This window comes from Streptomyces sp. NPDC088746, assembly GCF_044751065.1.
Lineage (GTDB): Bacteria > Actinomycetota > Actinomycetes > Streptomycetales > Streptomycetaceae > Streptomyces.
In genome coordinates, this window is sequence record NZ_JBIVLA010000002.1 from 56,225 (window position 1) to 109,498 (window position 53,274).

The 53,274-nt window shown below is 70.2% G+C and carries 63 protein-coding genes and 3 pseudogenes (2 of these 66 only partly in view); 34 read left to right on the top strand and 32 right to left on the bottom strand.

Annotated elements, in window-relative coordinates:
* The 6 genes from ACIP63_RS07530 to ACIP63_RS07555 all read right to left on the bottom strand — a co-directional run.
* On the bottom strand, window positions 1-281 hold the 5' portion of the coding sequence (locus ACIP63_RS07530) for a sensor histidine kinase (protein WP_401512385.1). The gene continues 1,141 nt to the left of window position 1, outside the view; the window shows 281 of its 1,422 coding nt (coding positions 1-281); the start codon lies at window positions 279-281; its stop codon lies off the left edge, out of view.
* Window positions 278-1,009, bottom strand: coding sequence for a response regulator transcription factor (locus tag ACIP63_RS07535; RefSeq protein ID WP_401512387.1), 732 nt, complete (start codon window positions 1,007-1,009; stop codon window positions 278-280). The genes ACIP63_RS07530 and ACIP63_RS07535 overlap by 4 nt, the downstream gene beginning before the upstream one ends.
* A 47-nt stretch (window positions 1,010-1,056) precedes the next feature.
* Window positions 1,057-1,239 (bottom strand): hypothetical protein, encoded by a 183-nt coding sequence (locus ACIP63_RS07540; protein WP_401512388.1) that lies wholly within the window; start codon window positions 1,237-1,239, stop codon window positions 1,057-1,059.
* Window positions 1,240-1,252: 13 nt separating this feature from the next.
* Window positions 1,253-2,422, bottom strand: coding sequence for a S1C family serine protease (locus tag ACIP63_RS07545; protein ID WP_401512389.1), 1,170 nt, complete (start codon window positions 2,420-2,422; stop codon window positions 1,253-1,255).
* Window positions 2,423-2,516: 94 nt separating this feature from the next.
* Window positions 2,517-3,560 (bottom strand): LacI family DNA-binding transcriptional regulator, encoded by a 1,044-nt coding sequence (locus ACIP63_RS07550; protein WP_401512391.1) that lies wholly within the window; start codon window positions 3,558-3,560, stop codon window positions 2,517-2,519.
* A 24-nt stretch (window positions 3,561-3,584) separates the two neighbouring features.
* A complete protein-coding gene (locus ACIP63_RS07555) occupies window positions 3,585-4,409 on the bottom strand; it encodes a response regulator transcription factor (RefSeq protein ID WP_401512393.1) in 825 nt (274 codons plus the stop codon).
* 297 nt (window positions 4,410-4,706) lie between these two features.
* Here ACIP63_RS07555 and ACIP63_RS07560 point away from each other — a divergent pair, with 297 nt between their 5' ends.
* The 8 genes from ACIP63_RS07560 to ACIP63_RS07595 all read left to right on the top strand — a co-directional run bounded on the left by ACIP63_RS07560 (window position 4,707) and on the right by ACIP63_RS07595 (window position 10,195).
* Complete coding sequence (locus tag ACIP63_RS07560) at window positions 4,707-5,645, top strand: alpha/beta hydrolase (RefSeq protein WP_401512395.1); 939 nt, start codon at window positions 4,707-4,709, stop codon at window positions 5,643-5,645.
* A 41-nt stretch (window positions 5,646-5,686) separates the two neighbouring features.
* Window positions 5,687-5,941 carry a MoaD/ThiS family protein gene (locus ACIP63_RS07565; RefSeq protein ID WP_099174183.1) on the top strand — a complete coding sequence of 85 codons (255 nt, stop codon included), beginning with the start codon at window positions 5,687-5,689 and terminating at the stop codon, window positions 5,939-5,941.
* A gap of 10 nt (window positions 5,942-5,951) precedes the next feature.
* A complete protein-coding gene (locus tag ACIP63_RS07570; protein ID WP_401512397.1) occupies window positions 5,952-7,238 on the top strand; it encodes a hypothetical protein in 1,287 nt (428 codons plus the stop codon).
* Between the two features lie 154 nt (window positions 7,239-7,392).
* Window positions 7,393-8,088 (top strand): DUF2993 domain-containing protein, encoded by a 696-nt coding sequence (locus ACIP63_RS07575; RefSeq protein ID WP_401512399.1) that lies wholly within the window; start codon window positions 7,393-7,395, stop codon window positions 8,086-8,088.
* 248 nt (window positions 8,089-8,336) lie between these two features.
* Window positions 8,337-8,417: a putative leader peptide gene (locus tag ACIP63_RS07580; protein ID WP_350310325.1), complete on the top strand. Its 81-nt coding sequence runs from the start codon at window positions 8,337-8,339 to the stop codon at window positions 8,415-8,417.
* A gap of 152 nt (window positions 8,418-8,569) precedes the next feature.
* Window positions 8,570-9,409: a sulfurtransferase gene (locus ACIP63_RS07585; RefSeq protein WP_099174180.1), complete on the top strand. Its 840-nt coding sequence runs from the start codon at window positions 8,570-8,572 to the stop codon at window positions 9,407-9,409.
* 48 nt (window positions 9,410-9,457) lie between these two features.
* Window positions 9,458-9,745, top strand: a complete 288-nt coding sequence (locus ACIP63_RS07590; RefSeq protein WP_014154938.1) for a DUF1416 domain-containing protein — start codon at window positions 9,458-9,460, stop codon at window positions 9,743-9,745.
* A gap of 120 nt (window positions 9,746-9,865) precedes the next feature.
* Complete coding sequence (locus ACIP63_RS07595; protein WP_401512401.1) at window positions 9,866-10,195, top strand: DUF3099 domain-containing protein; 330 nt, start codon at window positions 9,866-9,868, stop codon at window positions 10,193-10,195.
* Window positions 10,196-10,198: 3 nt separating this feature from the next.
* On the opposite strand, the gene ACIP63_RS07600 is transcribed toward ACIP63_RS07595, so the two are convergent.
* Entirely contained in the window at window positions 10,199-10,561 is a 363-nt protein-coding gene (locus ACIP63_RS07600) for a DsrE family protein (protein ID WP_356708026.1), read from the bottom strand.
* 107 nt (window positions 10,562-10,668) lie between these two features.
* Here ACIP63_RS07600 and ACIP63_RS07605 point away from each other — a divergent pair, with 107 nt between their 5' ends.
* The 6 genes from ACIP63_RS07605 to ACIP63_RS07630 all read left to right on the top strand — a co-directional run bounded on the left by ACIP63_RS07605 (window position 10,669) and on the right by ACIP63_RS07630 (window position 15,520).
* Window positions 10,669-11,448: a hypothetical protein gene (locus tag ACIP63_RS07605; protein WP_401512402.1), complete on the top strand. Its 780-nt coding sequence runs from the start codon at window positions 10,669-10,671 to the stop codon at window positions 11,446-11,448.
* Window positions 11,445-12,287 (top strand): hypothetical protein, encoded by an 843-nt coding sequence (locus ACIP63_RS07610; RefSeq protein WP_401512403.1) that lies wholly within the window; start codon window positions 11,445-11,447, stop codon window positions 12,285-12,287. Before ACIP63_RS07605 ends, ACIP63_RS07610 begins: the two co-directional genes overlap by 4 nt.
* Window positions 12,284-13,177 carry a hypothetical protein gene (locus tag ACIP63_RS07615; protein ID WP_401512404.1) on the top strand — a complete coding sequence of 298 codons (894 nt, stop codon included), beginning with the start codon at window positions 12,284-12,286 and terminating at the stop codon, window positions 13,175-13,177. The genes ACIP63_RS07610 and ACIP63_RS07615 overlap by 4 nt, the downstream gene beginning before the upstream one ends.
* Before the next feature lie 256 nt (window positions 13,178-13,433).
* Window positions 13,434-14,006 (top strand): FABP family protein, encoded by a 573-nt coding sequence (locus ACIP63_RS07620; protein WP_401512406.1) that lies wholly within the window; start codon window positions 13,434-13,436, stop codon window positions 14,004-14,006.
* Between the two features lie 65 nt (window positions 14,007-14,071).
* Window positions 14,072-14,524: a Fur family transcriptional regulator gene (locus ACIP63_RS07625; protein ID WP_401512407.1), complete on the top strand. Its 453-nt coding sequence runs from the start codon at window positions 14,072-14,074 to the stop codon at window positions 14,522-14,524.
* 30 nt (window positions 14,525-14,554) lie between these two features.
* Complete coding sequence (locus ACIP63_RS07630) at window positions 14,555-15,520, top strand: YgfZ/GcvT domain-containing protein (protein ID WP_401512409.1); 966 nt, start codon at window positions 14,555-14,557, stop codon at window positions 15,518-15,520.
* A gap of 18 nt (window positions 15,521-15,538) precedes the next feature.
* Here the strand turns inward: ACIP63_RS07630 and dtd are convergent, their stop codons facing one another.
* Window positions 15,539-15,988: a D-aminoacyl-tRNA deacylase gene (gene dtd / locus ACIP63_RS07635; protein ID WP_401512410.1), complete on the bottom strand. Its 450-nt coding sequence runs from the start codon at window positions 15,986-15,988 to the stop codon at window positions 15,539-15,541.
* Between the two features lie 115 nt (window positions 15,989-16,103).
* Here dtd and ACIP63_RS07640 point away from each other — a divergent pair, with 115 nt between their 5' ends.
* From ACIP63_RS07640 to ACIP63_RS07650, 3 genes are all read left to right on the top strand, one after another.
* Complete coding sequence (locus tag ACIP63_RS07640; protein ID WP_401512412.1) at window positions 16,104-16,784, top strand: ABC transporter substrate-binding protein; 681 nt, start codon at window positions 16,104-16,106, stop codon at window positions 16,782-16,784.
* 53 nt (window positions 16,785-16,837) lie between these two features.
* The gene (locus ACIP63_RS07645; RefSeq protein WP_401512414.1) at window positions 16,838-17,815 is read left to right on the top strand and encodes an asparaginase; all 978 of its coding nucleotides are present in this window, start codon (window positions 16,838-16,840) and stop codon (window positions 17,813-17,815) included.
* Between the two features lie 78 nt (window positions 17,816-17,893).
* On the top strand, window positions 17,894-19,147 hold the full coding sequence (locus ACIP63_RS07650; RefSeq protein WP_401512416.1) for a GNAT family N-acetyltransferase: 1,254 nt from the start codon (window positions 17,894-17,896) through the stop codon (window positions 19,145-19,147).
* Window positions 19,148-19,171: 24 nt separating this feature from the next.
* On the opposite strand, the gene ACIP63_RS07655 is transcribed toward ACIP63_RS07650, so the two are convergent.
* Both ACIP63_RS07655 and ACIP63_RS07660 read right to left on the bottom strand, forming a co-directional pair.
* On the bottom strand, window positions 19,172-19,999 hold the full coding sequence (locus ACIP63_RS07655) for an alpha/beta fold hydrolase (protein ID WP_401512418.1): 828 nt from the start codon (window positions 19,997-19,999) through the stop codon (window positions 19,172-19,174).
* 129 nt (window positions 20,000-20,128) lie between these two features.
* Window positions 20,129-20,293 (bottom strand): hypothetical protein, encoded by a 165-nt coding sequence (locus tag ACIP63_RS07660; protein ID WP_362932645.1) that lies wholly within the window; start codon window positions 20,291-20,293, stop codon window positions 20,129-20,131.
* Window positions 20,294-20,554: 261 nt separating this feature from the next.
* Between ACIP63_RS07660 and ACIP63_RS07665 the strand changes: the two genes are divergently transcribed.
* The 3 genes from ACIP63_RS07665 to ACIP63_RS07675 all read left to right on the top strand — a co-directional run bounded on the left by ACIP63_RS07665 (window position 20,555) and on the right by ACIP63_RS07675 (window position 23,454).
* Window positions 20,555-21,484 carry a GntR family transcriptional regulator gene (locus tag ACIP63_RS07665; RefSeq protein WP_401512420.1) on the top strand — a complete coding sequence of 310 codons (930 nt, stop codon included), beginning with the start codon at window positions 20,555-20,557 and terminating at the stop codon, window positions 21,482-21,484.
* An 11-nt stretch (window positions 21,485-21,495) separates the two neighbouring features.
* Entirely contained in the window at window positions 21,496-22,299 is an 804-nt protein-coding gene (locus ACIP63_RS07670) for an HAD family hydrolase (RefSeq protein WP_401512422.1), read from the top strand.
* 69 nt (window positions 22,300-22,368) lie between these two features.
* On the top strand, window positions 22,369-23,454 hold the full coding sequence (locus ACIP63_RS07675; RefSeq protein WP_401512424.1) for a phosphotransferase family protein: 1,086 nt from the start codon (window positions 22,369-22,371) through the stop codon (window positions 23,452-23,454).
* Here ACIP63_RS07675 and ACIP63_RS07680 read toward each other — a convergent pair.
* Window positions 23,435-24,208, bottom strand: coding sequence for an ABC transporter permease (locus ACIP63_RS07680; RefSeq protein ID WP_401512426.1), 774 nt, complete (start codon window positions 24,206-24,208; stop codon window positions 23,435-23,437). The genes ACIP63_RS07675 and ACIP63_RS07680 overlap by 20 nt on opposite strands.
* A complete protein-coding gene (locus ACIP63_RS07685) occupies window positions 24,201-25,172 on the bottom strand; it encodes an ATP-binding cassette domain-containing protein (RefSeq protein ID WP_401512428.1) in 972 nt (323 codons plus the stop codon). Before ACIP63_RS07685 ends, ACIP63_RS07680 begins: the two co-directional genes overlap by 8 nt.
* A gap of 97 nt (window positions 25,173-25,269) precedes the next feature.
* Here ACIP63_RS07685 and ACIP63_RS07690 point away from each other — a divergent pair, with 97 nt between their 5' ends.
* Together ACIP63_RS07690 and ACIP63_RS07695 are read left to right on the top strand one after the other, a co-directional pair.
* On the top strand, window positions 25,270-26,043 hold the full coding sequence (locus ACIP63_RS07690; protein WP_401512429.1) for a TetR/AcrR family transcriptional regulator: 774 nt from the start codon (window positions 25,270-25,272) through the stop codon (window positions 26,041-26,043).
* On the top strand, window positions 26,040-26,684 hold the full coding sequence (locus tag ACIP63_RS07695; RefSeq protein ID WP_401512431.1) for a TetR/AcrR family transcriptional regulator: 645 nt from the start codon (window positions 26,040-26,042) through the stop codon (window positions 26,682-26,684). Before ACIP63_RS07690 ends, ACIP63_RS07695 begins: the two co-directional genes overlap by 4 nt.
* Here ACIP63_RS07695 and ACIP63_RS07700 read toward each other — a convergent pair.
* From ACIP63_RS07700 to ACIP63_RS07730, 7 genes and pseudogenes are all read right to left on the bottom strand, one after another.
* Window positions 26,653-27,459 (bottom strand): phosphotransferase enzyme family protein, encoded by an 807-nt coding sequence (locus tag ACIP63_RS07700; RefSeq protein WP_401512432.1) that lies wholly within the window; start codon window positions 27,457-27,459, stop codon window positions 26,653-26,655. The genes ACIP63_RS07695 and ACIP63_RS07700 overlap by 32 nt on opposite strands.
* A pseudogene (locus ACIP63_RS07705) lies at window positions 27,456-27,968 on the bottom strand (HAD family hydrolase). The gene ACIP63_RS07700 and the pseudogene ACIP63_RS07705 overlap by 4 nt, the downstream one beginning before the upstream one ends.
* On the bottom strand, window positions 27,965-28,453 hold the full coding sequence (locus ACIP63_RS07710) for a TIGR03618 family F420-dependent PPOX class oxidoreductase (RefSeq protein ID WP_401512434.1): 489 nt from the start codon (window positions 28,451-28,453) through the stop codon (window positions 27,965-27,967). Before ACIP63_RS07710 ends, ACIP63_RS07705 begins: the two are co-directional and overlap by 4 nt.
* Before the next feature lie 41 nt (window positions 28,454-28,494).
* Window positions 28,495-29,856, bottom strand: a complete 1,362-nt coding sequence (locus ACIP63_RS07715) for an MFS transporter (RefSeq protein WP_401514998.1) — start codon at window positions 29,854-29,856, stop codon at window positions 28,495-28,497.
* Window positions 29,857-30,084: 228 nt separating this feature from the next.
* On the bottom strand, window positions 30,085-30,576 hold the full coding sequence (locus ACIP63_RS07720) for a MarR family winged helix-turn-helix transcriptional regulator (protein WP_401512436.1): 492 nt from the start codon (window positions 30,574-30,576) through the stop codon (window positions 30,085-30,087).
* A gap of 593 nt (window positions 30,577-31,169) precedes the next feature.
* Window positions 31,170-31,763 carry a DinB family protein gene (locus ACIP63_RS07725; protein ID WP_401512438.1) on the bottom strand — a complete coding sequence of 198 codons (594 nt, stop codon included), beginning with the start codon at window positions 31,761-31,763 and terminating at the stop codon, window positions 31,170-31,172.
* A gap of 114 nt (window positions 31,764-31,877) precedes the next feature.
* Window positions 31,878-32,402, bottom strand: a complete 525-nt coding sequence (locus ACIP63_RS07730; RefSeq protein ID WP_401512440.1) for an ATP-binding protein — start codon at window positions 32,400-32,402, stop codon at window positions 31,878-31,880.
* 133 nt (window positions 32,403-32,535) lie between these two features.
* On the opposite strand from ACIP63_RS07730, the gene ACIP63_RS07735 reads away from it, so the two are divergent.
* The 3 genes from ACIP63_RS07735 to ACIP63_RS07745 all read left to right on the top strand — a co-directional run bounded on the left by ACIP63_RS07735 (window position 32,536) and on the right by ACIP63_RS07745 (window position 34,205).
* Window positions 32,536-33,042, top strand: a complete 507-nt coding sequence (locus ACIP63_RS07735; RefSeq protein WP_362932679.1) for a helix-turn-helix domain-containing protein — start codon at window positions 32,536-32,538, stop codon at window positions 33,040-33,042.
* Window positions 33,043-33,070: 28 nt separating this feature from the next.
* Entirely contained in the window at window positions 33,071-33,751 is a 681-nt protein-coding gene (locus tag ACIP63_RS07740) for a hypothetical protein (protein ID WP_401512442.1), read from the top strand.
* A gap of 118 nt (window positions 33,752-33,869) precedes the next feature.
* Window positions 33,870-34,205, top strand: coding sequence for a DUF2516 family protein (locus ACIP63_RS07745; protein ID WP_401512443.1), 336 nt, complete (start codon window positions 33,870-33,872; stop codon window positions 34,203-34,205).
* Here ACIP63_RS07745 and ACIP63_RS07750 read toward each other — a convergent pair.
* The 3 genes from ACIP63_RS07750 to ACIP63_RS07760 form a co-directional block, all read right to left on the bottom strand.
* Window positions 34,187-35,524, bottom strand: a complete 1,338-nt coding sequence (locus ACIP63_RS07750; protein ID WP_401512445.1) for a PP2C family protein-serine/threonine phosphatase — start codon at window positions 35,522-35,524, stop codon at window positions 34,187-34,189. The genes ACIP63_RS07745 and ACIP63_RS07750 overlap by 19 nt on opposite strands.
* Window positions 35,525-35,780: 256 nt before the next feature.
* On the bottom strand, window positions 35,781-36,848 hold the full coding sequence (locus ACIP63_RS07755) for an NlpC/P60 family protein (protein WP_401512447.1): 1,068 nt from the start codon (window positions 36,846-36,848) through the stop codon (window positions 35,781-35,783).
* Window positions 36,849-37,065: 217 nt separating this feature from the next.
* Complete coding sequence (locus ACIP63_RS07760; protein ID WP_401512448.1) at window positions 37,066-37,851, bottom strand: class I SAM-dependent methyltransferase; 786 nt, start codon at window positions 37,849-37,851, stop codon at window positions 37,066-37,068.
* 178 nt (window positions 37,852-38,029) lie between these two features.
* Between ACIP63_RS07760 and mshA the strand changes: the two genes are divergently transcribed.
* Both mshA and ACIP63_RS07770 read left to right on the top strand, forming a co-directional pair.
* Complete coding sequence (mshA, locus tag ACIP63_RS07765) at window positions 38,030-39,379, top strand: D-inositol-3-phosphate glycosyltransferase (RefSeq protein WP_401512449.1); 1,350 nt, start codon at window positions 38,030-38,032, stop codon at window positions 39,377-39,379.
* A gap of 49 nt (window positions 39,380-39,428) precedes the next feature.
* Entirely contained in the window at window positions 39,429-39,935 is a 507-nt protein-coding gene (locus tag ACIP63_RS07770) for a YbjN domain-containing protein (protein ID WP_401512451.1), read from the top strand.
* Between the two features lie 16 nt (window positions 39,936-39,951).
* Here ACIP63_RS07770 and ACIP63_RS07775 read toward each other — a convergent pair whose 3' ends face one another.
* The gene (locus ACIP63_RS07775; RefSeq protein WP_401512453.1) at window positions 39,952-40,926 is read right to left on the bottom strand and encodes a phosphotransferase family protein; all 975 of its coding nucleotides are present in this window, start codon (window positions 40,924-40,926) and stop codon (window positions 39,952-39,954) included.
* Between the two features lie 223 nt (window positions 40,927-41,149).
* Here ACIP63_RS07775 and ACIP63_RS07780 point away from each other — a divergent pair, with 223 nt between their 5' ends.
* The gene (locus ACIP63_RS07780; RefSeq protein WP_401512455.1) at window positions 41,150-41,926 is read left to right on the top strand and encodes a hypothetical protein; all 777 of its coding nucleotides are present in this window, start codon (window positions 41,150-41,152) and stop codon (window positions 41,924-41,926) included.
* Window positions 41,927-41,947: 21 nt separating this feature from the next.
* On the opposite strand, the gene ACIP63_RS07785 is transcribed toward ACIP63_RS07780, so the two are convergent.
* The 6 genes and pseudogenes from ACIP63_RS07785 to ACIP63_RS07810 form a co-directional block, all read right to left on the bottom strand.
* Window positions 41,948-42,190 (bottom strand): hypothetical protein, encoded by a 243-nt coding sequence (locus ACIP63_RS07785; RefSeq protein WP_104787806.1) that lies wholly within the window; start codon window positions 42,188-42,190, stop codon window positions 41,948-41,950.
* A complete protein-coding gene (locus tag ACIP63_RS07790; RefSeq protein ID WP_031093484.1) occupies window positions 42,187-42,435 on the bottom strand; it encodes a hypothetical protein in 249 nt (82 codons plus the stop codon). Before ACIP63_RS07790 ends, ACIP63_RS07785 begins: the two co-directional genes overlap by 4 nt.
* A 93-nt stretch (window positions 42,436-42,528) precedes the next feature.
* The gene (locus ACIP63_RS07795) at window positions 42,529-43,038 is read right to left on the bottom strand and encodes an NUDIX hydrolase (RefSeq protein ID WP_401512456.1); all 510 of its coding nucleotides are present in this window, start codon (window positions 43,036-43,038) and stop codon (window positions 42,529-42,531) included.
* A 166-nt stretch (window positions 43,039-43,204) separates the two neighbouring features.
* A complete protein-coding gene (locus ACIP63_RS07800) occupies window positions 43,205-43,633 on the bottom strand; it encodes a VOC family protein (RefSeq protein ID WP_401512458.1) in 429 nt (142 codons plus the stop codon).
* Window positions 43,634-44,356: 723 nt separating this feature from the next.
* Entirely contained in the window at window positions 44,357-45,190 is an 834-nt protein-coding gene (locus ACIP63_RS07805) for a hypothetical protein (protein WP_401512460.1), read from the bottom strand.
* A gap of 827 nt (window positions 45,191-46,017) precedes the next feature.
* A pseudogene (locus ACIP63_RS07810) lies at window positions 46,018-46,721 on the bottom strand (GntR family transcriptional regulator).
* Between the two features lie 75 nt (window positions 46,722-46,796).
* Between ACIP63_RS07810 and ACIP63_RS07815 the strand changes: the two are divergent.
* The 4 genes and pseudogenes from ACIP63_RS07815 to ACIP63_RS07830 form a co-directional block, all read left to right on the top strand.
* A pseudogene (locus ACIP63_RS07815) lies at window positions 46,797-47,006 on the top strand (hypothetical protein); the annotation flags it as partial.
* Window positions 47,007-47,312: 306 nt separating this feature from the next.
* The gene (locus ACIP63_RS07820; RefSeq protein ID WP_401515001.1) at window positions 47,313-48,662 is read left to right on the top strand and encodes an RNA-directed DNA polymerase; all 1,350 of its coding nucleotides are present in this window, start codon (window positions 47,313-47,315) and stop codon (window positions 48,660-48,662) included.
* Window positions 48,663-48,674: 12 nt separating this feature from the next.
* Window positions 48,675-49,160: a hypothetical protein gene (locus tag ACIP63_RS07825; RefSeq protein WP_401512461.1), complete on the top strand. Its 486-nt coding sequence runs from the start codon at window positions 48,675-48,677 to the stop codon at window positions 49,158-49,160.
* 192 nt (window positions 49,161-49,352) lie between these two features.
* Window positions 49,353-49,544, top strand: a complete 192-nt coding sequence (locus tag ACIP63_RS07830) for a hypothetical protein (protein ID WP_401512463.1) — start codon at window positions 49,353-49,355, stop codon at window positions 49,542-49,544.
* A 99-nt stretch (window positions 49,545-49,643) separates the two neighbouring features.
* On the opposite strand, the gene ACIP63_RS07835 is transcribed toward ACIP63_RS07830, so the two are convergent.
* Window positions 49,644-50,405 carry a phosphoglyceromutase gene (locus ACIP63_RS07835; RefSeq protein ID WP_104787811.1) on the bottom strand — a complete coding sequence of 254 codons (762 nt, stop codon included), beginning with the start codon at window positions 50,403-50,405 and terminating at the stop codon, window positions 49,644-49,646.
* Window positions 50,406-50,610: 205 nt separating this feature from the next.
* Between ACIP63_RS07835 and ACIP63_RS07840 the strand changes: the two genes are divergently transcribed.
* Complete coding sequence (locus ACIP63_RS07840; RefSeq protein WP_401512465.1) at window positions 50,611-51,882, top strand: MDR family MFS transporter; 1,272 nt, start codon at window positions 50,611-50,613, stop codon at window positions 51,880-51,882.
* 123 nt (window positions 51,883-52,005) lie between these two features.
* On the opposite strand, the gene ACIP63_RS07845 is transcribed toward ACIP63_RS07840, so the two are convergent.
* Window positions 52,006-52,149 (bottom strand): hypothetical protein, encoded by a 144-nt coding sequence (locus tag ACIP63_RS07845; RefSeq protein ID WP_401512466.1) that lies wholly within the window; start codon window positions 52,147-52,149, stop codon window positions 52,006-52,008.
* Between the two features lie 197 nt (window positions 52,150-52,346).
* Complete coding sequence (phoU, locus tag ACIP63_RS07850) at window positions 52,347-53,024, bottom strand: phosphate signaling complex protein PhoU (protein WP_099174137.1); 678 nt, start codon at window positions 53,022-53,024, stop codon at window positions 52,347-52,349.
* A 195-nt stretch (window positions 53,025-53,219) separates the two neighbouring features.
* Here phoU and ACIP63_RS07855 point away from each other — a divergent pair, with 195 nt between their 5' ends.
* Window positions 53,220-53,274 carry the 5' portion of a sensor histidine kinase gene (locus tag ACIP63_RS07855; RefSeq protein WP_401512468.1) on the top strand. 1,214 nt of this gene lie beyond the right edge of the window, so only the first 55 of its 1,269 coding nucleotides appear in the window; it begins with the start codon at window positions 53,220-53,222; its stop codon lies beyond the right edge, outside the window.

Genomic DNA, 53,274 nt, shown 5'->3' on the forward strand with positions numbered 1-53,274 from the left:
ACCGTGCCCTGGGAGTCGATGAGCTGCACCGTCACGCCGGTGAAGCGCGGGGGCTCCTGGGAGCTGCCGCCCTGGCAGTACGTGTACAGGTCCGCCAGGTAGGGCTGGTCGACCTTGGAACCGCGCAGTGTCTTGTCCAGCTGGTGCTCCAGCTGCTGCTGCGTCACGAACCAGCACGCCGCCGCCACCGCCGCGACGGCCACCGCGACGGCCATGGCGACCAGCAGGGCGAGCCGTGAGCGCAGCGGCAGTGCGCGGAGCCGGCGGGGGAGGCCGGTCACCCGTCACCGCCGCCGGAGCGCAGGGCGTATCCGACGCCCCGGACCGTGTGCACGAGGCGCGGTTCGCCGCCCGCTTCGGTCTTGCGGCGGAGGTACATCACGTACACGTCCAGGGAGTTGGAGCTGGGCTCGAAGTCGAAGCCCCAGACCGCCTTGAGGATCTGCTCGCGGGTCAGCACCTGCCGGGGGTGGGCCAGGAACATCTCCAGCAGGGTGAACTCGGTCCGGGTGAGCTCCACCCGGCGCGTCCCCCGGGTGACCTCGCGGGTGTTCAGGTCCATGCGGAGGTCCGCGAAGGACAGCACGTCGTCGTCGGGGAGGGGCCCGCCCGCCGCGACCGCGTAGGAGCTGCGCCGCAGCAGGGCGCGGATGCGGGCGAAGAGCTCGTCCAGTTCGAAGGGCTTGACGAGATAGTCGTCGGCGCCCGCGTCGAGTCCGGTGACACGGTCGCCGACGGTGTCGCGGGCGGTGAGCATCAGGATGGGCGTGGTCGATCCGGTGGACCGGATGCGCCGGGCGGCGGTGAGGCCGTCCATGCGGGGCATCTGGATGTCCAGGACGATCAGGTCGGGGGCGTACGACTCGGCCTTGGTGAGGGCGTCGTAGCCGTCCACGGCCACCTCGGTGCCGTAACCCTCGAAGGCGAGGCTGCGTTGCAGGGCCTCGCGCACGGCGGGTTCGTCGTCGACGATCAGGACGCGCTGGGGATCGTCTTCGGCGGGGCTCATCGCTTCTTCGTCCTCTTCCTTCGTGCCGGGTGCTGTGTGCGGGGCTCTCAGCCTCGCACGGCCGCCGCGCGTCGTCGTGCGGCACGGGGCCCACGGCCGGAGCCGCTGCGGATCTCGGCCGGGCGGGGTGCGGGCGCGGCGTGCGCCGAGGCGGCCATTTCGGCCGCCAGGGCGAGCGGCAGGGCCAGACCGGACGGGCCGGTGGCCGCGGGGGTGCTGCCGGGGTTCATGGAGACCTCCTCGTCAGGAGCCGTCGCCGGCGCGCAGGGCGTCGAGGTCGGCCTTGACCGTGTTGACCGGGATGGCGAAGCCGAGGCCCACGCTGCCCGCTGCCGAGCTGCCCGAGGCGCTGGTCGAACTGGGCGCGTACATCGCGGAGTTGATGCCGATGATCTCGCCGTTCATGTTGATCAGGGCGCCGCCGGAGTTGCCGGGGTTGAGCGAGGCGTCGGTCTGGATGGCCTTGTACGTCGTCTGGGACGAGCCGGTGTCGCCGTTGAACTGCTGGCCGCCGAACTCGAACGGCCAGTTCTGGCCGCCCTGCTGTTGCTGCTGCTGGTCCTGCCCGTCCTCCTTGGCGACCGTGACGTCGCGGTCGAGGGCCGAGACGATGCCGCTGGTGACCGTGCCGGTGAGGCCCTCCGGCGAGCCGATCGCCACGACCTCGTCGCCGACCTTCACCGAGGAGGAGTCGCCGAGCGAGGCCGTCTTCAGTCCGCTCGCGCCCTGGAGCTTGATGAGGGCCAGGTCCTTGTCGGGGTCCGTGCCGACGACGTCGGCGGTGTACGACTTGCCGGTGCTGAGGGTCACCTTGATCTCGGAGGCACCCGAGATGACGTGGTTGTTGGTGACGATCTCGCCGTCCGCCGTGATGACGACGCCGGAACCGGTGGCCTCGCCCGACGAGGACGTCGCGCCGATCTCGACGATGGCGGGGGACACGGCGGCCGCCACGCCGGAGACCGTGCCGGCGCTGCTCTGCGAGACGGTGGTGCCGCTGACGACGCCGCCGGAGCCCGAGCTGCCGGAGCCGCCGCCCGCGAGTTCGCCGATGAGGGTGGCGGTGCCGCCGCCCATCGCCGCGGCGGCGATCGCCACGGCCGCGAGCAGGGCGAGCGGCCGCTTGACCCGGCGCTCGGACTTCGGGACCTCCGCGGCCGGGACGGGCGCGGGCGCCGGGGCGGGCCAGGCGTAGGCGGCGGCGGGCACCTCGGCGGTCTGCCGCTCGGGCTCGTAGGCCGGCGGCGGCGGGTAGGCCGCCTCACCACCGCCGTGCGAGGCGGTGTCGTACGAGCCGGTGCCGTGCGAGGCGCTGTCGTACGAGCCGCTGCCGTACGTGCCGCTGCCGTACGAACCGTTGTCGTGCGAGGGGGACATCGGGTACTCGCCGCTCGGGCGGTGGCTGTCGGTCATGTCTACGAGAGTGGCCAGCGAACATGAGAGCAGCCTGAGTACGCCCTGAGAAGCCCGGCAGAACCTCGTATGCCCGATATAAGGAAGCGCCCGGCTACGGCGCGGTGACCGTCGGTTCGCCGCAGCCGCACGACCGGCGCACCACCAGCGCCGACGGGAACTGCTTCAGCCGCTCGCGCCGCGACCCCGAGACCCGCAGGGAGTCGTCGAGGACCAGGTCCACGGCCGCCCTGGCCATGGCCGGACGGTCCGAGAAGACCGTCGTGAGCGGGGGATCGGTCAGTCCCGCTTCCTTCACGTCGTCGAAGCCCGCGACCGCCAGCTCACCCGGCACGTCGATCCGCAGCTCGCGCGCGGCCCGCAGCACCCCGATGGCCTGGTCGTCCGTGGAGCAGAAGATCGCCGGGGGCCGGTCGGGTCCGGAGAGCAGCTTCAGCGCCACCTGGTAGGCGTCGTAGCGGTTGTACGGGGCGTGGAAGAGCCGGCCCTCGGTCGACCGTCCGGCCTCGTGCATCGCCCGGCGCCAGCCCTCGATGTGGTCGGCGACCGGGTCACCGACCACCGGGGTCGATTCCATGCCGCCGAGGCACGCCACGTAGGCGTTGCCGTGCTCCAGGAGGTGGCGGGTGGCGAGCTGGGCGCCGCCGACGTCGTCGGTGACGACCGCGACGTCGTCGATCGCCTCGGGGCGTTCGTGCAGCAGGACCACGCGGGCGTCCCAGGCCTCTATCTCGGCCGCCGCACGCTCACTGGGGCCCTGGCTGACCAGGATCAGCCCGGAGACCCGCATGCCGAGGAAGGCCCGCAGATAGTGGACCTCGCGCTCGTCGCGGTAGTCCGAATTGCCGACGAGCACCATCTTCCCGCGCTCCGCCGCCGCCTGTTCGACGGCGTGCGCCATCTCGGCGAAGAAGGGCTGCCGGGCGTCCGGCACGATCATCCCTATGAGGTCGGTGCGCCGCGAGGCCATGGCCTGGGCGACCCGGTCGGGCCGGTACCCCAGCTCCTTGATCGCGGCGAGCACCCGCTCGCGCGTGGCCGGGGCCACCGGCCTGGGTCCGTTGTTGATGACGTAGCTGACGACCGCTGTCGAGGTCCCCGCCAGTCTCGCCACATCGTCCCGCGTCACCTTGGCCACGCGCGGCAGTCTACGCGGAGAGACCTACCGCTTGGCAGGCCGGACCGGGGCTTCTTCCGTGATCTCGGGCTCCGCGGACTGCTCCGAACGGGTGACCACGTCGTCCACGGGCTCCGGCGCCGCCTTGGCCCTCGCCTCCTCGGCTGCCCGCTCGCTCTTCTCGGCTCCCCGGTCACCCTTCTCGGGGGTGACGAAGCGGTAGCCGACGTTGCGGACGGTGCCGATCAGCGACTCGTGCTCGGGGCCGAGTTTGGCCCGCAGCCGCCGCACATGGACGTCTACCGTGCGGGTGCCGCCGAAGTAGTCGTAGCCCCAGACCTCCTGGAGCAGCTGGGCGCGGGTGAAGACCCGGCCCGGGTGCTGCGCGAGGTACTTGAGCAGTTCGAATTCCTTGAAGGTCAGGTCGAGGACCCGGCCCTTGAGCTTGGCGCTGTACGTCGCCTCGTCGACCGACAGATCGCCGTTGCGGATCTCCATGGGGGAGTCGTCGGCGGTGATCTGCTGGCGGCCGGTGGCCAGCCGCAGCCGGGCCTCGACCTCGGCGGGACCCGCGGTGTCCAGCAGGACGTCGTCGATGCCCCAGTCGGCGGTGACGGCCGCGAGGCCGCCCTCCGTCACGACGAGGATCAGCGGACAGCCGGGCCCGGTGGACCGCAGCAGCTGACAGAGCGAGCGGACCTGCGGGAGGTCGCGCCGGCCGTCGATGAGGATGACGTCGGCACCAGGGGTGTCGACGAGAGCTGGTCCCTCGGCGGGGGCGACCCGCACGCTGTGCAGCAGAAGGCCGAGGGCGGGGAGCACCTCCGTCGACGGTTGAAGGGCATTCGTCAGAAGCAGCAGTGAACTCATCGCCGCCCACCTGCCTGGGTCGTCGGTCGATCGTGCACGTTCAGCTCGCCCATTACGTCGGTCCTCCTCGTTCCCTGCGAGAGGGGCACTCCCGGGTCGGACCCGGGGGAGTATGCGGCACTGCTTCGTACTCCCGTACGACCAATTCTCTCGACGGCCGTCATACGGTTTTTACTGTGCGGTCCCGCGCCCGGGGAACGCTGAGCTTGTGGAAACGCTGCTGTAACAACGCTCGGAAAGCACAAAAGGACCCGGGGGCTGCTTTGCCCGGATCCTCTTCGCAGCAGAATAGCCCACATGAGTTCTGTGTCCGAGGGTCGTTTCCCGAGTTCTTCTGTTCCCTCGATCACGCGGGTCCCCCGGCGCACCACGTTGCCGACCGGTGACGGGGTCCGTATCGAGGCGGTGTACACCCCGTGTACGGCGGGTTCCGGGGCCGTCGGCGGCGACGGGCCGGCAGGGACCGCCATCGTCCTCGCGCACGGTTTCACCGGCTCCGTCGACCGGCCTGCCGTCCTGCGCGCGGCGGAGGTGTTCGCCCAGCGTGCGGCCGTGATCACGTTCTCCTTCCGGGGCCACGGGAAGTCCGGCGGGCGGTCCACGGTGGGTGACCGCGAGGTGCTGGATCTGGCCGCCGCGGTCGGCTGGGCGCGGTCGCTGGGACACCGCCGCATCGTTACGGTCGGCTTCTCGATGGGCGGTTCCGTGGTGCTCCGCCACGCCGCTCTGTATACGGCGCCGGAAGCCGGTGAATCCGTGGACGAGGAATCGGGAACCGCGGGGGCCGAACGGGTGGACCGGCGCACTGGGGCGCACAAGGCGCACGGGGAGCGCGCAGAGGCGCATACGGGCGCGCACACGGATGTGGTCGTCTCGGTGAGCGCGCCCGCTCGCTGGTACTACCGGGGTACGGCCCCGATGCGCCGCCTGCACTGGGTCGTCACCCGCCCTGCGGGCCGGCTCGTCGGCCGCTACGGCTTCCGCACCCGGATCCACCGCGAGGACTGGAACCCCGTGCCGCTCTCGCCGGTGGAGGCCGTCCCGCTGATCACCGCGCCCCTGCTGATCGTGCACGGCGACCGGGACCCGTACTTCCCGGTCGACCACCCGAGGATGCTGGCAGGAGCCGCAGGCGACGGGGCGGAACTCTGGCTGGAGCACGGCATGGGCCACGCGGAGAACGCCGCGGACGAGAAACTGCTGAACCGTATCGCCGACTGGACCGACTCGGCGTGATCCATGATGGACAGCCGACGTACGACGAAAGGGGTGCCGCCATGGCAGCGGGAACGATCCGCTACTGGGCCGCGGCCAAGGCGGCCGCGGGGACCGCGGAGGAGCCGTACACGGCGGAGACGCTCGCCGAGGCGCTCGACGGTGTGCGCGAGCGGCACCCCGGTGAGCTGACGCGCGTGCTGCTCCGATGCTCGTTCCTGATCGACGGGAATCCTGTGGGGACCCGCGGTCATGAGACCGTACGGCTTGCCGAGGGCGGCACGGTCGAGGTGCTCCCGCCGTTCGCAGGAGGGTGAACCGCAGACCATGAGCAACAGCGATCAGCAGTATCCGTACGACCCGGGACACGGGCAGCAGCACCAGGGACAGCAGCCCTACGACCCGGGGTACGCGCAGCAGCCGTACGACCCGGCGTACGGGCAGCAGGACCAGCAGCAGGCGTACGGGCAGCAGCCTGTGTACGGCCAGGAGCCGGCGCAGCCCGCCTACGGGCAGGAGCCCGCGCCGCAGGCGTACGGCTCGCAGCAGCCGTACGCGCGGCAGCAGCCCTCCGCCTACCCGGAGCAGGGCGCGCCCCAGGTCCCCGCCGACCAGGGCGTGACCCAGACGTGGCAGGGGCAGACCTGGGACACCCAGTACCAGCCCACGATCCAGCCGCAGCACCAGCCGGCACCCGCCCCCGCGGCCGGCCCCGCATCGATGCAGGGCGCCCAGGGCGGCTACCCGCTGCCCCCCGAGGCCCCGGCGGCCCCGCCCGTCCCGTCGGCTCCGGAGGCTCCGGCAGCCGTGCCCGCCGACGCCGGCTACGGCGCGCCCACCACCCTGGGCAACAGCCCGGTCACCGCCGCCCAGCGGGCCCGGGCCGAGGGGCGTTCGCCGATCATCGCGCCGGGGATCCAGCCCGCCGCGATCACCGCGGGCCTCGGTCTGCTCCTCGCTCTCGGCGCCGCGATCGGTCCGTACGCCCTGCTCGTGCCCCTGGTCCTGCTCCAGGCCGTGACCGCGGCGGGGTGGTTCCGGCTCAACGGCATGTGGCCGGCCAGGCAGGGCATCGCGCTCGCGTTCGCCGGCGGTGTGGCGGCCGACGCCGTGCTGCTCGCCGCAGGCCGGAGCAACGCCCCGGCGGCCATCCTCGGCACGCTCGGTGTCTGGGTGCTGCTCACCCTCGTCCTCCAGCTGCGCAGCCGGGCCGGGGCGGACGAGCGGATGTACGGCCTGACGGCCACCGTCGCGTCGGCCGCTCTCGCCGTGCTGGCCGCCGGACACCTGGCGGCCGTCCCGGACGCGGTGACGGTGGGCGCCGTCGCGGTCGCGGTGGCGGTGCTCATCAGGGCCCTGCCGCTGCCCGGACCCGTCTCGGTCGTCGTGGCGCTGCTCGCCGCGGCGGGCGCCGGCCTGGTCGCCGGGACGTTCACGGACTTCGGCGCACAGGCCGCGTTCCTCGGGTTCGCGGCGGGCGGCTGCGCGCTGATCGGCCTGCGGGTCGCGAGCTACGACTACCCGTCCCGCTTCGTGCACATGACGGCCGGGGTGGCGCTGCCGCTCACGGCCGCGGCTCCCGCCGTCTATCTGATCGGCCGTGCGATCGCCTGACGCCCGGACGTCCCTGACGTTCCCTCACTCACACTGTCCGCGCCCGGGGAACCGGCGGGGCCGCCCGCTCGTCGATCACTCCGGGCGCGCCGCACGGCGGCAGTAGGCTCACGCCCACAGGGGTCAGGCCGGTCCGAGTGGGGGAACAACAGGCATGCGCGCACTGCGAATACTGCTGATCATCGCCGTTGTGCTCGGTGGCGTCTTCGTCGCCGTGGACCGCGCCGCCGTGTATTTCGCGGAGTCGGAGGCCGAGGGACGGGTCTCCTTCGCCGGTGCCGAGGCCGGTTCGACCGAGGTCTCGATCAAGGGCTTCCCCTTCCTGACCCAGGTGGCCGGGTCCGAGCTCGACCGCGTCGATGTCACGGTCAAGGACGTCCGTGCGGGCGCGGCGGGCCGGGAGATACGGATCGGCGAGATCCGGGCCCAGCTGAGTCAGGTGACGCTGGGCGCCGGTTACACCAGCGCCACGGCTTCCCGGGCCACCGGGACGGCCGTCATCTCGTACGCGGCTCTCACCGAGGCGGCCGACGACGGCGTCACGGTCGCCTACGGGGGCGACGGCAAGGTCAAGGTCACCGGCTCGGTGCGGATCCCCCTGCTGGGCCAGACGCTCACGCGCAGCGTGCTCTCCACGGTCACCCTGGTCGACGGGGACACCGTCAAGGTGCACGCCGACGAGGTCCCGGGTGAGGGCATCCCCGGCCTGGAGGGCCTGGTCAGGAAGAAGACCGACTTCGAGCGCAGGATCGCGGGGCTGCCCGACGGCCTGAAGATGGAGAAGATCGAGGTGGCGCCGGGCGGTCTGGAGATCTCGATGACCGGCGCCGACATCCGGCTCGCCGGATGACGGCACGGCACGGGCGCCACGGGTAACACCCGGCCGGCCGGGGTAGGGGTCCGCGAAGGCGGCCCGGACGGCCGATCCAGATAATGAGACGAGCTCGTCCGTTCCGCAGATGTCCGCCGCCCGGAGGCCGCCCGTCCCCGGGCCGTCGAGGGTGTCGACCGCTCTGGCGTCTCGCATCGCGGACGATCGTGTCTCATCATCCGACACGACGGTGACATCTCCGGCCGTACCTCCCTACGATCGGACGCATGAAGCGACAGGCGGACCTCACGAAGCGGCGGGCAGTAGACCTGTGCCGCGTCGCCGCCATGCTCTGTCGCACCTTCTGAGCGGGACCCTCTCCCGTTTCCCCCCGGCCCTTCGACCACGTCAGGGCCGAACCCGTGCCTTCCGTACGCGTTCCGCTCCAAGCACCTGCGCGTACACCTCGCACTCCGCACACCGCACCACCCCGCCGCAGACTGCCCCGGAGGAGAAACACATGAGCCGCGCAGACGTTCTGGTCGACGCCGACTGGGTCGAGGCCCACATCGACGACCCGCAGGTCGCCATCGTCGAGGTCGACGAGGACACCTCGGCGTACGAGAAGAACCACATCAAGAACGCGATCCGGATCGACTGGACCAAGGACCTCCAGGACCCGGTCCGCCGTGACTTCGTCGACCAGGCCGGCTTCGAGAAGCTCCTGTCCGAGAAGGGCATCGGCAACGACACGCTGGTCGTGCTCTACGGCGGCAACAACAACTGGTTCGCCTCGTACGCGTACTGGTACTTCAAGCTCTACGGCCACGAGAACGTCAAGCTGCTCGACGGCGGCCGCAAGAAGTGGGAGCTCGACTCCCGCGACCTGACCGACGCCGTCCCGACGCGCCCGGCCACCCAGTACAAGGCCAAGGCCCAGGACGAGTCGATCCGCGCCTACCGCGACGACGTCGTGAAGGCCATCGGCAGCCAGAACCTCGTCGACGTGCGTTCGCCCGACGAGTTCAGCGGCAAGCTGCTCGCCCCGGCGCACCTCCCGCAGGAGCAGTCGCAGCGTCCCGGCCACGTGCCGAGCGCCCGCAACATCCCGTGGTCGAAGAACGCCAACGACGACGGCACGTTCAAGTCGGACGACGAGCTCAAGGCCCTCTACGAGGACGAGCAGGTCGACCTGGCCAAGGACACCATCGCGTACTGCCGCATCGGTGAGCGCTCCGCGCTCACCTGGTTCGTCCTGCACGAGCTGCTCGGCCAGGAGAACGTCAAGAACTACGACGGTTCGTGGACCGAGTACGGCTCCCTCGTGGGCGTGCCGATCGAGCTCGGCGCCAACAAGTAATTCCGCAGGACCCGATCAGCAGGACCCCGACCAGAAGGACAGAACACCATGTGTGGAGCACAGGCCGGCGGCCCCGACGCTTCGACGATCAAGCCGGGCGAGACGACCATCCAGGGCAGCGTGACCCGCGACGGCGAGCCCGTCACCGGCTACGTCCGTCTGCTGGACTCGACCGGTGAGTTCACCGCCGAGGTCCCGACCTCGGCGACCGGACAGTTCCGCTTCTACGCGGCCGAGGGCACCTGGACGCTCCGCGCCCTGGTTCCGGGCGGCACCGCCGACCGCACGGTCGTGGCGCAGACCGGTGGCCTCGCCGAGGTCGCCATCGCCGTGTAGTTCACGCGCACATACGGCCGGAGGGCCGCACCCCAGGGGGTTGGACGCCACCTGATCAGGGGTGCGGCCCTTCGTGCCGTCCGCGTTCGCGTCCGCGCCGAGGAGCTCTACCCTGGAGACATGTACGCCCGGCGCAGGCGCGTCTATTTTCTGATGATGGGCGGATGCCTCTTCCTCTTCGTCTCCGCCTGGGCCTTCGTGCGTCTGTGGTCCGTCCCGGCCGCCGTGGCGATGTGCGTGATCGCCATGGTCATACCGCCCGTCGCCGCGATCGTCGCCAACCGCCGGGGGCCCGAGGACCGTTGGTGGGACGACCCCTCCCGCGCCTCCCGGCCCCCTGATCCCCCTACCCGTGGCGAGCGGCCCCGTTCGCCACGGGAGCGGGGCACGGGTGACCGGATCTCGGACGAGTGGTGGGACGAGCTCGACGGCAGGGACCACCGCCGCTAGCGGTCAGTAGACGAGGGCCTGGGTGCCGTCCGCCATGGCCTCCTGCACGAAGACCTGGGCGCCGGCGATCCGTACGCCCTCCAGGACGTCCTTCTCCGTGATGTCGCGCCGCGCCGCGCACTGCGTGCAGAGCGTGATCCCGCCGCCCGCCAGGATCGAGTCGATCAGATCGGGCAACGGCGCGGAGTGCGGCAGTTCGAACTCGGCGGCGCGCCCCGGCAGGGCGAACCAGGCGGACTCGCCGGTCAGCCACAGCGAAACCTCGACCCCGCTGGCGACGGCCACGGCCGCCACGGTGAAGGCCTGCGAGCAGCGCTCGGCGGCATCGGCCCCGGCGGTCACCTTGATCACGAGCTTCTTCGGCATGTACCGAACTGTAATCCTCGGCGGGGCAACCTCTCCTGTGACCTGCGGGTCAGTTGTGTGCGCAGGTAATGGAACCTGCGCCTCAGGTCTCTTGGGGGGGGACCCTTTTGGAACCGAACGACACCATTCCCGAGCCGCCCGCCGCCCCGGGACGGCAGCGTCCACGGGGCCGTACGACCCTGCTGATCGCCGCCGCCGCCCTGATCGGCATCTCCGCCGGCACGGCGGTCGGCTACGGCATCCAGGCCGAGCGGCCTCCGACACCGCTGCCCGCGCTGTCGCAGGCGGAGCTGGCCTACCCGGCGAAGGCGCTTCCCGCGGACAAGGTCCCGGCCCCGCTGCCCGCCTCGCAGGACCGGCAGGTCAGGACGGACGGCGATCTGCGCAAGCTGCTGCTCGACCGTCCTGCGGGGTGGAGCGAGAACAAGGACGCGGACTGGTTGCACGACGGCTGGATGACCGTGGGCGAACTCGCGCGCGACTTCAGGGAGGAGGACTACATGTTCGAGTACTTCCTCGAGTCCGACATACGCCGCATCGCCGGTGCCGCCTGGGTGAAGGGCGCGGACCGTGAGGCCGAGATCCGGCTCGTCCAGTTCTCCTCCGGGGTGCGCACGTCCGCCGCGGACTTCGCCGGCGGCCAGCGCTCGTACATGGGGGACCCGGAGAAGGGTGCGGGCAACGAGGGCCACCCGGTCAAGGGGAGCGGTGAGGGCCGCTACTACCTCTACGAGGTGGACCGGGAGCCCGGCTACGAGCCCTTGTACCAGGCCAGGGCGCTCATGAACCGCGGCGACATCATGATCGAGATCAATCTGTTCGACAGTCGGCCGATCAGCAAGAAGGACATCCGGACGCTGGCCGAGCAGCAGTTGGAGCGCCTGTGAACGACATGAACCGGCCCGGCCCGTCCGAGACCGTCCCGCTCCCCGATCCGGCCGGCGGCCCGGAGACGCCCGGCGCCCAGGCCCCTGCCGCAGGTCCCGGACGGGCCCGGCGGATCCTGCTCACCGCGCTGCCGTTCGTGCTGGTGCTCGGAACGGTGGGCGGCGCGGCGGCGTACACGATGATCACGGTCGACGGCGCCGACCGCAGCGTGGAGACCACCGCCTGGAAGGTGTCCGAGCGCAAGCCCGGCAAGGATCCCGCGCGGGACACGAGCCGGGGGAGGGCGGACACCGCGCTCAGCAAGCTGCTGCTGCCCGTGCCCGACGGTTACCGGCTCGGCCCGGACGACGGGGAGCACGGAAACGACGACGAGGTGGACGGCGAGCGGGCCGTCGCCGTGGCGAAGGAGTCCAACCGCGGGCTCGCGGGCAAGGAGCGCCGGGAGTACGACAAGCGGATCGACAAGCTCCGCATCCAGGGCCTTGCCGTCCGCTCGTACGTGTCCCAGGAGAACGACCTGGAGGTGCACGCCGAGATCATGCGGATGAAGGACAAGAAGGCCGTGCGGGACTTCTACACCTTCCAGACGGGGCTGTTCGACGCCCTCGGGATCTTCCGCGACGGCCCGAAGGTGAAGGGGCACACCCGGAAGGCGGCCTGCTACCTGCAGCCCAAGGACAGCGACAGCGAGATCGAGGACATGGTGTGCGCGGCGTACGACGGTGAGCTGAGCATCAGCTACTCGGCATCGGGCATCAAGCCCGTCGACAAGGCGGCCGTCGCCGAGCTTCTGAAGGACCAGCTGGACCACATCACGTCCCCTGGGGAGTACATATGACCGAGCAGACGGCCGAACCCACCGACGCGGCCGCTCCCGCACCGGCCCCCCTTCCCGCGGCCGCCCCGCCTCCGGCCCCGCAGGACCCGCCGCTGACCCCCGCGGAGGACTCCGCGCCCGCGGCGCCCCGCCCGCCGCGCCGCGTCCTGCGGGCGGCCCTTCGGTGGACGGCCGCCGTGCTGGTGCTCGGCGGGCTCGGCACGGGCACGGCCGCCGGCATCACAGCGATGGAACGCACCGACGTGCCGGGCCTCGCCACCCGGGACGACGGGCGCTGGGACTACCCGGCGCTGAGCCTTCCGGCGCTGCCCGCCGGTGCGCCCCGGCCCTTCGCCGACTTCAACGCCGCGGAGGTCCACCACGCGGACCTGCGGCGACTGCTGCTGCCCGCCCCGGCCGGGGCCACCGTGGACAAGAAGCTCGACGGCGGCTGGGTGGACATCGCTCGTTACGTCGCCGAGTACGCCAAGGATGACCGGGCCGCTCTGACCGAGCAGCTCGAGAACTCAGCTCTGCGTCACATAGCGGCCCGTGGCTGGACCATGCCGGACGGCACCTCGTCCCGGGTCTATCTGCTCCAGTTCAACTCGGTGGCCTACTCCACCGAGTTCCAGGACAACCTCTTCGACAACGGCTCCCTGCCGCTTCCCCTCGCCGGAACGGCCGAACCCGCAGTCGACGAGGGGTGGAACGCCACCGCCGGAGCGGAATTCACCATGGCGCACGTGTACTCCGAGCCCGAGCCCCACGGGGCCGAGCAGGTCCGCCACGCGTACGTGCTGGCCGGGGACACCCTCGCCCTCGTCGTCCATGCGCGCAAGGGCGGGGCCGGCACGGAGGCCGTTCCGTTCCACCAGACCGTCGTCCTCCAGAACCAGCTGCTGGGCTGAGCGGCCGCGCCCGCGAAGCCCCGGGCCGCCGCGCCGGGCCCCCACCCATTAGGCTGGGGGCCCGGCCGCCCGCTGCCGTCATGTCGTTCGTCCCGAGGAGCTCCCGTGCTTGAGGCTTTCTTCTCCGCCCTGCTGGTCCTGGTCTGCGTCGGTGTGCTCGCCTTCGCCGCCGTGACCGTGAAGAAGCTGTACCAGGGCCAGCGCTGACCCTCGCCGAACACTTTCCGTACACCCTCACAGATCGTCTGAGCCGCTCATGATCGAGATTCCGTCCGACCTCCACCCGGACCTCGTGCCGCTGGCCTTCCTCCTCGGCAACTGGGCGGGTGCGGGCGTCTCCGACTTCCCCGGTGCCGAGAAGTGCAACTTCGGCCAGGAGGTCACCTTCAGCCACGACGGCCGTGACTTCCTCGAGTACGTCTCGCACTCCTGGGTGCTGGACGCCGAGGGCAACCAGGTCAAGCCGCTCGAGTCCGAGTCCGGCTACTGGCGCATCGACAAGGACCGCAAGGTCGAGATCGTCATGGTCCGCGACCAGGGCATCGTCGAGGTCTGGTACGGCGAGCTGGCGAAGCAGAAGCCGCAGATCGACATCGTCACCGACGCGGTGGCCCGCACCGCGGCCTCCGGCCCGTACAGCGGCGGCAAGCGTCTCTACGGCTATGTGAACAGCGACCTGATGTGGGTCGGCGAGAAGTCCACCCCCGACGTGGAGCTGCGGCCGTACATGTCGGCTCACCTGAAGAAGGTCGTCACCCCGGAGGAGGTCGCCGCCATGGCGAAGAGCCTCGGGGACATGCCGGACGACGGCATCGCGTTCTTCAAGTAGGCCCTGCCGGGGCCGTGGAGCGCCGGTCCGGCGGGCCGGCGCTCGCTCCGCCCTACACTGGGCACGTGGTGAGCACCGACTGGAAGACCGATCTTCGGCAGCGTGGCTACCGGCTGACGCCGCAGCGTCAGCTCGTCCTGGAGGCCGTGGACAAGCTGGAGCACGCGACGCCCGACGACATCCTCTGCGAGGTGCGCAGGACGGCGTCGGGCGTGAACATCTCCACCGTCTACCGGACCCTGGAGCTCCTGGAGGAGCTCGGGCTGGTCAGCCATGCCCACCTCGGGCACGGCTCCCCGACGTACCACCTCGCGGACCGCCACCACCACATCCACCTGGTCTGCCGTGACTGCGCGAACGTCATCGAGGCCGATGTCGACGTGGTCGCCGACTTCACGGCGAAGCTGCGGGACACGTTCGGCTTCGAGACCGACATGAAGCACTTCGCGATCTTCGGACGCTGCGCCGACTGCGCGGCGAAGGCCGGTGAACCGGAGGAACCCGGCAGCGCCCGGTAGTCAGGACCCCGCGGGTCGTACGCTGGTCGCATGAAGAGCCCCTTGCTGTCCCTGCCCGGCGCCGTCCCCGCCGAGGGGCGCGACGAAGGCGTCGCCGCGCACTACGGCGACCTGTTCCGTGAGCAACGCGCACTCGCCGACGGCAACGGCCTCGTCGACCTCTCGCACCACGGGGTCGTCACGGTCACCGGCGACGACCGGCTGGCCTGGCTGCACCTGCTGCTCACCCAGCACGTCAGTGACCTCGCGCCCAACCAGGCGACCGAGGCGCTGATCCTCTCCGCCAACGGGCACATCGAGCACGCCCTCTATCTGGTCGACGACGGCACGACGGTGTGGATGCACGCCGAGCCGGAGACCCAGGGCGAGCTGATCGCGTACCTGGAGTCGATGAAGTTCTTCTACCGGGTCGAGGTCGCCGACCGCACCGAGGACATCGCCGTCGTGCACCTGCCGGCCGGCTCCATCGCCGAGGTCCCGGACGGTGCCGCGGTACGGGAGACGGCGCACGGCCGTGACCTCTTCCTGCCCCGCGCCGACCTGGAGGCGTACGCGGCCGAGCACGGCCCGGTGGCCGGGATCCTGGCGTACGAGGCGCTGCGCGTCGAGGCGCACCGCCCGCGCCTGAACTTCGAGACCGACCACCGCACCATCCCGCACGAGCTGGGCTGGATCGGCAGTGCCGTGCATCTGCAGAAGGGCTGCTACCGGGGCCAGGAGACGGTCGCCCGTGTCCACAACCTGGGGAAGCCGCCGCGCCGCCTCGTCTTCCTGCACCTCGACGGCAGCGAGGTGCATCTGCCGGGCCACGGGACGCCGGTCAGGCTCGCCGCCGACGGCCAGGAGGGCCGGCAGCTCGGCTTCATCACCACGTCGGCCCGCCACCACGAGCTGGGGCCGATCGCCCTGGCGCTGGTGAAGCGGAACGTCGCGGTGGACGCGGAGCTGATCGCGGGTGACACCGCGGCGGCCCAGGAGACGGTCGTCGAGCCGTAGGACGAGCCGGAGGACCCGCTACACCTCGACGAGCACGGTGAACGGGCCGTGGTTCGTGAGCGAGACGCGCATGTCCGCCCCGAACCGGCCCGTCTCCACCTGCGCCCCGAGGGCGCGCAGCTGTGCCACGACCTCGTCGACCAGCGGCTCGGCCACCTCGCCCGGCGCGGCGGCGTTCCACGTGGGCCGGCGGCCCTTCCTGGCGTCCCCGTAGAGAGTGAACTGCGAAATGACCAAAAGCGGTGCATTCGCGTCCGAGCAGGACTTCTCGCCCTCCAGGATCCGCAGGGTCCACAGCTTGCGGGCGAGCTGTGCCGCCTTCTCCGCGGTGTCGCCGTGAGTGACCCCCACCAGCACACACAGGCCCTCGCCGACGATCTCGCCGACCGTTCCGGTCCCCGAGGGATCGTCCGCGGCGCCCGCCACGGTGACGCTCGCGCCGTCCACTCTCTGTATCACTGCACGCATACAGACCAACCTATCTTGGGCTGAACGGGTACAGAGCACCTGCGTGAACACCGTGCGTAGTGGCACCATGCACGGTGTCGGTGTGCCGACGCACCGGTCGAGGGGACGGAACATCATGACGACACAGGGAACCGGGCCATCACCCGGTGCCGTACCAGGGACACGTACAGCTGCCGGTCTGCGGCCGCCGGTGCAGCGGACCGGTACCGCGCCGCCCGGCCAGCTGCCCGCCCCACCGCTCGCACAGCTGCCGGGAGCGGTGTCCGTGCCCGGGCAGGCCGGGGGCGGTGCGGTCGAAGGACTGGCCTCCGTACGCCCCCAGCCCGAATTCGGGGGGCTGCGGCTGCCGGACCTGCGCTCCCTGCGCCGTGACGCCCAGCGTGACGAGGCGGACCTCAGCTACGTACGCCGTCTGGTCCAGGGTCGGATCGACATCCTGCGCGCCGAGCTCGCCCGCCGGGTGGACCCCGAGTCGCCCGTCGTGGACCGGCTCTCGGAGATCCTCACCGACACCCCGTCCGTCCACCGCTCCTCCGCCCGGCACGTCACCCTCACCACGCCGCGCAGCGACGAGTACCGCCAACTGGCGGCGGACACGCTCGCGGAGGTCGAGCTCTCCGACCTCGACGCCCGGACGGACGAGGAGCTGTTCACCGCCATGGGACGGCTCGTCCGCTACGAGCGGCAGGTGTCCCGGCGCCGCCACCGGCTCCAGCGGACCGTCGACGATTGCAGCGCGGAGATCGCCCGCAGGTACCGTGACGGGGAAGCACAAGTAGAGGACCTGCTCGCCTGAGGTGACCCTTCGGGGGGCGGGTCACGCCCGTCCCCGGAAGGCCATCACCCCCCATGAGCTCCTCCATAGCCTCGTACGCGTCCTCGTCGCCCGTGCCCCCGGTCCTGGCCGAGGTCGTGCGGTCCGGCTTCACCGAGGGACACCACAGGGGGTCGCTGGTCGTCCTGGCCGCGGACGGGAGCGTGGAGCTCGCGCTCGGCGACCCGGCGGCCCCCGTCTTCCCGCGCTCGTCCAACAAGCCGATGCAGGCCGCCGCGATCCTCCGGGCCGGTCTCGACCTCTCCGGGGAGCGGCTGGCGCTGGCGGCCGCGAGCCACTCGGGCGAGGCCTTCCACCTCGACCTGGTGCGCACGATGCTCGCCGAGCACGGGCTGAAGCCGGACGACCTCCGGACGCCGCCCGATCTGCCCCTGGACCCGGTCGAGGCGGAGGCGTACCTCGCCGCCGGGGGTGTGCGGGAGCCGCTCACCATGAACTGCTCCGGCAAGCACGCGGCGATGCTCGCCGTCTGCGTACGCAACGGGTGGGACACCGCGACGTATCTCGACCCGGCCCACCCGTTGCAGCGGCTGGTCGGCGAGGTCGTCGCGGAGGCGGCGGGCGAGCCCGTCGCGTCGATCGGCACGGACGGCTGCGGGGCCCCGCTGATGGCGATCGGGCTGGTGGGCCTGGCCCGCGCGTTCCGGGCGTTCGTGCTGGCGGAGCCGGGCACGGCGGAGCGCCGGGTCGCGGACGCGATGCGGGCGCACCCCGAGTACGTCGCGGGCACGCGGCGGCCGGACACCTGGCTGATGCGGGAGGTGCCGGGCACGCTCTCCAAGATGGGCGCGGAGGCGGTCCAGGCGGTGGCCCTCCCGGACGGCAGGGCCCTGGCCTTCAAGATCGACGACGGTTCCACCCGCGCGCTGGGCCCGGTGCTGGCACGCGCCCTCGGACTGCTGGGCGTCGACGCCCCGGTGGTGTCCCGCATCGGGCGGGCCCCGCTGCTGGGCGGCGCCGCCGAGGTCGGCGAGATCCGCGCGGCGTTCTGAGCGGGGGCTCCCGGCAGCGGAGGGGGCGGCCGGAAAAGCGGGCGACATCGCGAACGCGTTGTGCCTAGCGTGGGCCGCATGAGCCCTGAGCCGCGTACCGTCTCCGAAGCCGAATACCCCGACTGGCTGCGCGCCGTGGGGACCGGGTTCCTCCGGGCGTCGGCCTCGGTGCCGGAGGAGGAGGTCGCGGTGCGTCTGGCCCACACCGATCTCTCCCGTGTCCAGGGGGTGTTCGACGCCGGACGCTGTGTCGCCACCTTCGCCTCGTTCGCGCAGGAGCTGACCGTCGTGGGCGGCGCGAAGGTGCGGGCCGACGCGGTCACGGGCGTCACGGTGACCCCGACGCACCGCCGGCGCGGGCTGCTCAGCCGGATGATGGCCACGGACCTGGCGGCGGCGAAGGAGCGCGGCGACGTGGTCGCCTCGCTGATCGCCGCCGAGTACCCGATCTACGGGCGGTACGGATTCGGGCCGGCCTCCTGGACCGCCGAGTGGGAGATCGACGTCCCCCGCACGGGTCTGGACCCGCGCGGCCGGGTCCCCTCCGAGGCGGACGGCGGCCGGATCGAGCTGGTGGACGGCGAGGACGTACGCAAGCTGGGCCCCGAACTCCATGGCCGTCTCGCCGCGCGGCAGCACGGCGTGGTCTCCCGGGACGAGCGCTGGTGGCAGCGCGGCACGGGCGTGGACGCACCGGTGTCCGACAAGTGGACGGAGCCGTTCTACGCGGTGTACCGGTCGGCGGACGGCGAGACGGACGGGCTGGTCGTCTACCGCGCCGACGACCACTGGGGCGACCGGAAGCAGCCGCTCAACACGGCGACGGTGGCCGGGCTGATCGCGACGACCCCGCAGGCGGAACGCGCCCTGTGGCACTTCGTCTGCTCCATCGACTGGATCACCACGGTCCGCTCGGGCTACCGCGCGCCCGACGACCTGCTCCCGCTCCTCCTGCCGGACCCGCGCGCCGCCCGCGTCGTGTCCCAGGCGGACTGGCTGTGGCTGCGCGTCCTGGACGTCCCCCGGGCCCTGGAGGCGCGTACGTACGCGACCGAGGGCTCCCTGGTCCTGGACATCCGGGACGGAGCGGGCCTGGCGGGCGGCCGTTTCCTGCTGGAGGCGTCACCGTCCGGCGCCTCGTGCGCCCCCACGACACGCGCCGCCGACCTCACGCTGGACGTGGCGGAGCTGGCCACGCTCTACCTGGGCGACGAGTCGCCGGTGCGGCTGGCGGCGCTGGGCCGGCTCGACGAGCACCGGGCGGGCGCGGCGGCGACGGCGGACGCGGTGTTCCGGACACCACGGCGGCCGTGGTGTCCGGACGTCTTCTGAGGTTCCGCCGCAGGCCTGCCGGCGTCAGCTCCTGAGGAATTCCAGGAGGTCCTCGTTGAACCTCTCCTTGTCGCCGGGAACGAGCGCGATGCCGTGGGAGCTGCCCTGGTACACCTTGAGCGTCGCGTTCTTCACGAGCTCGGCGGCCTTGCGGCCGGTCGCGTCGATCGGCACGATCTGGTCGTCGTCGCCGTGGACGACGAGGGTGGGGATGTCGAACTTCTTCAGGTCCTCGTGGAAGTCGGTCGCGGCGAAGGCGTCCACACAGTCCACGCCGCCCTCGATGGTCTGGGCCATGGCCATGTACCAGAAGGCGTCCTGGTTTCCCCGGGTGACCTTGTTGCCGTCCCGGTTGGCCCCGAAGAACCCGACGGCGGTGTCCTTCCAGAACTGCGAGCGCTCGGCCAGGATGCCGTCCTTGATGCCGTCGAAGACCGACTGCGGCACGCCCTCGGGGTTGTCCGGGCCCTGGAGCATCAGCGGGGTGATCGCGGAGAGGAGCACGGCGGACCTGACGCGGTCCGTGCCGTGCCGCCCGATGTAGCGGGCCAGCTCGCCGCCGCCCATCGAGTGGGCGACCAGGGTGACGTCGCGCAGGTCGAGCCGCGTGAGGAGGTCGTCCAGGTCGTCGGCGAAGGTGTCGAAGTCGTACCCGTCGTAGACCGGCGTCGAGCGTCCGTGGCCCCGGCGGTCGTGGGCGATACCCCGGAAGCCGGCGTCCGCGACGGCCTTGAGCTGGTCCTGCCAGGCGTCGCCGTTCAGCGGCCAGCCGTGGATGAAGACCACGGGGCGGCCCTTGCCCCAGTCCTTGTAGAAGATGTCGACACCGTCGCGGGTCGTACAGATCGGCATGATGCACCTCTCGGGTCTGCGGCAGGGCGGAGCCCTTCTCATCCCCCGTTCCATCCTCCACGCGGTGGCTCCGGGCGCACCTCGGCGGGGTTCCGGTCTCGCCGGCGTGGACCGCCGGCGAGACCGGACTCAGTCGCCCGGCGCGAACAACAGGGCCAGGACGAGTGCTCCGGCACAGGCGAAGTTCGCGTTGCCGACCTTGAGGCCGACGCTGAGCAGCGTGACGCCGACGGTGCCCATGACGCCGTACTTCCACTGAATGATCTGCTCGAGGCCCAGGGTGAACAGGGGCATGGCGGTCACTCCTTCCCAGGTGCGGGATCGGCGCGGATGCGCGCCTCTGGGTGGGGGGAGACCGGCGACTTCGCGCGACGCTGCGCAGGAACCGAACAACTGCCGTACAAGTCCCCCGTTGACTTGTCGTACTTATTCCCTGGACGAGACAGGTCGCAAACTTGTCTGGTTATTTGGTTAGTTGTGGGTTCTGTAAAGGTGGAGGGCGGCTGTCGTGCGTGGCATCTGACCTTGTCAGCCCGGAAGTTGTAGGGTTGCGGGGTGACAAGTCAAGGTTCCGCCCCGCGTGATGCCAAGTTCCAATACCTATGGGTCGCCGACGAGTTGCGCAAGGAGATCAACAGCGGGGCGCATGAGCCCGGTGAGCGTCTCGCGACGCAGGAGGAGCTGGCCACGCGCTTCGGCGTGTCCCGGACGACGGTCAATCAGGCGCTGTCCCTGCTGCGCAAGGAAGAGCTGATCTTCACCCGGCAGGGGAGCGGGTCCTTCGTGGCGCCCGAGCCCGGGGAGCCGCGGCACGTGCCCGCACCCACCAGGAGCCCGGAGGGGGACGTGTGGGCCGTCGTCTCGGAGCGCGTGCCACCTGTCCTGCTCAAGCCGTATCTGGTGGAGGCGTTCGAGGCCAACGTGGTCAAGCTGGACGTCTTCTCGATGACGACGGAGTCGCTCGCCGCCCGGGTCGTCGACCAGAAGGACCGCATCGTCGCCGGAGAGGCCGGCCGGCCCCGCAGCATCACCGCGCGACTGCTGCTCCCGAACACCGAGTCGACGGCGCTGGCGATCCCCAGGCAGGTGTCGGGGGAGGACGACCCCCGGGTGCGCCAGAGGCTCGGCGGGATCCTGCGCAGCCATGTGACGATGCTCCGCTCCGCGCTGTACGAACTCCGCCGGCTCAAGCTGGTGGACGAGGTCTCGGTGCAGGTGCGGATGGTCCCCTTCGCGCCCCAGATGAAGCTGTACATCCTGAACAACCGTGTGGTGCTCCAGGGTTTCTACATCCCGGAGGAGGGCACCGCGACCCTGGAGGACGGCGAAGAGGTGGCGACGTACGACGCCTACGGCACCGGGGCCACGCTGTATCCCTTCCGGGCCTCCGCCGACTCCACTCCCGAGCAGGCCGGGGTGGTGCGGGCGGCGCGGAAGTTCTTCGACGCCACCTGGGACAACCTGGCCACGAAGGTGACGTTCTGACCGTGCACGGCATGACACCCCCTGTGACGGCCACGGCTAGCGGGACCGACGGCGTGAGTGCCGGTCGCGACGCCGACGGCACGGACGCGGCCGCACTCCTCTCGGCGGCGCAGTGCGTCCTCTTCGACTTCGACGGCCCCCTGTGCGATCTGTTCGCCGGCCGCCCGGCCGCCGGGGTGGCGGCCCGGCTGGCCGAGGCCCTGCGCGTGTTCGGCTGCGGCCCCGAGGTGCTGGGCGCCAGGACGGACGACCCGCTGGCCCTGTTGCAGAGGACCGCCAAGCATTACGGGGACGGCCCCGTGACGGATCACGCCGAGCGCTGCCTCACGGCGGAGGAGGCCGGGGCGGCCGAGAGCGCCACACCGACGGAGCACGCGCTGGAGCTGATCGGCGCCCTGGACGCCGGCGGCTGGAGGCAGGCCGTCACGACCAACAACTCGCCCGGTGCGGTGGCCCGTTTCCTGCGCCGGCACGGCTCGGCCGTCCTGGCGGACGAGCACATCCACGGCCGTACGTCCGATCCCGCGCTGCTCAAGCCCGATCCCCACTGCCTGGTCCGCGCCCTGGAATCCACCGGCACCGCCGCTGCGGCGGCCGTGATGCTCGGGGATTCCCCCGCGGACTGCCTGGCCGCGAAGGCGGTCGGTGTACCGTTCATTGGTTATGCGGTGAATGAGCGCAAGCGCCGGGCGCTCGAGGACGTAGGGGCTCGGTGCTCGGTGCGCTCGCTGCGGGGTCTCTACGAAACGGCCCGGCAGCGCGTGCGGTTGAGGGAGCCGGGAGTGGGACCGCTGCCGGTCGGTCTCCGCGGGTAGAGGCAGGCTGCCCGGACGGAGTCACGGTCGGCGGTCACTCGCGGCCCTTCACGGTCGAGGGAGCATGCGGTGACAGTCGACACCACGACGGACGTGCGCGGATATCTGAGGGACCGCCCCGGCGCGCCGTACGACGGGACGCCGATCGAGGGCCCGTACAGAGGTCACTACCGCGAGACGTACGTCTTCGCGCTGCCGGACAGGCCGCTGCGGTGCAAGGTGCACGAGCCGCGCTCGGAGCTGTTCCGCTTCGACCGCACGTGTTTCCTCTCCGAGGACCGGCTGCTGCTGGAGCTGCGGGGCCGCGTGAGCCGGATACCCGAGATCGTCGTCCTCGACGAGCACGTCCTGCTGCAGGGGTTCATCGAGGGGCGGACCCTCGGCGGCGGCCTGCCGGGTGCCCTCTCCCCGCGCCATGCCGGACAACTGGCCGTGCTCTTCGGGGAGCTGGCGGCCCTCGACGCCGGTTCCATAGGTGCGCGGCGGCACTGCGACCCGGCCGGCCACCCGGCCGACGGGGACGCCGGGGCCTTCCTGGACGGTCTGATCACCTTCACCGAGCAGCAGGTCCACCGGCGTCACCACGACCGCTTCGGTTCGCTGTTCCGTGAACTCGGCGTGGGCGAGGGGGCGCTGGACGCCATGAGGAGCCGGGCGGGGCGCCTGACGGGCCGGCCGTTCTCCCTGCTCCACGGCGATCTGCACCGGCTGAACCTCATCGTGGACGCCGCGGACGACCTCTGGACCATCGACTGGGAACTGTCCATGATCGGTGATCCCCTGTACGACCTCGCCACCCATCTGCACCTCATGCGGTACCCGGCCGGGCAGGCCCGGCGGATCGCCCGCCTCTGGGCCGCGGCGGTGGAAGGAGTACGCCCCGAGTGCGCGAAGGGGTGGCGCGGCGATCTGGAGATCCTTCTGGCGTACAAGCGTCTCCAGTCCGTCTACACGGACGTGATCCGGGGCGCCATCGCGCTGGAGCAGCCGGGGCCCGGGCCCGCCCCGGTGCGGCTCCCCGTGACCGCGCACCGGGTCCGCGAGGTGCTGGCGCGGGCCAGGGTGCCCCTCGGCCTCGCCTCCCTGCCGTCCCCGCGCGAGGTCATGGGCGCCTACGACCGCTGGCTCCGGGGGGTCACCGCGTCCGCGTCCTGAAGAGCACCCCCGACAGGGACACGGCCACCAGCAGGATTCCCGCCGCCCACGCGAGCGCTGTCCAGGGGGCGTTGCCGACGGGCTGGTCCAGGAGGAGGCCCCGGAGGGATTCGATGGCCGGGGTGACCGGCTGGTTGTCGGCGAACCCGTGGAGCCAGCCCGGCATGCTGTCGACCGGGACGAACGCGCTGCTCGGGTACGGGAGGAACGACATGAAGAAGGTGAAGCCGCCGGCCGCCTCCGGTGTGCGCGCGAGCAGGCCGATCGCCGCCGAGATCCAGGACAGCGCCACGATGTAGGCGAGGAGCACGGCGGCGACGGCGAGCCAGCCCGCGGCGGTGGCCGCGGGGCGGAAGCCGATGAGCAGGGCCACGGCGAACACCAGCGTGGTGGAGACCAGGTTGCGTACCGTGCTCGCCACGACGTGGCCGGCCAGCACCGGCGTCCCGCCGATGTCCATGGAGCGGAAGCGGTCGATGATGCCGCCCTTCATGTCCTCGCTCACCGCCACGGCGGTGGTGGCCGAGCCGAAGCCGGCGCAGAGGAACAGGACGCCGGGGACGACGTACATGACGTACGAGTCGTAGTCCGCGCCCGTTTCGATCGCGCCGCCGAAGAAGTAGACGAAGATCAGCATCAGCATGATCGGCAGCATCATCGACGTGATGACGGCGTCGATGTTGCGGCGGCTGAGGAGCAGGCTCCGGCCGGTCATGACCGTGGCGTGGGTCAGGGCTCCGGGTGCGTCAGACATGGGCGGGTGCCTCCGTCTTCTCGGCGGTGAGGGCGAGGAACACGTCGTCGAGGGTCGCGCTGTGCACGGAGAAGCGGTCGACGTCGGTGCGGTGCGGGTCGATCTCGTCGAGCAGGGCGCGGGCGTGGGCGGCGGTGCCGTCCGTGGGGATGCCCAGCGTGAGGGTCTCGGGGGAGTGGTGGACGGCGCGGGTCGCGAGCCGGAGGTAGGCCTCACGGCTGCTGAGGACGAGGTCCAGACGGTGTCCCGCGACGCGTGACTTCAGGTCCTCCGGGGTGCCCTCGGCGACGCTGCCGCCCTGGTGGAGCACGGTGATGCGGTCGGCGAGCTGGTCCGCCTCCTCCAGGTACTGGGTGGTGAGCAGCACCGCGGCGCCCCGGCCGGCGAGGTCGCGGACCACCTGCCAGAGCTCGCGGCGGCTGCGCGGGTCGAGGCCGGTGGTGGGCTCGTCGAGGAAGAAGACGCCGGGCTCGGGCGAGCCCACCAGGCCCGCCGCCAGGTCCAGGCGGCGCCGCATCCCCCCGGAGTACGTACGGGCCTGCCGGCGGGCCGCGTCGGTGAGGTCGAAGCGCACGAGGAGTTCCTCCGCGCGGTGCCGGGCCCGGTTGCGGGGCAGGCCGGACAGCCGCGCCATCATCCGCAGGTTCTCCTCGCCGGTCAGCGTCTCGTCCACGGCGGCGAACTGCCCGGTCAGGCTGATGGCGCGGCGCACCCGGGACCGGTCGGTGACGACGTCGTGGCCGGCGACGCGCGCCGTGCCGGAGTCGGCGGTGGTGAGGGTGGCGAGGATCCGCACGGTCGTGGTCTTGCCCGCGCCGTTGGGGCCGAGCAGCGCGTGGATTCCGGCGCGGGCGACCCGGAGGCCGACGCCGTCCAGGACCCGGACCCGGGTCCCCGCCTTTCCGTAGGACTTGGTCAGGCCGTGCGCCTCGATCATGACGTCGTTCGTGGTGGCCGTGGACATGACGATCCCCCTTCTGCGTATGGCATACGCGTTACTGCGTAAGCATTACGCAAACCTAGGATGGTGGCAAGCCAGTACTGGGGAAGGCGGCCTTCGGGTGACGGAGAACAGCAGCGCGTCGGGCGGCACGGGCCTGCCGGCCAGCATCGAGGCCGCGTGGGGACTGCGGGAGCGGCCGGTCAAGGGACCGAAGCCCGGCCTCACGCTGGACCGCATCGTCGCAGCGGCCGTGGAGGTGGCGGCGGCGGAGGGGCTCTCGGCCGTCTCCATGGGCCGGGTCGCCAAGGAACTGGGCGCCTCCACGATGTCGCTCTACCGCTACGTCTCCGCCAAGGAGGAGCTCTACGTCCTCATGCAGGAGGCGGCCATGGGCGTCCCCGAGCCGCTGCCCGCGCTGGAGGAGGGGGCGGGCTGGCGGGAGGCGATCAGCCAGTGGGCGTGGGCCCAGCGCCGGATGTTCGAGCGTCACCTGTGGTCCCTGCGTATCCCGATCGGGGGCCCGCCGGCCAGCCCCCACATGGTGCTGTGGTGGGAACAAGGGCTCCAGGCGCTGGCGGGCAGCGGCCTGTCCCCGGGCGACAAGATCTCGGTCATCCTCCTCGTCTCGGGCTTCGTGCGGAACGAGGCCACGCTCATGAGCGACATCTCCGCCGCAGTCGAGGACAAGGGCGTCTCTGCCGAGGAGTTCATGGCGCGCTGGGAGCGGACGGTGCGCAGGCTCGTCGACCCGGTACGCAATCCGGAGCTGGCCGATCTGCTGGAGACGGGGGTCATGAGCGAACCCGGTGACCCCGACTACGAGTTCGTGTTCGGTCTCGAACGGATCCTCGACGGTGTCGAGGTGCTCATCGAGAAGGGCGCACCGTCATGAGCGCCGAGAAGACCAGCCTGCGCGAGCGGAAGAAGCAGCTGACCTACGAGGCCGTCTCCGAGGCCGCGATCTCGATGTTCCTCGAACGGGGCTTCGACAAGGTCTCGGTGGCCGAGGTGGCGGCGGCGGCCGACATCTCGAAGCCGACGCTCTTCCGCTACTTCCCCGCCAAGGAGGACCTGGTCCTGCACCGGTTCGCCGACCACGAGGACGAGGCCGCCCGGGTCGTCGACGGCCGGCCGGACGGCACCTCCCCGCTGGACGCGCTGCGCCACCACTTCCTCGACGGCCTGGAACGCCGCGACCCGGTGACCGGGCTCTGCGACCACCCGAACGTGCTCGCCTTCCACCGGCTGCTCTACGGGACCCCCTCGCTCGTCGCCCGCCTGTACGCCTACCAGGGCCGCTCCGAGGCCGCGCTCGCCCGCGCCCTCGACCCCGGCACCCCGGTGGCGGCGCGGCTCGCGGCGGGCCAGATCATCGCCGTACTGCGGATCCTGGCCGAGGAGAACTGGCGGCGGATCGACGCGGGGGAGAGCACCGGCCAGGTCTACGCGGACGCGGTGGAGGCCGCCGGCCTGGCCTTCGCACAGCTGGAGAAGGGGCTGCTCATGCCCCGTCCCGGAGAAGCCCCTCGGTGAACACGGCGCGGTGTGCGGCCAGCCACGCCTGGTGGCGGTCCCAGCGCTCCCAGCCGCCGCGTTCCGCGAGGGCGCGCACATAGAGGGGGTCGCCGTCGCGTACCCGCCGCTCGGAGAAGGCGCGGGCCGCCGCCGCGGCCTGTTCGACCGCCGGGAGGAGAGCGGTGCGGTCCTCGGCCGTCAGGCCGTAACCGTCGGCGAGGACGCGGAGCCGGCGAGCCGTGCCGGGATCCTCCGCGAACATCGGCACCCAGTAGCGCGCGGCCGTCGCGACGTCCCAGAGCGGACGGCCGGGAGCGGCCAGGTCGAAGTCGATGAGGGCGGCGGCGTGGCCCTCGCGGAAGACCACGTTCTCCGGACAGACGTCGTTGTGGCACAGGATCAGGGCGGTGTCCGGCAACGAGGCGGCCTCCGGGTCGGCCAGTCCGGCCGGCCACGCGACGGTGTGGTCCACCGGCAGGGAGGCGGACGCCCGGTGCAGCCGCCGCAGCAGTACGCCGACCGAGTGGAGCGCCTCGTCCGTGAGCGACCAGGGCGGGAAGGGCGGGAGCGGCACATCGCCGGGGATGTAGCCGAGCCGCTCGCGGAGGCCGTCACCGCTCGTCCCCAGAGGCGTCGGAGCGCCGTCGAAGCCCGCGGCGGCCAGCGCCCTCAGGTGCGTGTGGAGTGCGGGGGTGTGCGGCTGGGCCGGTCGCTCGACCGTGTCCCCCCGGCGGACGACGGCGCCCGGGTGGGTCATGCCGCCGTGCAGTACTTCTCCCTCGTCCTCGCTCATGCCTCTCCCGGAGTGATGCCGAACGGCCCGTGCACGTCGGCCGGTTCACGGAAATGTACGCCGGTTCATGCCGAGCGCGACGGCCGCGTCGACCTCCTCCCGGCTGTCGCCCACGAAGAGGCACCGGTCCATCGGCACCCCGGCCCGTGCGGCGGCGATCCGTTGGTGACGAGCACCAGCGGCACGCGGGCCCGTATCCGGCGCAGCAGGGCGACGACCGATCCGTCCGCCCGGAACGGCGCCTCGGCGAGCGCTCTGCCCAGCTCCCGGGTCCTGGCCTCGCCGACCCGGCGGGCGAGAGCGAGCGCGATGGCTGCGGCCCACTCCTCCAGGGTGATCCGGCCGAGGAGGAGCGGGAGGTCGACCTCGGGGGCGTACGCGAAGTCCTCCGTGGTGCCCTCCGGCAGGCCGGCCGCCCGCTCCAGTGCGGCCAGGTGCGTCACGTCGTAGAAGCGGACCACGTTGTCGAGGTCGCACAGCACGGCGTCGTAGGCCAGGCCGTGGGTCACCGCTCGGCCTTCTCCGTCACGTCCAGGGCCGCTCCGTACAGCCTCGACACCCGGAGCCTGATCACCACGCGGTGCTCGGCCACGGCCTGCTCCAGGAAGGCGCGTTCGTCCGCCGGGTCGTCGAAACCCGGTGCCAGGGAGGCGAGTTCCCGTCCGACGGCGTCTCCGGCGGCCACGGTCGGCTCCGACACCTCCGCCAGCCCCTCGGCCACGGCGAACGACCAGACGTCGCCGCCGTCGACATGCAGGGAGGCATGAGAGTTCCGCCGCAGGACGCGGGTCTTGAGGCGGCCCTCGGTGGAGGAGACGCGCAGGACGCGCTCGTCGGCGTCCCAGCGGTACAGCACGGTCGACAGGTGCGGATGACCTGTGGAACGGACCGCTGCGAGCACTCCGAACTGCTGCTCCTGGAGGATCCGGGAGAGTGCCCGGTCGGTGAGGGTGCGGGGCGCGGGCCCGCTCTTCGTCTCGTCGGTGGTGTTCACGGTGTGTACCTTTCGGAGTTCGGGGCTCGGAGGCCGGTGTTTCAGGGGCGGGTTGTCGCGGAGCCCGCGGGTCGCAGGACGAGCAATGCCACGGCGAAGGCGGCGACGAGCAGTCCGGTGCCGACGGTGAACGCGAGCTGGTAGCCCTCGGTCAGCGCCTCGGCCCGGCCGTGGCCTTCGCCGAGCAGCTGGTCGGTCCGGGACGCCGCCAGTGTGGTCAGCACCGCTACGCCCATGGCCATGCCGATCTGCTGGGTGGTGTTGAAGACCCCGGAGGCGAGCCCGGCGTCGTCCTTGCCGGCACCGGACATCCCGAGGGACGTCAGTGCGGGCAGCGCCAGGCCGAAGCCGGCCGCGAGGAGCATCACGGGGAGCACGTCGGTGACGTACCGCGCGTCCGCCGGGATCCGGATGAGGAACCCGAGGGCGCCGATCAGCAGGACGATGCCGGTCAGCAGCACGGCGCGCTCGCCGAACCGGGCGTTCAGCCGGGCCGAGACGCCGAGGGAGACGCCGCCTATGACGACGGCGGCGGGGAGCATGGCGAGACCGGTCTCGGCGGCGCCGTAACCGAGGACGTGTCGCAGGTGCAGCGCGACGATGATCTGGAACGAGAACAGCGCGGCCACCATGAGGACCTGGACCAGATTGGCCCCGGCGACACTGCGGGAACGCAGAATCCGCAGGGGCATGAGCGGGGTCCGGGCGGTGGCCTGGCGTACGACGAACGCTCCGAGCAGGGCGAGCGCGACCGCCCCGAGCCCGAGCGTGGGCGCGGAGATCCAGCCGTACTCCTCCACCTTGACCACCGTGTACGTCCCCAGCATCAGGCCCGCCGTCACGAGAGCGGCCCCGATGACGTCGGCGCCGGCGGCGAGCCCGGGGCCACGGTCGGCGGGCAGCACCCGGCGGGCGACGAGGAGGGCCGCCACACCGATCGGCAGGTTGATGAAGAAGATCCAGTGCCAGCTGAGCGCGTCGGTGAGGACCCCGCCGAGCACCTGCCCGATGGACGCGCCCGCGGCGCCGGTGAACGAGAACACGGCGATGGCCCTGGCCCGTTCGCGGGGTTCGTCGAACAGGGTGATGAGGATGCCCAGCCCGACGGCGGAGGCCATCGCGCTGCCGACCCCCTGGAGGAAGCGGGCGGCGATGAGCGTCGCCGGGGTCGTGGCCGCACCGGCCAGCAGGGAGGCGACGGTGAAGACGGCGGTGCCGGCCAGGAACACGCGGGTGCGGCCGATCAGGTCGCCGATCCGGCCCGCGAGCAGGAGCAGGCTGCCGAAGGCGATCAGGTAGGCGTTGACCACCCAGCTGAGGCCGGCGGACGTGAAGCCCAGGTCGCGCTGGATGGTCGGCATGGCCACGGTGACGATCGAACCGTCGAGGGTGAGCGTGAGCATCCCCGCGGCGATCACCGCGAGGGCGAGACCACGGCGGCGGGCGGTCGCACCGGGCACGGTGGGTCCGGCGGTGGCAGGTGTGGAAGTGGTGGCACTGGGGCGGCCTTGCGAGGCATCAACAGCCATCGGTCTTCTCCTGTCGGACGGGTCGACAAGAGAGACCGTAACAGATGGTTCCGTTGCGGACTATATTTTACGGTCCAGACTCCTGCGGTCCGGTCGAAATGATCACCCCTGTCCCTGGCGTGCCCGCCGGACCGGCCGGGGGCTCTCGGAGGGGGTGGCCAGGTGACCCGTGGCCAGCTGGTTCAGTGCGCGCAGCAGTGCCTCGCGGTCACCGTCGGGGAGGGTTCCCAGGGCCTCCCGGTGCACCCGGTCGACGATTTCCTGGCTCTGTGCGGCGACCCGGGCGCCTTCCTCGGTGACGGCGATGATCCGGGCCCGCCGGTCGCGGCTGGAAGGGCGCCGCTCGGCCAGCCCCGCGCTTTCCAGGGCGTCCACGGTCACCACCATCGTGGTCTTGTCCATGTCACCGATCTCGGCGAGCTGGATCTGCGTGCGCTCCTCCTCCAGGGCGTGGACGAGGACGCAGTGCATGCGTGCGGTCAGCCCGATTCCGTCCAGCGCGGCCGCCATCCGGGTCCGCAGGACGTGGCTGGTGTGGTCGAGGAGGAAGGAGAGGTCGGGTGACGTGCGGGCGGTGGGGGTGAGGGCGGTCATGCCGGCCAGCGTAACAATTCGTACCGTGGCAGATCGTCCGCAAGAGGACGTTGGAGCCCCGGACGCTCCTGCTGCGGCAGCCCGCGCCGAGCAGGGACTTCGCGAACGGCTCCCCGGTCCTCTCCGCGTAGGCCACGCGCTCCTTCAGCTCGCGCAGCGTGCGCGGGCGGTGGCGCCCCGCCGTTCGACCGGTTCACGCGCCCCCGGACCGGCGTCCGCGCCTGCGCCACAGGCGGCCGGCCCCCCCGCCGTGGAGGCCGCCGGCGCCGCGGGTGCCCGCCCGACGACGGACCGCCGCCGCGGCCGCTCTCCCACGGCCGGTCGGGCGAGAGCAGCGGGGCCTTGCGCTCGGCCTGCGCCCGGATCTCGTGGTGGGCGTCGTGGGCGGTCACCCGGAACGCCTCGTCGTAGGAGGCCAGCGCCGCGCTGATCGCCGCCCGGGCGGTCCCGCGCCGCCGGACGCGGGACGCCAGCCACCTGAAGAGGCCCATGACGGTGGCGAGCGCGCCCGCGAGTACGAGCAGGGGCAGGAGGTCGCTCACGAGGCCGCCGCCACGGGACCGGCGGCCCCGTCCGGTCTCCGTCCCGCGGTGTCACGCATCCCGGTCGGCTTCGCGGGCCGCGCGCTCCAGCCGGTTCCGGTGGTCCGCCCACCACGCGGCGTCGCCCGGCGGGATGCTGTCGTTGCCCTCGCTCATCCCCACGGCGCCGTCGATGAGTTCCCGGACGATGTCGGCGTGTCCGGCGTGCCGGTGCGTATCGCCGATCACGCGGACCACGGCATGGTGCAGCGTCACCTCGGCCCGGTGGCTCGGCCACCACGGGACGGTGCCGACCGTGTCCAGCGGCAGCGCGTCGAGCGTCGCGTCCGCGTGGGCCCAGGCCCGGCGGTAGAGCCCCACGATCTGCTCACGTGACTCGTCCGCGGTCGCCCACATGTCCGCGTTGGGCTCGGCCCCTTCCTCGACCCACGGCAGCGCCTCGCCGGACGGCCGCCCGAACGTGTCGCCGAGGTAGCCCAGTTCCACACTCGCCACGTGCTTGACCAGGCCCAGGATGTTGGTGCCGGTCGGCGTCAGGGGGCGTCGCGCGTCGTACTCGGAGAGCCCTTCGAGCTTCCAGAGCAGGGCGTCGCGGGCCGACTGCAGGTAGAAGTGGAGGTCGGCCTTGGCGTCAGGTGCGGTCATGCCGCCCAGCCTGCCCCGCCGAAGCCCGTCGCGGGCCGTCGTTGAGAAGTTCCGGACGGCTGGTGGTGGCTTTTGTCTGATTCGGGCGTCCGTAACTTCTCGACGACCTCCGGCTCAGCCGGGCGCCGTGGAGCGTGCGATGCGGTGTGCGGCTTGGGCGGGGGTGAGGTCCGTGGTGTCGATCACCTCGGCCTCGTCGTGCAGCCAGGTGCGCGCCGCCTCCGCGTAGGGCTCGAGGTACTGGAGACGGAACGTGGAGGGGCCGAGGGCGAGGTCCCCCTCGATGCGGCCGCGCAGGGTGTCCTGGTCGGCGTGGAGGACGAAGTGCCGCACCGGGATCCCGTGCCGGGCGAGGCCCGCGCTGATCTCGCGCCAGTACTGCTCGACCAGGACGGTCATGGGCATCACCAGGGTGCCGCCGGCGTAGTCGAGTACGTGGCGGGCGGTCTCGACCACGAGGGGCCGCCACGGCGGCCAGTCCTGGAAGTTGCCCGTCCAGGGCAGCCCCGGCGTGATGTCCATGAGCGTCTCGCCGACCTTCTCGGCGTCGAACACCCGCGAGTCCGGGATCAGCTGCTGCACGAGCGCGCCGGTCGTCGTCTTGCCCGCGCCGTGGGTGCCGTTGAGCCATACGATCATGGGCCGACGCTAGCGCCGCGGGGGCCCTGGGGGCGGGCGCGGCGGGGCTTCGGGACGGCGCTGTGACATGACGCGGAACACTTTTGCAAGCATGCGCTTGCAATAGTTAGCAAGAGTGATGCAGTATCGACCCATGGCATCACTCAACGTCGGCAATCTCGGCGAGTACCTGCGTGAGCAGCGGCGTACCGCGCAGCTCTCCCTGCGGCAGCTCGCCGACGCCGCCGGGGTGTCCAATCCGTATCTCAGCCAGATCGAGCGCGGACTGCGCAAGCCGAGCGCCGAGGTGCTGCAGCAGGTCGCCAAGGCCCTGCGGATCTCGGCCGAGACGCTGTACGTGCGGGCCGGGATCCTCGATGAGCGGGAGCGGGAGGAGCTGGAGACGCGGGCGGTCATATTGGCCGACCCGTCGATCAACGAGCGGCAGAAGAACGTGCTGCTTCAGATCTACGACTCCTTCCGCCGGGAGAACGGTTTCGATGTCGCGCCCGACACCGGCGCCGAGTTCCACGGTGCCGCCGACGCGGAGAGCAGAATCGATGCCGACGCGGAAAGCGGTGCCGACGCGGACGGTGCCGGTCCGGATGCCCGCGGCCCCCGCACGGCCGGCGGCAGTGATGCAGACCCACCAGCGAACTGACTTCTGATGATCCGGGAGGACCACAGTCATGGCCATCACCGATGACCTGCGTAAGACCCTCACCGACCCCACCCCCCTCTACTTCGCCGCCGGCACGGCCGACCTCGCCGTGGAGCAGGCGCGCAAGGTCCCCGCTCTGCTCGACCAGCTCAGGGCCGAGGCGCCCGAGCGGATCGAGGCCGTGCGCAACACCGACCCGAAGGCCGTCCAGGAGCGCGTCACCACGCAGGCCAGGGAGGCTCAGGCCACCGTGCAGGCGAAGGTGACCGAGGTCTTCGGGGCGCTGGACACCGACCTGAAGAAGTGGGGCGAGACCGCCCAGGACCTGGCGCTGCGGAGCGTGGGTGTGGCCGCCGAGTACGCGGTCCGCGCCCGGGAGACGTACGAGAAGGTCGCCGAGCGCGGCGAGCAGAGCGTGCGGACGTGGCGCGGCGAGACGGCCGACGAGATCGTCGAGATCGCCGCCGTCGTCGAGGCGGAGCCGAAGTCCGTGCCGAAGCAGAAGTCCGAGGCGGCGGCCAAGCCGGTGGCGCCCGCCAAGCCGGTGACCCCCGCGAAGCCGGTCGCCGCCAAGCCGGTGGCGCCCGCCGCGAAGAAGCCCGCGCCGAAGGCCGCCGAGTCCAAGGCCGCGCCCGCCGCGACGCCGAAGAAGACGGCGCCCGTGCGCAAGCCCGCGGCGAAGAAGACGACCCCGCCCTCCGCGAAGTAGACGGAGTCGGCGGCCCGGGGTTGCCGGAAGAACGGGCCGGGCACCTTGGGGGTGCCCGGGTCGTTGTCCCGGTACCTTGGCCGCGAGGCGCTCATCCACTGACTAGGCGGTGCTCACCGTGTTGCTCGAAGCATTCGGCTCGTTCCTCCAGCTGCTGTACCTGGCCATGCTCGTCCTGGCCGTGGTCGCGCTGGTCTTCGCCGTGACGGCGCGGGAGGACGCCTACCGGGCCGCGGACAAGCAGAAGAAGTCCTTCTGGCTGATCATCCTCGGCGTCACGGTCTTCGTGAACCTCGTCATCCCGATCCTGTTCCTGCAGATCGCGGGCGTGATCGCGTCCATCGTCTTCATGGTGGACGTCCGGCCGGCGATCAAGGCCGTGTCGGGTGGCGGCGGCAGCCGCGGAGGCTCCAGCAGCGACGGACCGTACGGCCCCTACAACGGCGGGCGCTGAGCGCTCGCCGACGAGGCGGCACCGGGGCGGGAGCGCGACGCGCTCCTGCCCCTCCGTCGTATCCGGGCCTCGTCGCGTTCCAGCAGGAGGACCGCCACGTCGTCGGTCAGCTCGCCGCCGTTCAGCTCCTGCACCTGGGTGACCGCGGCCTCCAGCAGGGCCTCGCCGCCGAGCCCCTGGTCCAGCCGGCCGTTGACCATCGCGACCATGCCGTCCTGGCCCAGCCGCTGGGTGCCCTCCTGCCCGACGCGCCCCTCGATGAGCCCGTCGGTGTACATCATCAGGCTCCAGGAGCCCCCGAGCTCGACCTGCCGGCGCGGCCACCGGGCGTGCGGCAGCAGGCCGAGGGCCGGGCCGCCGTCCTCGTACGGGAGCAGGTGCGCCGCCCGTCCCTGGCGGGCGATGAGCGGTGCGGGGTGGCCCGCGATGCAGAGGCCGGCCCGGCGGCCGTCGGGTGCGATGTCGACGGTGCAGAGCGTCGCGAAGATCTCCTCGCTCTGCCGCTCGTGCTCCAGGACCTGCTGCAGCGTGGAGAGCAGGGCGTCGCCGCAGAGCCCGGCCAGCGTGAGTGCCCGCCAGGCGATACGCAGCTCGACGCCGAGCGCCGCCTCGTCCGGGCCGTGTCCGCAGACGTCGCCGATCATCGCGTGGACCGTGCCGTCCGGTGTGCGGACCGTGTCGTAGAAGTCCCCGCCGAGCAGGGCACGGCTGCGGCCCGGCCGGTAGTGGGCGGCGAAGGCGAGATCGGAGCCGTCGAGGAGCGGGGTGGGCAGCAGTCCGCGTTCCAGCCGGGCGTTCTCCTGGGCGCGCAGCCGGGACTCGGTCAGCTGGTGCTGGGCGGTGTCCGCGCGCTTGCGCTCCACGGCGTACCGGATGGCGCGGCTGAGGAGGCGCCCGTCGAGCTCGTCGCGGAAGAGATAGTCCTGGGCCCCGACCCGTACGGCTTCTGCGGCCCGCTCGGCGTCGTCCTCCGCGGTGAGGGCGAGGACGGCGTGGCGTGGCGCGATGCGCAGGACGTGCTTGAGGGCGGCGAGCCCGTCCGGCCGGCCGGGCTCGCCGTCGCGTGCGCCGGCGGGCAGCGCGGCCGTCTCCAGGTCGAGGTCGAGCAGGATGCAGTCGACGTCGTCGGTGAGCAGCCGTCCGGCCTCGGTGAGGTTACGGGCGGTACGGACGCGGATCCGGGCCCCGGCCGTGGACGACAGCTCGGGGACGGCGAAGGTGCCCGCAGGGTCGTCCTCGATCACCAGGAGTGTGAGGCCGGCGCCATGAGTGGTCTCCGCAGCGGGAACGGCACGTTGCTGCGGTACGGGTACGGGCATCGGTTCGGGTTTCCTTCCCTCCCCCCGAGGGCGCGGCGGGACGACGATCGACGACCCGCCGACGGGGACGATAGCGGTCCGCGGCAGGGGAACGGAATGGCGTCTGCCGATCATCCTTCGTCATATGCGCGCCCATAAGCCGTTTCCTGCCACGGATCCGGCGGGATGGGCGCGCACGAAACGGACATGGGGCCATGACGAACATCACGCGCTCGACACGCGCTGCGCACAATTCGCCGGGCGGTCCCCGGAACGCCTACTTGTCGGGCCGGACCACGCCCAGGATCTGCATGGAGCCCGCGCCCGTGAGCGTGACATCCCGGCCGGGCCGGGGGGCGTGCACGATCGAGCCGTCGCCGACGTACATCCCGACGTGGCTGGCGTCGCTGTGGTAGATGATCAGGTCGCCGGGGCGCATGTCCTCGATGTCGATGTGGGGCAGCTGCCGCCACTGCTCCTGCGATGTCCGGGGGATCGGCTGCTTCGCCGCCGCCCAGGCCTGCGAGGTCAGCCCCGAGCAGTCGTACGAACCGGGGCCCTCGGCCCCCCACACGTACGGCTTGCCGATCTGGGCGGTCGCGAAGGCCACCGCCTGCTTGCCGGCGGCGCTCGCCTCGCGGTTGATGTCCTTGAGCGCGCCGGAGGAGAGCCAGGCCGCCTGCGCCGTGGAAGCGGCGTCCTTCTCCAGCTGGAGGAGCCGGGCCCGCTCCTCCTTCGCCAGCTGCGATTCGAGCTTCTCCGCCGCCGCGATCTGCGCGTCGATGCTCTTCTTGGCCTTGGCCTGCTTGGCGCGACCGGCCTCGATCTTCTCCAGGTTGAGATTGGCGTCCTTGGTGTATGTCTCCAAGTCCTCCTGGGCCTGCTCCAGTTCGGTCAGCATGCCTTTGGTGGCCTGCTGGCCCTGCCTGGCCTGGTTGATGCCGTCCATGAAGAGGTCCGGACTGCCGCTCAGCATCAGCTGCGCACCCGGGGGGAGTCCGCCGTTGCGGTACTGCTCGCGGGCCTGGGCGCCTGCCCTGTCCTTGAGTTCGGCGATCTTCGCCTGGCCGTCGGCGATCGACTTGGTCAGCCGGGCGATCTCGCCGGACTGCTTCTTCGACTGCTCCTCGGCGAGGTTGTACGCGTCCGTCGCCGCCCCGGCCTTGCGGTAGAGGGTGTCGATCTCCTCGCGGACCTCATCGAGGCTCTTCTTCGGGGAGGCGGAGGAGGTGGCCGTGGGGCCGGGCTCGGGTACCGGGGCCGCCATGGCCTGGACCGGCGCGGTCAGCAGGGCCAGTGCGCAGACCAGGGTGATCGCGGCAGCGGCACAGTGGCGTCGGTTCACAAGCTCCCCCTCCGGGCGAAAGGCAACGAAAGCCGTATCGCGTACATCTGACTTACCGTCAGTAACAATTCCGTGACGACGCGATCGTGCCATGTCGTCCCGTAAAGCAACAGAGGTCCGCGTCACCCTCCCCGTCACACAAGGGGACGAACGGTGATCCGCCGGTGTTCCCGGATCCGGTGTCGTCCTGTGCCGACGTGTTCCGGCCCGGTGCTGTTCACCCCGTGGTCGGCCGCAGTGCGGACCAGCGCACGGTGATCTCGCCCTGCCGCCACCGCCGTACGCCGTCCGTCAGGGGCCAGTCGGCCGAGACCGCGCGGACCGCCGCGATCCAGCGCTGCCGCGCGCCCAGGGACGCGTACGGGGAGGCCGCGGCCCAGGCGCGGTCGAGGTCCCGCAGGAAGGCGTGGACGGGTTCGCCCGGCACATTGCGGTGGATCAGGGCCTTCGGGAGGCGCTCGGCCAGGTCGGAGGGGCGGTCCAGCGAGCCGAGCCGGGTCGCGAAGGTGACCGTGCGCGGGCCTTCCGGGCCGAGCGCGACCCACACGTGCCGGCGGCCGATCTCGTCGCAGGTGCCCTCGACCAGCAGCCCGTCCGGGGCGAGCCGGGCGCACAGCCGCTGCCAGACCGCGGCGACCTCACCCTCGTCGTACTGGCGCAGCACGTTCGCGGCCCGGATGAGGAGCGGCCGGCCCGCGGTGGGGATCTCGAAGCCGCCGTGCACGAAGGTGAGGCCCTCGCGCTCGTACGGCTGCGCCGCCGCGACCCGGGCGGGATCGATCTCGACGCCCACGACCGCCGTGCGCGGCTCGGCCGTGCGCAGCCGCTCCAGCAGTTCGACGGCGGTCCAGGGGGCGGCGCCGTAGCCGAGATCGACCGCGACGGGCGCGTCGCCGCGGCGGAGTGCGGGGCCGTGGGTGGCGGCGATCCAGCGGTCCATGCGGCGCAGCCGGTTGGGGTTGGTGGTCCCGCGGGTCGCGGTGCCGATGGGGCGCTGGTGCATGCAAAGGAGCGTATGCGAAGCCCTCGGGGGGCAGGCGCGGGAGCAGCGGGGCGCGGGGGCGGCCGTCCGGCGCGCCGGAGAGTTCGCAACGTTTTGGCAAAGTGGAAATGAAAGGCGGGGTTCCGCTGTTCTGGCACTTCGAAGGGGTCGTGTGCCCTGAGCGAGGAGGAGCGGACCCGTGAGCCAGTACGTCTCCCGGCTCGGCAGCAGCCGTGCGGCACCCCGTATCCGCTTCCCGGGCACGTTCGCCGGACACCGTAAGCCGCGCCGTGTCGCGATGCTCTCCGTGCACACCTCTCCGCTGCACCAGCCCGGTACGGGCGACGCCGGCGGTATGAACGTCTACATCGTGGAGCTGGCCAGGCGCCTCGCCGCGATCGGCATCGAGGTCGAGATCTTCACCCGGGCCACCACCGGCGGGCTGCCCCCGACGGTCGAACTGGCTCCCGGAGTGCTGGTCCGGCACGTCGACGCGGGGCCCTACGAGGGGCTCGCCAAGGAAGAGCTGCCCGCACAGCTCTGTGCCTTCACCCACGGCGTGATGCAGGCGTGGGCAGGTCAGCGCCCCGGTTACTACGACCTGGTCCACTCCCACTACTGGCTCTCCGGCCAGGTCGGCTGGCTCGCCGCGCAGCGCTGGGGCGTCCCGCTCGTCCACGCCATGCACACCATGGCGAAGGTCAAGAACGCCGCGCTCGCCGAGGGCGACACCCCCGAGCCGCCCGCCCGCGTCATCGGCGAGACCCAGATCGTGCACGCATCCGACCGGCTCATCGCGAACACCGCGGGCGAGGCCGACGAACTCGTCCGCTTCTACGACGCGGACCCGGCGTCCGTCGCCGTCGTGCACCCCGGGGTGAACCTGGAGCGCTTCCGCCCCGGCGACGGCCGCGCCGCCGCACGCGCCCGCCTCGGGCTGCCGCAGGACGCGCTGATCCCGCTGTTCGCGGGGCGCATCCAGCCGCTGAAGGCCCCGGACGTGCTGCTGCGCGCCGTCGCCGTGCTCCTGGACCGCGACCCCTCGCTGCGCTCCCGCATCCTCGTACCCGTCGTCGGAGGGCCCAGCGGCAGCGGCCTCGCCAAGCCCGAGGGCCTCCAGAAGCTCGCCGCGCGCCTCGGCATCGCCGACGTCGTACGGTTCCACCCACCGGTCGGCCAGGACCAGCTCGCCGACTGGTTCCGGGCGGCATCCGTCCTGGTCATGCCCTCGTACAACGAGTCCTTCGGCCTGGTCGCCATAGAGGCCCAGGCGGCCGGTACGCCCGTGGTCGCGGCGGCGGTGGGCGGTCTTCCGGTCGCCGTACGGGACGGAGTCAGCGGCTTCCTGATCCCCGGCCACGACCCGGAGGCGTACGCACAGGCGCTGAGCCGCTTCGCGGACAGCGCGGAGCTGGCCGGCCGGATGGGCGAGGCCGCGGCCGTGCACGCCCAGTCGTTCGGCTGGGACACGGCGGCGTCGGCCACCGCCGACGTGTACACGGCGGCCATGCACGACCACCGGCGCCGCGCCCGCGCGCACCAGGGCTGAGCGGAGGCGTCCGGCTGAGCGCGCGGACGGGTTGTCGTACGCTCGCACCATGGCTGACGTATCCGACGAGGCAGCAGCGGCGCAGGTCATCGAGGCGACGCTGAACGACGCGGAGCTCGAATGGGAGAGCCCCGGGCCCGGGAACTACGTCGTGAAGCTGCCCGGCACGCGCAAGCTGTCCACGACCTGTTCCCTGATCGTCGGGCAGCACTCCCTCTCCCTCAACGCGTTCGTCATCCGTCACCCCGACGAGAACGACGCGGCTGTGCACCGCTGGCTCCTGGAGCACAACCTCCGCCTCTTCGGGGTGAGTTACGCCATCGATCAGCTCGGCGACGTCTATCTCGTCGGCAAGCTCCCCCTCTCGGTCGTCACGCGCGACGAGCTCGACCGGCTGCTCGGTGCGGTCCTGGAGGCGGCGGACGGCGCGTTCAACCCCCTGCTGGAGCTGGGCTTCGCGAGCGCGATCCGCAAGGAGTACGCCTGGCGGGTGGAGCGCGGCGAATCGACGCGCAACCTGGACGCCTTCACGCATCTGACGCGGCGCCCCTCCTGAAGCCGGCCGCGGTGCGCTACACGAGTTCCCTCAGCGCCGTCACGAGCCTCGGCGCCACCTCGTTCCACGTCATCTCCACCGCGTCGGGCCCGGCGCTCCGGGGCACCGTCTCGGTGAGCATGATCAGGTAGAGGTAGCTGCGGCAGAGGTCGATCCGGCGGCGTACGGACGGGGTGAACGCGAGCGGTGCGCCCGTCGCGGCGGCGTATCCCGCGAGGAAGTCCAGGTCCGTCTCCGGGTCTCCGAAGAGCGACGTGGAGACGAGATCGGCGACCGGATCGCCCCAGAACATCCGCTCGCCGTCGATGACCCCTCCGATGCGCCGGGCGCCGGGCTCCCCGGTCACCAGGAGGTTCCCCTGCCAGAGGTCGAAGTGGACCAGGGCCGGCCGGGTGACCTCGTCCAGGACGTCCGACGCCCCGGCGAGCACCTCGCGGATCAGTCCCACGGGGTACGGCAGCCTCGCCCCGTACCTCTCGGCGTCGGCGAGCACGGCGTCCGTCATCGCGGTGAACGCCTCGCGCCAGGTGGGGGAGAGCGGCCCCAGGGGCTCGGCGGGGTACCCGAAACCGCCGGGGCCCGTGACCCCGTGCAGCCGGCCCACGATGCTCCCGAACTCGGTACGCAGGGCCCGTGTCTCCTCGGCCGTCAGGTCACCGGCGACGGCGCTCCAGGGCCGCCCGGGGCGTGTGGTCATGACGACGTACGCCCCGGCCGGTGCCCCGGGGTCGAGCTCGCTGTGCACGACCTGCGGGGTCGCGGCGCCGGCCCCGGCGGCGGCGTTGTAGAAGGTGACCTCGTTGAGGAGCAGGCGCTGTTCGTAACTCAGCCCGGGGGCGTGCGCCGGAGGGACCTTCACCACCCAGTCCCCGCCGTCGCCGAAGGTCACGCGCGTGACGGTGTTGTACGTGCCCCCGGCCAGCGGCTCGACGGATGCGGGCTCGGGGGCTCCCACGGCTTCCAGTACGGCTGCTGTCACGTCGACGGACACGGGCGGGTCCCCTCTGTGGCTCACCTGCGGAATCGGCCACCCCATAGGAGCTTCACAGAGCGATCACAGCGCAGTCACGATCACATCCCGTGACCGTTCGGGGCGATCATCGGACAGGTGTCCGATCGTAGAGTGTCCTGCACTGGCACAGCCCCCTGTAACGGCCACGAATTACTGTCCGGGGAGGGGCTGTTGCTCCTTCAGACGGAGAGATGAACGAACCATGCGCGCCACCGCTGTACGCCGTACCGCCCTCGTCGCCGCCGCGGCGTCCATGACCCTGCTCGCGACCGCCTGCAGCGGCTCGGACTCCGACGCCAAGGGCGACGGCGGCACCTCGGGAGGCAAGGACGACGCCTCTTCCAAGCCCGCTGCGGTCAAGGCGCTGACGTCGGCCGAACTGGAGAAGGTGTCGCTGGAGCAGGGTGACGTCACGGGCCACAAGGTCTCGAAGACCGGCCCCGAGGACATCGCGCAGCCCGGCGACGTCACCGTCGACAAGAAGGAGTGCGAGCCGATCGGCTTCGCCTTCTACGGTGTGAAGCGGGGGACCCCGGCCGGGAACGCGGGGCGCAAGGTCGTCCAGGAGCCCAAGAAGGACGAGTCCGCCGACCCCGAGGACCTCCTCGCCGGCATGCTCGACATCACGTCGTCGCTGGTCACCCTGGCCTCGTACGAGGACGACGGCGCGGCGAAGAGCCTCGCCGAGCTCCGCGACTCCGCCGCCAAGTGCACCGGCGGGTTCACCCTCTCCATGAAGGGCTCGAAGCAGAAGGTCACCAAGTTGACCGAGGAGAAGGTGACGGGCGGCGAGGAGGCCCTCGCCTGGCGGGTGCAGATGGGAGAGGGCGACGAGGCGGCGCCCTTCAAGCTCGTGAGCCTGCGTCAGGGCGGCACGGTCGCCACCTTCTTCTCCTTCAACCTCGGCAAGACGGGCGCCGATGCCGACTTCGGTCAGCCGACCGCGGTGATCGACGCGCAGGTCAAGAAGCTCGGCTGAGCCTTCGGCCGTCTCTCCGGGTCACGGCAGCGGTACGAGCCTGACCACGGTGACCGTCAGCACGGACCCGGAGACGTAGTAGAGGACGATGGCGCCGTACACCGTCGCCTCGCGCCGGTCGCGTTCACGCTTCACGGCGGACGAGGCGTGTCCGTACGGATCCAGGGCCAGGGTGCGCGCCATCTCGTCCCGGAACGAGTCGCCGTCGCGCATCTTGGCCAGGGTGTCGTCGGCGGGCGGTGCGTAGGAGATGCGGAAACTCAAGCGACGTTCCGCCTCTCCGCCTCGTCCTGTGCCAGCCGGTCCAGGATCTGTTCGGCCTCGGGATCGGGTACGGACTCGAGCATCCAGTGCCGCATCACGGCCTGGATCTCGTGCACCCCGGCCTCGTTGATCGCGTGGTCGAACTCCTCGCGTCTCTCCTCGGGCAGCGCGGCACGGATCGCCGGAATGCTGTTGGGCACCTCTACCTCGGTGCCGCCGACGAAGGTCTTCAGAGACTCGCCCATGATCGCTCTCCCCGATCTCCTTGCTCTCCGCGCCCCGCCTGCCTCTGCCGCCGAGGGGGTGCGCCTGGGTAACGGGCAGGTGTAAAGGTCACGTTAGCGGGTGGCACTGTCCGCAGGGGGGCCCGACGGCGCGCCGAGCCGGGCGAGGTGTACGTCGAGCTGCGCGACCGGGCCGGGCAGCGGCGACCTCAGATCCCACCAACGGATCGCGAGGATCTCGTCGTTGGGCTCGAAGCCGCGCCGGGCGCGCGCGGCTCCGGCGAACAAGGCCCCGTACTCGCGGCGTTGCCGGGGGGCCAGGACGAACCCTGCGTGGCCGACGAACCTCAGGGGGCCGTCGGGTTCGTGCCCACTCTCCTCGAACAGCTCCCGGAGAGCGGCCTGTCGCGCGCTCTCACCCGGATCGATCCTGCCGCCGGGGAGCTCCCAGGCACCCCGGTGGCGGTCGTGGACCATGAGCACGCTGCCCTCGTGCCAGAGGGCCGTCAGCGCCAGGGGAGCCGGGGCGTCCCCGGGGGGCGAATCCTCACACCCCGGTTCGAAGGAGATCAGGAGATTGCCGCGGCTGTCGACTGCGAGCGGCTCGGCGGCGTGCTCAGTCATGCCGGGAGCCTTCCCCTGCTCACCGTCCCCGGAACAACTACCGGGGGGGGGGGGGGGGGATCGGAAACCGCGGGGCCCAGGCCCCCACTTTTGCCCAAAAATGCCCGGACCAAGCCCCCCCGGGGACCCCAGGGCCCCGGCCCCCCCCCCGGGGGGGCCCGGGCGCTTACGTAACCGGCTGGCCGATGCCCAGCATGTTGCCCTCACTGTCCCGGAACCAGGCCCCGCGTTCACCCCTGGCGCCCTTGCTCGGATAGTTTCCCTCGATCTCCGCGATGCCGTCCCGCGTACGGAAGCCGGGCAGGTCGACCGTCTCGAACTCCACACCGCGCCGCTTGAGCTCCGACACCACGGCCTCGATGTCGTCGACCTGCCAGCCCATCTGGGTGAAGGTGCCGGGCGAGGCGCCGGCTGAATGGAACACGGCGAACTCCGCATCACCGCACCGGTACAGCAGCCCGCCCGGCCGCTCGTCGACGGGCTCCAGGCCGAGCTTCTCGGAGTAGAAGCGCCGCGCCCGCTCCAGGTCCTGCGCGGGCAGCCTGGTCGCGGCAGTGCGCGCGCCGGCCAGAAGGTTGCTGTCGTCTGCGTCCATGCCGTCACTCTGCCGTGGGCGGGGCCCGATCCAGGGGAAGAGGCCCGGGCGATTTCCGCCGCCCGGACAGCGAAGAGCCCCCCACCACGCGGAGAACCCGCAGGTGGGGGGCCTCTTCAGCTCTGCTTACTTCTTCTTGCCCTGGGTCTTGCGGTAGATCTCGCCGACCAGGGTTTTTGCGGGTGGGGGCGCTGATCGACTCCGGGTGAGTGGTCGCCATTGGTCGTCATCGGGTGCCGTTGAGCAACCTCGGACGGCCCAGGGACGGCCCAGCCTGAGGCGCCCGAGCGATGCTTCAGAAGCTCACTCACGCTCGCTGCGCTCGCCGCGGTTCCACGTGGAGACACCGTTCCTGTCGGGTGTAGCTCCCTGGAACGCCGACGGCAACGGAGTCCCAGAAAGGTTCGGACTCGGGGAAGTGCCCACCTCCTGTGTGCCACTCGAATCCCGGGTAGGCCCGGCGTAGAGAACGGAGGGCGGCTGAGGCGGGGGCGCAGCGCTTGTAGCCCTCAGCAGCACCAGCCACATGCGACCTCTTCGGGTTCACGTCACCCTCGTCATCGCTCGGTTTCGGCCAGCGCATCAGGCGGTGGCAAAAATTCCCACCTCGTCAAGGCCGCTTGTGCCTCTGCCTCATTCCAGCTCGGCCGGCGCCCGTGCTGGTGCCCAGAGTATTCACCCGCACGGCCTTAGTGGAGGTACACGTTGGCCGTTCCATCGTTTCTAACGACATGTACCGCTGGCCGAGAGAGCCGGAACGAGCGTAACGTGTTTCGCCGATACTTTAATCGGCTTCGCGCTACCCAACTCCAAAAGTGTTACCTGTCCCGCCGAGTTTCCCAGCGAGAGATAGGCGCGACGCACGTCTAGTCTCCCACCCTCAGATGCAACCTTCTCTGGAGAGACAATCGGAAAGATGCAAATCCATTCCGGCTTTACGCCAAAATATGATGGGGCCTTCCCTCCAGTCTTCGCCGCAAGTGAAGTTTTCGACGCCGCCTGCTCAGCTGACTGCGCCGATAGAATTCCACACCCTACCATCAGTGCTGAAAGCAGAGTCACATACAACATGAAATTGAACTGGTCTCCAGCTCTAAGGAGATGGAAGTGCCGGGCAAATCCCCACATGGCAGGGACGATGAGCAAGAAGACCAGAGTGGATAGCAATTTAATCGCAGAGCCCACTTGCCACAACCCTGGCACGTCCAGATCTGCGGCCGAAATCGAGAGCTTCTCCGCATACCATGCATGGAGAACTGGTGCTGCACCAACAAAAGAAGAAAGGAGCAACGTGACAGCCAATGGAGCTGCCCAGGCAACCCACTCTCCCCACGTCCATTGCCTAGCAATAAGCCAAACTCCGTAAATAATGAATGGCAGCAAGGGGATCGCCATTTGCTGTGCCGGAGAAAATCTACTGAGGTCAGCAAAAATGGATATGAAAAGCATTCCCATAGTCCCAACCAGAAGCAGCACTGGAATAACCCTATCTACATCAGTGCTGCGTGCATCGAGGGAAGCGAAAAGCCCGAAACCCAACCCGATCACGGAGAGCATGGGGACAAGGTCATGCCGACCGGCTAGGGCTGCTGGGAGTACACCCAACGTGAATCCGAGGGCAATCAGGAATCCCCGCCCCGGAGTTGCCTCCCCCCAAATTGATGTATTATTCCACGCGCCTCCTCGCATGGGGCGGACTGAGAGGTTCGGATCAAAAGTTCCATCCGGTGCCGATCGCCTCGCCAGGCGCAATGCTTCGCGAGGACGCCCTGAAACATGAGTTCCGTTGTCTTGTCTCCCAAGTGCGATCAGTATCCGCGCACGTGCGGAACGGGGAGACCGCACCGCATGGGTAGGTACCACCCGCCAGTCAAAAATCTCCTTCGGGTTTTGATTGATCAAGTCTGACCGTCTGACTTGCATGGCTAGTCGGGCAACTCTGGCGACTTTCTCTACCTGCCAAGCCGCCCCCGTTGCAGCTCGGTGGGTCGATCCATAAATACGTACCTCAATGCGGTAGATACGACATGATGGATCTTGATCTAGAGCGCCAGCCGTAGGCCCTGCGCCACTCGGAAAATGATCAATGACTGGCCAGCCCTCAGCTTCGAATACTCGTTCAGCCTCGCGCCAGTCGCGATCACCGCCCGCAACCTCCACCAGAGCGAGCACTCTTTGGTCGTAATTAACCTTTCGCACCATCCACCCCGTATGTCCCTGGCCATGTTTCCGCCAGGAGTGGCGGAGACTGTGTCCGAGCCCTCAGGAAACGTCTGCCTACTGGCGACGGAAAGAACCTCATTGTGAAACGGTCAGTTATCGCAGCGTCAAGGTATTACCGCGTGCCCACTGAACGATAGTTATGGCCAGCTGCCGGGCGCCCACTACCGGTTGATCGGGATCTCGTAGACGATCTCGCAGTGTGCTGCGGGTACCACGATGTCCGCAGTCTCTATGGGACGGCCTTGGTTGCTGTAGTACGTCCGCCGGATGTGGGGCACGAGTGCGGCCTTCTGGATGCCGAGTAGTGACGCCTCCTCTGCGGCCGCCTGTCGCGGGTCCGGCTGTTCTACCGCATGGCTGACAGTGACTCCGATCGCGGCCATGCGGTTCACGACACCCGCCCCGGCGTGTGGCCCTCCCTCGGGGAGGACGACGAGGGTGCCGGCGGTGAGGTCGTACGGTTCCCAGCTCGTCGACAGCTGCACCGGCCTGCCGTCCGCCAGGAACTCGTACGCCGTACGCACGCACAGCTCCCCCTCGGCGATCCCGAGCCGCGTCGCGATCTCCGCCGGGGCCGGCACCTTCGCGTCGGTCCGGCTCTCCCGGTCGCTCTGTCGGCGAAGGGCCTTCATGTCCTGGCGGAACGGGGATCCACTGGGCTGCTCTCGTGCCGACGACCGGACGACTCTCACGCGCTGCCGGGGCTCGGCGACGTAGGTCCCCGATCCGGCCCGGCCTTCCAGCACGCCTTGGGAGATCAGCAACTCCTGTGCCCTGCGCACACGTTCTCGCCCACGCCGCACTCCTGGCCGATCTGTGCGCGGGATGGGAGGCAGTCGCCCGGTTCCCAGACGTGCTCCGCGATGCGCCGCCGGAGTTCGTCGGCGCTGCGGAGGCACGGCGGTTACTCAGACATATGGAAAATCTAGTCCACTAGCTCTTGGAGGAGCACACCCGGTTCACGACGGTCGAGGCAGAAGTACCGGACATGCTCTCCGCCAATTCATGGCGGGAGGTCCTGGACGCGGTGGCCGATGCCGATCGCTTCGGGCTCGTGGCCACCAGCTTGAACGGCCGCACCTTATGGGCGGTCGTACCTGGGCAAACGTATCCCGCCCGCACGGCCCCCCCGTGTTGCGTCCGTGATTGACCGCTGGTAACCGTGTGAACCGGTGTGGGGGCAGCTCGCATGGCAGACGGTCGTCCCCGAGCAAGCCAGGCTGACCCGCCGGGGGCCATCGGCGCCGAACATCGATGCAGCCCTACCGTAAGCACGCTCGCGGATGGGGCTTGAAAGCCTCCCAGCGATTAGCATGCCCTGGGGGGCGATGTGAGACTGTCGACGGCGCTAACTAACGCTAAGAATTTGCTTATTGATGGCCAGGCATATTCTGAGATTCCTGATGTGATGGCGTATGAGGACATCCATCATCAATGGGATCGCGGCTATAGAGAAATGCTTGAAAAGGCCATATTTGCGGGCGACTGCAGGCCCACGCACACAGAGATTATTGACTACCCAAAGAACGCGATAAGCGTTCGTCCTCTGACGCGCTTTTCGGCTCGTGATCGAATAATCTATGACGCGCTAGTATTCCAGATAGCTCCGAGCATTGACCGGCAGATACACGCATCAGTTCACAGCTATCGGTGGCATCACAGTCGTGGAGTGCCAGTCTTTTGGTTCGGCCCGTGGAAAAGGATGAGGAGACTAGCGCTACGGACACTTCGTTCCGATAATCAACTTCGAATGGCATCGGTCGATGTTTCATCTTTCTATGAACATATCGACGTTGATATTCTGAGTGATGACCTGCAGTGCATGACCAGAGATCCTGCACTGACGGAGAACCTACAGAATTTCCTGACGAGGTTTCAGGCGGTTAATCATTCTTGGGGGCTCCCGCAGGGGCCAGATTCATCTGGAATTCTGGCCAACTTGTACTTGGCCCCAGTTGATGGTTTTCTGGCTAGAAATAACTTCAAGTTTCTGCGTTATTCGGATGACATGATGATCTTCGATCGTGACTGGACGGTGCTTCGCGACGTTGTGGTGGAGATAAATAGTCTGCTACGTTCGCGCAGGCTATCCATAGCTTCCCATAAGACCGTAATACGCGATCCAGAAGATGCTGTGCGGCTGGTGCACGATATACGTCGTGCATCTATTCAGCATTCAGTCGAAGTGGGTCTTCCTGAGGCCGTTGCAGACGTCCGCGAGTATTTCGATGAAGTGGTCAAATCCGAAGGTGCGCATGGAGGCAACCTTAGGTTCGCGATCAACAGGTTGGCGAAATTGCGCGATGGGTACGCCGTCAACTGGTGCCTTGAAAACCTGACTTACCTCCCGCACGTAAGCAAGGAGGTCTTCGCCTATCTAAAGGCTGCGAAGTCGCATCACGTAGCAGTCCAGCGCCACCTCACCAACTTCATGGAGCGTGGAGACTCCAGGTCCTACCCGTTCATTGAGCAGCGAATTTTGCGTCACTTTCTCGTCATGAAAATACAAAGTGAGAGGATCAAAGAGGCAGCTTGGGAAATTCTTGAAGATAGAAATAGGGAAGATTTCTCGCGAGAATTTGCGAGCCGGTATATTGGGAGAAATGCTTCACTTCGGGAGGCGCAACTGCTTCGGCATCGATTCCAAGAGGAGCGTAGCGTGTCGATGCGCAGGGCTCTGCTGGTTTCACTTTATGAATCCGGTAACTTGTCTGTGCGATATCTGAACGAAGTGGAATCCTCGTTTCCTGATTTGATCTGGGTTTGTCGATTCCTGCGAACAGATCCGCTTATACCGCTACCGTGAAAGAGGCTACCGGTGTCGATTAGTGATGCTCAACTTCAGCAAGTGAAAGAGGAGCTCCAAAGGATCCAGGGTAACTGTCTCTACAACGCGCAAGCCTACTTCGAGGCGGCCAAGAGTGCGGAACTATGGGGGCGCCTCATGGTGTTTTTGCCTGCCAGCGTTACAGCTATCACGGGGGTGCTAGTTGCTGTAGGTGCAGGAAAAGAGTTTGGTGCCCTCGCGGCTGTGGCGGGTGCGGTGGCGGCTACGGCCTCCTTCCTGGGAAATACCAAGAAGGCTGCGGACTTCCTCGCCTCGGCCCGTTCGTATACCGCACTGCGGCATAAGGTGCACTCGGAGTTGAGTTTCTTGCGGCCCGAAGTGGACTTCGATTCAGCCCGGGAGCGGGCTCGGGAATTCAATCACGAGTACATAAGGATCGCCGCGACAGATATCCCTGTCCCTAATAAGAAGTTTACTAAAGCGAGTAAGAGGATCGAGCAGGGTGCAGCAACGTAGACGGCTGAAACTTTGAATACAGGTTGGCGGAGCGGGTTTGGCCGGTGTCCTGTCCGGTTTGGGGTCGAGCATGATCAGGGGGCCGTACGCTGGTCGGCAACTCGGGCAGGCTGTGATCCTGCCCGGAATTTGAACGAGTGGCCCCCTGGTCTTGCTCGACGTGGGACCCGAACCGGGGAGAGGGCTAAAGCCGTGGAGCCGACCGCCCCAGCCGCAGCGGGCGTAACCGTCGATATCCACCCGCGCGATCTCCCGATCGCGCTCATCGGCACTGCTGGCGGCGCACTCGCCCTCTGGGCTGACGCCCCCGCGGAGATCGCCGTACCCGTGGCACTGCTGATCGTCCTCGACATCCGCATCCGCCGCTGGAGCCGACGCGCCTGACGGCCCGTTGAGCATGTGACGGCCCACAGACGGCCCAGCGCACCAAAAAGCCCCCCACCACGCGGAAAATCCGCAGGTGGGGGGCTTCTTCGGCCCTGCTTACTTCTTCTTGCCCTGGTTCTTCACGGCCTCGATCGCGGCCTTCGCCGCGTCCGGGTCGAGGTAGGTGCCGCCCGGCTTCAGGGGGCGGAAGTCGGCGTCCAGCTCGTAGGCGAGCGGGATGCCGGTCGGGATGTTGAGGCCCGAGATGGCGTCGTCGGAGATGCCGTCCAGGTGCTTCACCAGGCCGCGGAGGCTGTTGCCGTGGGCGGCGACCAGGACGGTCTTGCCGTCGAGGAGGTCCGGGACGATGCCGTCGTACCAGTACGGCAGCATGCGGGTGACGACGTCCTTGAGGCACTCCGTGCGCGGGCGCAGCTCCGGCGGGATCGTCGCGTAGCGGGCGTCGTCGCTCTGCGAGAACTCGGTGCCGTCCTCCAGGGCGGGCGGCGGGGTGTCGTACGAACGGCGCCAGAGCATGAACTGCTCCTCGCCGAACTCGGCGAGCGTCTGGGCCTTGTCCTTGCCCTGGAGGGCGCCGTAGTGGCGCTCGTTCAGGCGCCAGGAGCGGTGCACGGGGATCCAGTGGCGGTCCGCGGCTTCCAGCCCGAGCTGGGCGGTGCGGATCGCGCGCTTCTGGAGGGAGGTGTGCACGACGTCGGGGAGCAGGCCGGCGTCCTTGAGCAGCTCACCGCCGCGGACCGCCTCCTTCTCGCCCTTGTCGGTGAGGTCTACGTCCACCCAACCGGTGAACAGGTTCTTCGCGTTCCATTCGCTCTCGCCGTGGCGGAGGAGGATCAGCTTGTACGGTGCGTCGGCCATGGGTCCGAGCGTAATCGAACCCGCGCGCCCTACGCGCGCGTGGCCAAAGGGCGGACCGGGACGCGGCCGGGGCCGCGACTGTTGACGGGCGGCGTCAATCGAGTGGCAGCCGGGGACTCCGCTTTCGTAATGTTCGGATAGCCGTCGGACCGCTTACACAGGCCGGCGGTTCATCCGTGCACGCACGTCCCCGGGGAGTAGCCCTATGTCTGTCGCTGGTCTCAGAAAGGCGGCACACGAGACGGTCGCCGGTCTCCCCAGGGAGTTCTGGTGGCTGTGGACCAGCACGCTGGTCAACCGCCTCGGGGCGTTCGTCGCCACGTTCATGGCGCTCTACCTGACCCTGGACCGGGGCTACTCGGCCTCGTACGCCGGTCTCGTCGCCTCCCTGCACGGGCTCGGCGGGGTCGTGTCGTCCCTGGGTGCCGGGGTGATGACGGACCGGCTGGGGCGGCGCCCGACCATGCTGATCGCGCAGCTCTCGACCGCCGTGTCCGTGGCCGTGCTCGGCTTCATGGTCCATCCGGTGGCGATCGCCGGTGTGGCCTTCGTCGTGGGTATGGCGAGCAACGCGTCCCGGCCGGCCGTGCAGGCGATGATGGCCGACATCGTCCGGCCCGAGGACCGGGTACGGGCCTTCTCGCTCAACTACTGGGCCATCAACCTGGGGTTCGCCGTCTCGTCGGCCGGGGCGGGGTTCATCGCCGAGTACAGCTATCTGGCCGGCTTCATGGGAGAGGCCGCCCTGACGCTGCTGTGTGCCGTCCTCGTCTTCCTCAAGGTGCCGGAATCCCGGCCCGAGCCGGTGCCCCGGGCCGCGGGTGCCCCCGCAGCGGACGACGTGCGGCTGGGTACGGTCCTGCGCGACGGGCGCTACATGGGTGTCGTCGGGCTGTCGTTCCTGGTCGCGCTGATCTTCCAGCAGGGGTACGTGGGCCTGCCGGTGGCCATGGGCACGGACGGGCTGTCCAGCTCCGACTTCGGCACGGCCATCGCCGTCAACGGTGTGCTGATCGTGGCCCTGCAGATCCCCGTCACCCGGTTCATCCAGCATCGCGACCCGCGACGGCTGCTGATCCTCTCGTCCCTGATCGCGGGCTACGGCTTCGGGCTGACCGCCTTCGCGGGATCGGTCGGGGTGTACGCCCTGACGGTGTGCGTCTGGACCCTGGCCGAGATCGTCAACGCGCCGACGCAGACGGGCATCGTCGTGCAGTTGTCACCGGCCCACGGCCGGGGCCGCTACCAGGGCATGTACACGATGTCCTGGTCGGTGGCGGCGCTCGTCGCCCCGCTGATGTCCGGCTTCGTGATCGACCACTACGGCGCCGCCTGGCTGTGGGGGACCTGTGCGGTCCTGGGCACCGTGGCCGCGTTCGGCTACTGGCTGCTGATGCGGAACCTGGACCTGCCGGAGCCCGTGGTCGCCGCCTCTCCGGTGCCCGAGGACCGGGCGGTCACCGAGCCCGCGGTTTGAGAAGCAGGCGCCCGCGGCCAGAGGAGCAGGCGCCCGCGGTCCGAGGAGCAGGAATTCGCGGCGCCGCTGCCCCGCGACGGACACGCGTCCGTCGCGGGGCACCGCCACCGGAATCGGCCGGACTCAGCCGCCGCACTGGCACGGCGCGCCGGACTGGCAGCCGCACCCGCAGCCCGAGCCGCAGCCGCAGGCTCCCAGCAACGGCAGCTGCACCACCTCGGTCGGGGTCTCCTGCTGCTGGGGTTCGGTCATGGGGGAATCGGCCATGGTCCCTCCTCAGGGCGTACGACTCGACGGCGTACGGCACATGTATGGGGCACACATGCCGACGGCGGGGGCCGCAGGCATGCCGCGCCGCCCCCGCACCCATTGCATGCCCAGCCCGGAGGGCGCATCAACGGCGCACGAGCGCGGGAACAGATGTGCGGCCGCCGGGAGGGTCGCGCCCCCCTACGCCCCCTCGACTACGCCCCCTCGACCGGCGTCGCCGCCTGGATCTCGTCGGCGTGCTCACCCGTGACCAGGTAGACGACCCGCTTGGCGACCGAGACGGCGTGGTCGGCGAAGCGCTCGTAGTAGCGGCCGAGCAGGGTGACGTCGACAGCGGTCTCGATGCCGTGCTTCCAGCGGTCGTCCATCAGGTGCTGGAACAGGGTGCGGTGCAGCAGGTCCATCTCGTCGTCGTCCTGCTCCAGCTGGAGCGCCAGGTCGACGTCCTTCGTGATGATCACCTCGGCGGCCTTCGCCATCAGCCGCTGGGCGAGCTGCCCCATTTCCAGGATGGTGGCGTGCAGGTCGTGCGGCACCGCCGACTCGGGGAAGCGCAGCCGCGCCAGCTTGGCGACGTGCTGGGCGAGGTCGCCCGAGCGCTCCAGGTCGGCGCTCATCCGCAGCGAGGTGACCACTATCCGCAGATCGGTGGCGACCGGCTGCTGGCGGGCCAGCAGCGCGATGGCGCGGGCCTCCAGGTCGTGCTGGAGGTCGTCGACCTTCTGGTCCGCGGCGATCACGCTCTCGGCGAGCTTGAGATCGGCGTCGAGCATGGACGTCGTGGCCCGGCCGATCGCCGAGCCGACGAGCCTGGCCATCTCGACCAGGTCCTCGCCGATCGAATCGAGTTCCTCGTGATAAGCGTCGCGCATGGAAGTCCCTCTCCAGATCCTGAGGCCGGGGTCTTGGGGCCGACCCCCACGTTGCCACGGTGCGGGGCCAACGCGTCGGGATCCGGCACCCGAAGTGAACCGGCACTATCCCCTTGGTGAACTCTGGGCGACGAGTGTTCGAGATGGCACCCGGATGGCTGGGAGAGTGTCGGCGAGCCCGCATAACCTTGAGGCATGGACGTGAACGCGGCGGTCGCCGCAGCTGCCGCGATCGCCGGGCTCTGCACCG

Bases quoted from the DNA above. Each gene is read 5' to 3' on its own strand.
- ACIP63_RS07535 (WP_401512387.1), bottom strand. From the start codon at position 1,009: ATGAGCCCCGCCGAAGACGATCCCCAGCGCGTCCTGATCGTCGACGAC.
- ACIP63_RS07540 (WP_401512388.1), bottom strand. From the start codon at position 1,239: ATGAACCCCGGCAGCACCCCCGCGGCCACCGGCCCGTCCGGTCTGGCC.
- ACIP63_RS07545 (WP_401512389.1), bottom strand. From the start codon at position 2,422: ATGACCGACAGCCACCGCCCGAGCGGCGAGTACCCGATGTCCCCCTCG.
- ACIP63_RS07555 (WP_401512393.1), bottom strand. From the start codon at position 4,409: ATGAGTTCACTGCTGCTTCTGACGAATGCCCTTCAACCGTCGACGGAG.
- ACIP63_RS07560 (WP_401512395.1), top strand. From the start codon at position 4,707: ATGAGTTCTGTGTCCGAGGGTCGTTTCCCGAGTTCTTCTGTTCCCTCG.
- ACIP63_RS07565 (WP_099174183.1), top strand. From the start codon at position 5,687: ATGGCAGCGGGAACGATCCGCTACTGGGCCGCGGCCAAGGCGGCCGCG.
- ACIP63_RS07570 (WP_401512397.1), top strand. From the start codon at position 5,952: ATGAGCAACAGCGATCAGCAGTATCCGTACGACCCGGGACACGGGCAG.
- ACIP63_RS07575 (WP_401512399.1), top strand. From the start codon at position 7,393: ATGCGCGCACTGCGAATACTGCTGATCATCGCCGTTGTGCTCGGTGGC.
- ACIP63_RS07580 (WP_350310325.1), top strand. From the start codon at position 8,337: ATGAAGCGACAGGCGGACCTCACGAAGCGGCGGGCAGTAGACCTGTGC.
- ACIP63_RS07585 (WP_099174180.1), top strand. From the start codon at position 8,570: ATGAGCCGCGCAGACGTTCTGGTCGACGCCGACTGGGTCGAGGCCCAC.
- ACIP63_RS07590 (WP_014154938.1), top strand. From the start codon at position 9,458: ATGTGTGGAGCACAGGCCGGCGGCCCCGACGCTTCGACGATCAAGCCG.
- ACIP63_RS07595 (WP_401512401.1), top strand. From the start codon at position 9,866: ATGTACGCCCGGCGCAGGCGCGTCTATTTTCTGATGATGGGCGGATGC.
- ACIP63_RS07600 (WP_356708026.1), bottom strand. From the start codon at position 10,561: ATGCCGAAGAAGCTCGTGATCAAGGTGACCGCCGGGGCCGATGCCGCC.
- ACIP63_RS07615 (WP_401512404.1), top strand. From the start codon at position 12,284: ATGACCGAGCAGACGGCCGAACCCACCGACGCGGCCGCTCCCGCACCG.
- ACIP63_RS07620 (WP_401512406.1), top strand. From the start codon at position 13,434: ATGATCGAGATTCCGTCCGACCTCCACCCGGACCTCGTGCCGCTGGCC.
- ACIP63_RS07630 (WP_401512409.1), top strand. From the start codon at position 14,555: ATGAAGAGCCCCTTGCTGTCCCTGCCCGGCGCCGTCCCCGCCGAGGGG.
- dtd (WP_401512410.1), bottom strand. From the start codon at position 15,988: ATGCGTGCAGTGATACAGAGAGTGGACGGCGCGAGCGTCACCGTGGCG.
- ACIP63_RS07640 (WP_401512412.1), top strand. From the start codon at position 16,104: ATGACGACACAGGGAACCGGGCCATCACCCGGTGCCGTACCAGGGACA.
- ACIP63_RS07645 (WP_401512414.1), top strand. From the start codon at position 16,838: ATGAGCTCCTCCATAGCCTCGTACGCGTCCTCGTCGCCCGTGCCCCCG.
- ACIP63_RS07650 (WP_401512416.1), top strand. From the start codon at position 17,894: ATGAGCCCTGAGCCGCGTACCGTCTCCGAAGCCGAATACCCCGACTGG.
- ACIP63_RS07655 (WP_401512418.1), bottom strand. From the start codon at position 19,999: ATGCCGATCTGTACGACCCGCGACGGTGTCGACATCTTCTACAAGGAC.
- ACIP63_RS07660 (WP_362932645.1), bottom strand. From the start codon at position 20,293: ATGCCCCTGTTCACCCTGGGCCTCGAGCAGATCATTCAGTGGAAGTAC.
- ACIP63_RS07670 (WP_401512422.1), top strand. From the start codon at position 21,496: ATGACACCCCCTGTGACGGCCACGGCTAGCGGGACCGACGGCGTGAGT.
- ACIP63_RS07680 (WP_401512426.1), bottom strand. From the start codon at position 24,208: ATGTCTGACGCACCCGGAGCCCTGACCCACGCCACGGTCATGACCGGC.
- ACIP63_RS07685 (WP_401512428.1), bottom strand. From the start codon at position 25,172: ATGTCCACGGCCACCACGAACGACGTCATGATCGAGGCGCACGGCCTG.
- ACIP63_RS07695 (WP_401512431.1), top strand. From the start codon at position 26,040: ATGAGCGCCGAGAAGACCAGCCTGCGCGAGCGGAAGAAGCAGCTGACC.
- ACIP63_RS07700 (WP_401512432.1), bottom strand. From the start codon at position 27,459: ATGAGCGAGGACGAGGGAGAAGTACTGCACGGCGGCATGACCCACCCG.
- ACIP63_RS07715 (WP_401514998.1), bottom strand. From the start codon at position 29,856: ATGCTCACGCTCACCCTCGACGGTTCGATCGTCACCGTGGCCATGCCG.
- ACIP63_RS07720 (WP_401512436.1), bottom strand. From the start codon at position 30,576: ATGACCGCCCTCACCCCCACCGCCCGCACGTCACCCGACCTCTCCTTC.
- ACIP63_RS07725 (WP_401512438.1), bottom strand. From the start codon at position 31,763: ATGACCGCACCTGACGCCAAGGCCGACCTCCACTTCTACCTGCAGTCG.
- ACIP63_RS07730 (WP_401512440.1), bottom strand. From the start codon at position 32,402: ATGATCGTATGGCTCAACGGCACCCACGGCGCGGGCAAGACGACGACC.
- ACIP63_RS07735 (WP_362932679.1), top strand. From the start codon at position 32,536: ATGGCATCACTCAACGTCGGCAATCTCGGCGAGTACCTGCGTGAGCAG.
- ACIP63_RS07740 (WP_401512442.1), top strand. From the start codon at position 33,071: ATGGCCATCACCGATGACCTGCGTAAGACCCTCACCGACCCCACCCCC.
- ACIP63_RS07750 (WP_401512445.1), bottom strand. From the start codon at position 35,524: ATGCCCGTACCCGTACCGCAGCAACGTGCCGTTCCCGCTGCGGAGACC.
- ACIP63_RS07760 (WP_401512448.1), bottom strand. From the start codon at position 37,851: ATGCACCAGCGCCCCATCGGCACCGCGACCCGCGGGACCACCAACCCC.
- ACIP63_RS07770 (WP_401512451.1), top strand. From the start codon at position 39,429: ATGGCTGACGTATCCGACGAGGCAGCAGCGGCGCAGGTCATCGAGGCG.
- ACIP63_RS07780 (WP_401512455.1), top strand. From the start codon at position 41,150: ATGCGCGCCACCGCTGTACGCCGTACCGCCCTCGTCGCCGCCGCGGCG.
- ACIP63_RS07790 (WP_031093484.1), bottom strand. From the start codon at position 42,435: ATGGGCGAGTCTCTGAAGACCTTCGTCGGCGGCACCGAGGTAGAGGTG.
- ACIP63_RS07795 (WP_401512456.1), bottom strand. From the start codon at position 43,038: ATGACTGAGCACGCCGCCGAGCCGCTCGCAGTCGACAGCCGCGGCAAT.
- ACIP63_RS07800 (WP_401512458.1), bottom strand. From the start codon at position 43,633: ATGGACGCAGACGACAGCAACCTTCTGGCCGGCGCGCGCACTGCCGCG.
- ACIP63_RS07805 (WP_401512460.1), bottom strand. From the start codon at position 45,190: ATGCTCTCCGTGATCGGGTTGGGTTTCGGGCTTTTCGCTTCCCTCGAT.
- ACIP63_RS07820 (WP_401515001.1), top strand. From the start codon at position 47,313: ATGCTTGAAAAGGCCATATTTGCGGGCGACTGCAGGCCCACGCACACA.
- ACIP63_RS07835 (WP_104787811.1), bottom strand. From the start codon at position 50,405: ATGGCCGACGCACCGTACAAGCTGATCCTCCTCCGCCACGGCGAGAGC.
- ACIP63_RS07840 (WP_401512465.1), top strand. From the start codon at position 50,611: ATGTCTGTCGCTGGTCTCAGAAAGGCGGCACACGAGACGGTCGCCGGT.
- ACIP63_RS07845 (WP_401512466.1), bottom strand. From the start codon at position 52,149: ATGGCCGATTCCCCCATGACCGAACCCCAGCAGCAGGAGACCCCGACC.
- phoU (WP_099174137.1), bottom strand. From the start codon at position 53,024: ATGCGCGACGCTTATCACGAGGAACTCGATTCGATCGGCGAGGACCTG.